60 protein-coding genes and 1 pseudogene (2 of these 61 only partly in view) are annotated in these 57,671 nt (G+C 35.7%); 46 read left to right on the top strand and 15 right to left on the bottom strand.

Translation table 11 applies throughout. From position 1 onward, the window contains the following. The 10 genes from MKY27_RS14225 to MKY27_RS14180 all read left to right on the top strand — a co-directional run. Positions 1-1,747, top strand: partial view of a DEAD/DEAH box helicase family protein gene (locus MKY27_RS14225; protein WP_339195931.1) — the 3' portion only. Its footprint begins 293 nt before the window's first position; only the last 1,747 of its 2,040 coding nucleotides appear in the window; its start codon lies off the left edge, out of view; the stop codon is at positions 1,745-1,747. Next, a complete protein-coding gene (locus MKY27_RS14220; protein ID WP_339195929.1) occupies positions 1,740-1,904 on the top strand; it encodes a hypothetical protein in 165 nt (54 codons plus the stop codon). The genes MKY27_RS14225 and MKY27_RS14220 overlap by 8 nt, the downstream gene beginning before the upstream one ends. Before the next feature lie 4 nt (positions 1,905-1,908). Further along, on the top strand, positions 1,909-3,936 hold the full coding sequence (locus MKY27_RS14215; RefSeq protein WP_339195927.1) for an AAA family ATPase: 2,028 nt from the start codon (positions 1,909-1,911) through the stop codon (positions 3,934-3,936). A 3-nt stretch (positions 3,937-3,939) separates the two neighbouring features. Further along, complete coding sequence (locus tag MKY27_RS14210; protein ID WP_339195925.1) at positions 3,940-4,395, top strand: hypothetical protein; 456 nt, start codon at positions 3,940-3,942, stop codon at positions 4,393-4,395. Between the two features lie 139 nt (positions 4,396-4,534). Beyond that, on the top strand, positions 4,535-5,293 hold the full coding sequence (locus MKY27_RS14205) for an endonuclease/exonuclease/phosphatase family protein (protein ID WP_339195923.1): 759 nt from the start codon (positions 4,535-4,537) through the stop codon (positions 5,291-5,293). 88 nt (positions 5,294-5,381) lie between these two features. Next, positions 5,382-5,681, top strand: a complete 300-nt coding sequence (locus tag MKY27_RS14200) for a hypothetical protein (RefSeq protein WP_339195921.1) — start codon at positions 5,382-5,384, stop codon at positions 5,679-5,681. 110 nt (positions 5,682-5,791) lie between these two features. Then, positions 5,792-6,751: a nucleoside hydrolase gene (locus MKY27_RS14195; protein WP_339195920.1), complete on the top strand. Its 960-nt coding sequence runs from the start codon at positions 5,792-5,794 to the stop codon at positions 6,749-6,751. A gap of 95 nt (positions 6,752-6,846) precedes the next feature. After that, the gene (locus tag MKY27_RS14190; protein WP_339195919.1) at positions 6,847-7,839 is read left to right on the top strand and encodes an AbaSI family restriction endonuclease; all 993 of its coding nucleotides are present in this window, start codon (positions 6,847-6,849) and stop codon (positions 7,837-7,839) included. Positions 7,840-8,086: 247 nt separating this feature from the next. Then, positions 8,087-8,602 (top strand): YetF domain-containing protein, encoded by a 516-nt coding sequence (locus tag MKY27_RS14185; protein ID WP_339195917.1) that lies wholly within the window; start codon positions 8,087-8,089, stop codon positions 8,600-8,602. Between the two features lie 277 nt (positions 8,603-8,879). Then, positions 8,880-9,632: an SDR family oxidoreductase gene (locus tag MKY27_RS14180; protein ID WP_339195915.1), complete on the top strand. Its 753-nt coding sequence runs from the start codon at positions 8,880-8,882 to the stop codon at positions 9,630-9,632. A gap of 373 nt (positions 9,633-10,005) precedes the next feature. On the opposite strand, the gene MKY27_RS14175 is transcribed toward MKY27_RS14180, so the two are convergent. The 4 genes and pseudogenes from MKY27_RS14175 to MKY27_RS14160 all read right to left on the bottom strand — a co-directional run. Next, entirely contained in the window at positions 10,006-11,193 is a 1,188-nt protein-coding gene (locus MKY27_RS14175) for a plasmid pRiA4b ORF-3 family protein (protein ID WP_339195914.1), read from the bottom strand. A gap of 311 nt (positions 11,194-11,504) precedes the next feature. Next, a complete protein-coding gene (locus MKY27_RS14170; protein ID WP_339195913.1) occupies positions 11,505-13,100 on the bottom strand; it encodes a DUF4153 domain-containing protein in 1,596 nt (531 codons plus the stop codon). A 236-nt stretch (positions 13,101-13,336) separates the two neighbouring features. Continuing rightward, positions 13,337-13,849, bottom strand: coding sequence for a hypothetical protein (locus MKY27_RS14165; protein ID WP_339195912.1), 513 nt, complete (start codon positions 13,847-13,849; stop codon positions 13,337-13,339). Position 13,850: 1 nt separating this feature from the next. Further along, positions 13,851-14,183 (bottom strand): annotated as a pseudogene (locus MKY27_RS14160) (toxin C-terminal domain-containing protein); the annotation flags it as partial. Between the two features lie 1,055 nt (positions 14,184-15,238). Here MKY27_RS14160 and MKY27_RS14155 point away from each other — a divergent pair. The 5 genes from MKY27_RS14155 (at position 15,239) to MKY27_RS14135 (ending at position 17,863) form a co-directional block, all read left to right on the top strand. Beyond that, the gene (locus MKY27_RS14155) at positions 15,239-15,748 is read left to right on the top strand and encodes a YetF domain-containing protein (protein WP_339195911.1); all 510 of its coding nucleotides are present in this window, start codon (positions 15,239-15,241) and stop codon (positions 15,746-15,748) included. A 34-nt stretch (positions 15,749-15,782) separates the two neighbouring features. Continuing rightward, positions 15,783-16,262, top strand: a complete 480-nt coding sequence (locus tag MKY27_RS14150; protein ID WP_339195909.1) for a hypothetical protein — start codon at positions 15,783-15,785, stop codon at positions 16,260-16,262. A 239-nt stretch (positions 16,263-16,501) separates the two neighbouring features. Further along, complete coding sequence (locus tag MKY27_RS14145) at positions 16,502-16,996, top strand: RNA polymerase sigma factor (RefSeq protein ID WP_339195907.1); 495 nt, start codon at positions 16,502-16,504, stop codon at positions 16,994-16,996. Next, positions 16,993-17,541 (top strand): zf-HC2 domain-containing protein, encoded by a 549-nt coding sequence (locus MKY27_RS14140; RefSeq protein ID WP_339195906.1) that lies wholly within the window; start codon positions 16,993-16,995, stop codon positions 17,539-17,541. The genes MKY27_RS14145 and MKY27_RS14140 overlap by 4 nt, the downstream gene beginning before the upstream one ends. A 1-nt stretch (position 17,542) precedes the next feature. Then, positions 17,543-17,863 (top strand): hypothetical protein, encoded by a 321-nt coding sequence (locus MKY27_RS14135; RefSeq protein WP_339173246.1) that lies wholly within the window; start codon positions 17,543-17,545, stop codon positions 17,861-17,863. A 143-nt stretch (positions 17,864-18,006) separates the two neighbouring features. Here MKY27_RS14135 and MKY27_RS14130 read toward each other — a convergent pair whose 3' ends face one another. Together MKY27_RS14130 and MKY27_RS14125 are read right to left on the bottom strand one after the other, a co-directional pair. After that, entirely contained in the window at positions 18,007-19,011 is a 1,005-nt protein-coding gene (locus MKY27_RS14130; RefSeq protein ID WP_339195905.1) for a VanZ family protein, read from the bottom strand. Between the two features lie 115 nt (positions 19,012-19,126). Continuing rightward, positions 19,127-19,468 (bottom strand): helix-turn-helix domain-containing protein, encoded by a 342-nt coding sequence (locus tag MKY27_RS14125; protein ID WP_339195904.1) that lies wholly within the window; start codon positions 19,466-19,468, stop codon positions 19,127-19,129. A 105-nt stretch (positions 19,469-19,573) separates the two neighbouring features. Between MKY27_RS14125 and MKY27_RS14120 the strand changes: the two genes are divergently transcribed. Further along, on the top strand, positions 19,574-19,957 hold the full coding sequence (locus MKY27_RS14120) for a RidA family protein (RefSeq protein ID WP_339195903.1): 384 nt from the start codon (positions 19,574-19,576) through the stop codon (positions 19,955-19,957). A gap of 82 nt (positions 19,958-20,039) precedes the next feature. Further along, a complete protein-coding gene (locus MKY27_RS14115) occupies positions 20,040-20,255 on the top strand; it encodes a hypothetical protein (protein ID WP_339195901.1) in 216 nt (71 codons plus the stop codon). A 440-nt stretch (positions 20,256-20,695) separates the two neighbouring features. Here MKY27_RS14115 and MKY27_RS14110 read toward each other — a convergent pair whose 3' ends face one another. Next, on the bottom strand, positions 20,696-21,670 hold the full coding sequence (locus MKY27_RS14110; protein WP_339195900.1) for an Abi family protein: 975 nt from the start codon (positions 21,668-21,670) through the stop codon (positions 20,696-20,698). A gap of 519 nt (positions 21,671-22,189) precedes the next feature. Here MKY27_RS14110 and MKY27_RS14105 point away from each other — a divergent pair. From MKY27_RS14105 to MKY27_RS14095, 3 genes are all read left to right on the top strand, one after another. Further along, entirely contained in the window at positions 22,190-22,654 is a 465-nt protein-coding gene (locus MKY27_RS14105; protein WP_339195899.1) for a hypothetical protein, read from the top strand. Positions 22,655-22,937: 283 nt separating this feature from the next. Continuing rightward, a complete protein-coding gene (locus MKY27_RS14100) occupies positions 22,938-23,447 on the top strand; it encodes a sigma-70 family RNA polymerase sigma factor (RefSeq protein ID WP_339195898.1) in 510 nt (169 codons plus the stop codon). Then, on the top strand, positions 23,434-24,540 hold the full coding sequence (locus MKY27_RS14095) for a hypothetical protein (protein WP_339195897.1): 1,107 nt from the start codon (positions 23,434-23,436) through the stop codon (positions 24,538-24,540). The genes MKY27_RS14100 and MKY27_RS14095 overlap by 14 nt, the downstream gene beginning before the upstream one ends. Before the next feature lie 141 nt (positions 24,541-24,681). Here MKY27_RS14095 and MKY27_RS14090 read toward each other — a convergent pair whose 3' ends face one another. The 3 genes from MKY27_RS14090 to MKY27_RS14080 all read right to left on the bottom strand — a co-directional run bounded on the left by MKY27_RS14090 (position 24,682) and on the right by MKY27_RS14080 (position 26,729). Beyond that, on the bottom strand, positions 24,682-25,332 hold the full coding sequence (locus tag MKY27_RS14090) for a LysE family transporter (RefSeq protein WP_339195896.1): 651 nt from the start codon (positions 25,330-25,332) through the stop codon (positions 24,682-24,684). Positions 25,333-25,540: 208 nt separating this feature from the next. Further along, positions 25,541-26,179, bottom strand: coding sequence for a GGDEF domain-containing protein (locus MKY27_RS14085; protein WP_339195894.1), 639 nt, complete (start codon positions 26,177-26,179; stop codon positions 25,541-25,543). A 76-nt stretch (positions 26,180-26,255) separates the two neighbouring features. Then, positions 26,256-26,729 carry a DUF2062 domain-containing protein gene (locus tag MKY27_RS14080; protein ID WP_339195893.1) on the bottom strand — a complete coding sequence of 158 codons (474 nt, stop codon included), beginning with the start codon at positions 26,727-26,729 and terminating at the stop codon, positions 26,256-26,258. 256 nt (positions 26,730-26,985) lie between these two features. Here MKY27_RS14080 and MKY27_RS14075 point away from each other — a divergent pair, with 256 nt between their 5' ends. The 4 genes from MKY27_RS14075 to MKY27_RS14060 all read left to right on the top strand — a co-directional run bounded on the left by MKY27_RS14075 (position 26,986) and on the right by MKY27_RS14060 (position 31,011). Then, entirely contained in the window at positions 26,986-27,243 is a 258-nt protein-coding gene (locus MKY27_RS14075) for a UDP-glucose 6-dehydrogenase (protein WP_339195892.1), read from the top strand. Positions 27,244-27,536: 293 nt separating this feature from the next. After that, entirely contained in the window at positions 27,537-29,057 is a 1,521-nt protein-coding gene (locus tag MKY27_RS14070; protein ID WP_339173218.1) for an AbgT family transporter, read from the top strand. Positions 29,058-29,126: 69 nt separating this feature from the next. After that, on the top strand, positions 29,127-30,320 hold the full coding sequence (locus MKY27_RS14065) for an amidohydrolase (protein WP_339195891.1): 1,194 nt from the start codon (positions 29,127-29,129) through the stop codon (positions 30,318-30,320). A gap of 538 nt (positions 30,321-30,858) precedes the next feature. Continuing rightward, positions 30,859-31,011, top strand: a complete 153-nt coding sequence (locus MKY27_RS14060; RefSeq protein WP_339173212.1) for a YrzI family small protein — start codon at positions 30,859-30,861, stop codon at positions 31,009-31,011. Between the two features lie 272 nt (positions 31,012-31,283). Here MKY27_RS14060 and MKY27_RS14055 read toward each other — a convergent pair whose 3' ends face one another. Continuing rightward, positions 31,284-31,574, bottom strand: a complete 291-nt coding sequence (locus tag MKY27_RS14055; RefSeq protein ID WP_339173209.1) for a hypothetical protein — start codon at positions 31,572-31,574, stop codon at positions 31,284-31,286. A gap of 127 nt (positions 31,575-31,701) precedes the next feature. Continuing rightward, positions 31,702-32,544: a site-specific tyrosine recombinase/integron integrase gene (gene xerA, locus MKY27_RS14050; RefSeq protein WP_339173206.1), complete on the bottom strand. Its 843-nt coding sequence runs from the start codon at positions 32,542-32,544 to the stop codon at positions 31,702-31,704. A 134-nt stretch (positions 32,545-32,678) separates the two neighbouring features. Here xerA and MKY27_RS14045 point away from each other — a divergent pair, with 134 nt between their 5' ends. The 11 genes from MKY27_RS14045 to MKY27_RS13995 all read left to right on the top strand — a co-directional run bounded on the left by MKY27_RS14045 (position 32,679) and on the right by MKY27_RS13995 (position 40,774). Continuing rightward, positions 32,679-33,086 (top strand): hypothetical protein, encoded by a 408-nt coding sequence (locus tag MKY27_RS14045; protein ID WP_339195890.1) that lies wholly within the window; start codon positions 32,679-32,681, stop codon positions 33,084-33,086. A 428-nt stretch (positions 33,087-33,514) separates the two neighbouring features. After that, complete coding sequence (locus tag MKY27_RS14040; RefSeq protein ID WP_339195888.1) at positions 33,515-34,042, top strand: amino acid oxidase; 528 nt, start codon at positions 33,515-33,517, stop codon at positions 34,040-34,042. Positions 34,043-34,172: 130 nt separating this feature from the next. Then, positions 34,173-34,724, top strand: coding sequence for a hypothetical protein (locus tag MKY27_RS14035; protein ID WP_339195886.1), 552 nt, complete (start codon positions 34,173-34,175; stop codon positions 34,722-34,724). A 440-nt stretch (positions 34,725-35,164) separates the two neighbouring features. Beyond that, positions 35,165-35,509, top strand: a complete 345-nt coding sequence (locus tag MKY27_RS14030) for a hypothetical protein (RefSeq protein ID WP_339195884.1) — start codon at positions 35,165-35,167, stop codon at positions 35,507-35,509. Next, positions 35,487-36,011 (top strand): hypothetical protein, encoded by a 525-nt coding sequence (locus MKY27_RS14025; RefSeq protein WP_339195882.1) that lies wholly within the window; start codon positions 35,487-35,489, stop codon positions 36,009-36,011. The genes MKY27_RS14030 and MKY27_RS14025 overlap by 23 nt, the downstream gene beginning before the upstream one ends. Positions 36,012-36,195: 184 nt before the next feature. Next, entirely contained in the window at positions 36,196-36,330 is a 135-nt protein-coding gene (locus tag MKY27_RS14020) for a hypothetical protein (RefSeq protein WP_339195881.1), read from the top strand. Positions 36,331-36,841: 511 nt separating this feature from the next. After that, on the top strand, positions 36,842-38,119 hold the full coding sequence (locus MKY27_RS14015) for an IS110 family transposase (protein WP_339194687.1): 1,278 nt from the start codon (positions 36,842-36,844) through the stop codon (positions 38,117-38,119). Positions 38,120-38,527: 408 nt separating this feature from the next. Further along, positions 38,528-38,893 (top strand): hypothetical protein, encoded by a 366-nt coding sequence (locus MKY27_RS14010; RefSeq protein ID WP_339195879.1) that lies wholly within the window; start codon positions 38,528-38,530, stop codon positions 38,891-38,893. Positions 38,894-38,932: 39 nt separating this feature from the next. Next, positions 38,933-39,298 carry a hypothetical protein gene (locus MKY27_RS14005; RefSeq protein WP_339195877.1) on the top strand — a complete coding sequence of 122 codons (366 nt, stop codon included), beginning with the start codon at positions 38,933-38,935 and terminating at the stop codon, positions 39,296-39,298. Positions 39,299-39,423: 125 nt separating this feature from the next. Then, positions 39,424-40,008, top strand: a complete 585-nt coding sequence (locus MKY27_RS14000) for a sigma-70 family RNA polymerase sigma factor (RefSeq protein WP_339195876.1) — start codon at positions 39,424-39,426, stop codon at positions 40,006-40,008. Further along, complete coding sequence (locus MKY27_RS13995) at positions 40,001-40,774, top strand: polyphosphate kinase (protein WP_339195874.1); 774 nt, start codon at positions 40,001-40,003, stop codon at positions 40,772-40,774. Before MKY27_RS14000 ends, MKY27_RS13995 begins: the two co-directional genes overlap by 8 nt. 608 nt (positions 40,775-41,382) lie before the next feature. Here MKY27_RS13995 and MKY27_RS13990 read toward each other — a convergent pair. Together MKY27_RS13990 and MKY27_RS13985 are read right to left on the bottom strand one after the other, a co-directional pair. Next, positions 41,383-42,420, bottom strand: a complete 1,038-nt coding sequence (locus MKY27_RS13990) for a S8 family serine peptidase (RefSeq protein WP_339195872.1) — start codon at positions 42,418-42,420, stop codon at positions 41,383-41,385. A gap of 56 nt (positions 42,421-42,476) precedes the next feature. Continuing rightward, the gene (locus MKY27_RS13985) at positions 42,477-43,463 is read right to left on the bottom strand and encodes a hypothetical protein (protein WP_339195870.1); all 987 of its coding nucleotides are present in this window, start codon (positions 43,461-43,463) and stop codon (positions 42,477-42,479) included. A gap of 794 nt (positions 43,464-44,257) precedes the next feature. On the opposite strand from MKY27_RS13985, the gene MKY27_RS13980 reads away from it, so the two are divergent. From MKY27_RS13980 to MKY27_RS13950, 7 genes are all read left to right on the top strand, one after another. Further along, positions 44,258-45,784 carry a spore germination protein gene (locus MKY27_RS13980; protein ID WP_339195867.1) on the top strand — a complete coding sequence of 509 codons (1,527 nt, stop codon included), beginning with the start codon at positions 44,258-44,260 and terminating at the stop codon, positions 45,782-45,784. A gap of 35 nt (positions 45,785-45,819) precedes the next feature. After that, entirely contained in the window at positions 45,820-46,911 is a 1,092-nt protein-coding gene (locus MKY27_RS13975; protein ID WP_339195865.1) for an endospore germination permease, read from the top strand. Beyond that, positions 46,908-48,086 carry a Ger(x)C family spore germination protein gene (locus MKY27_RS13970; protein WP_339195862.1) on the top strand — a complete coding sequence of 393 codons (1,179 nt, stop codon included), beginning with the start codon at positions 46,908-46,910 and terminating at the stop codon, positions 48,084-48,086. The genes MKY27_RS13975 and MKY27_RS13970 overlap by 4 nt, the downstream gene beginning before the upstream one ends. Positions 48,087-48,695: 609 nt before the next feature. Then, complete coding sequence (locus MKY27_RS13965) at positions 48,696-48,860, top strand: aspartyl-phosphate phosphatase Spo0E family protein (RefSeq protein ID WP_339195860.1); 165 nt, start codon at positions 48,696-48,698, stop codon at positions 48,858-48,860. A gap of 539 nt (positions 48,861-49,399) precedes the next feature. Beyond that, the gene (locus tag MKY27_RS13960) at positions 49,400-50,545 is read left to right on the top strand and encodes a sensor histidine kinase (RefSeq protein ID WP_339195857.1); all 1,146 of its coding nucleotides are present in this window, start codon (positions 49,400-49,402) and stop codon (positions 50,543-50,545) included. Positions 50,546-50,557: 12 nt separating this feature from the next. Next, the gene (locus MKY27_RS13955; protein WP_339195855.1) at positions 50,558-51,175 is read left to right on the top strand and encodes a response regulator transcription factor; all 618 of its coding nucleotides are present in this window, start codon (positions 50,558-50,560) and stop codon (positions 51,173-51,175) included. 84 nt (positions 51,176-51,259) lie between these two features. Beyond that, entirely contained in the window at positions 51,260-53,443 is a 2,184-nt protein-coding gene (locus MKY27_RS13950) for an MMPL family transporter (RefSeq protein ID WP_339195852.1), read from the top strand. Between the two features lie 44 nt (positions 53,444-53,487). Here MKY27_RS13950 and MKY27_RS13945 read toward each other — a convergent pair whose 3' ends face one another. Continuing rightward, a complete protein-coding gene (locus tag MKY27_RS13945) occupies positions 53,488-54,108 on the bottom strand; it encodes a TetR/AcrR family transcriptional regulator (protein WP_339195850.1) in 621 nt (206 codons plus the stop codon). A gap of 156 nt (positions 54,109-54,264) precedes the next feature. On the opposite strand from MKY27_RS13945, the gene MKY27_RS13940 reads away from it, so the two are divergent. The 4 genes from MKY27_RS13940 to MKY27_RS13925 all read left to right on the top strand — a co-directional run. Then, positions 54,265-55,455, top strand: a complete 1,191-nt coding sequence (locus MKY27_RS13940; protein ID WP_339195849.1) for an ABC transporter permease — start codon at positions 54,265-54,267, stop codon at positions 55,453-55,455. A gap of 9 nt (positions 55,456-55,464) precedes the next feature. Beyond that, positions 55,465-56,610 carry a metallophosphoesterase gene (locus MKY27_RS13935; RefSeq protein WP_339195846.1) on the top strand — a complete coding sequence of 382 codons (1,146 nt, stop codon included), beginning with the start codon at positions 55,465-55,467 and terminating at the stop codon, positions 56,608-56,610. Positions 56,611-56,655: 45 nt separating this feature from the next. Further along, the gene (locus MKY27_RS13930) at positions 56,656-57,306 is read left to right on the top strand and encodes an NAD(P)-binding oxidoreductase (RefSeq protein WP_339199738.1); all 651 of its coding nucleotides are present in this window, start codon (positions 56,656-56,658) and stop codon (positions 57,304-57,306) included. 332 nt (positions 57,307-57,638) lie between these two features. Next, positions 57,639-57,671, top strand: partial view of a PadR family transcriptional regulator gene (locus MKY27_RS13925; protein WP_339195843.1) — the beginning only. Its footprint extends 291 nt past the window's final position; only the first 33 of its 324 coding nucleotides appear in the window; its start codon is at positions 57,639-57,641; its stop codon lies beyond the right edge, outside the window.

Here is a 57,671-nt window from a genome sequence, read left to right as displayed (position 1 = left end):
AGAAATAACAGCTAAAAATATTGAAGACGATACGCTTAATATTTTAGCTTGGCTTATTTACGAGGAGAAGCTGGAAATTAAAATAGCATTTACTGAAAATAATGCATTGTATCACGAAAAATTTGGACTTTTTAAAGACATAGAAGATAACGTGGTTTTATTTTCCGGCTCTGCTAACGAAACAGTTGGTGGTATTTCAGAAAACTTTGAAAAAATAGATGTTTTTCTACCACCGCATGATACACATCGTATAGATGCAGCTGTTGAGGATTTTGAAAAATTATGGAATGATCAAACTAACGGACTTATCATAAAAGAAATGAACGAAAGGTTAAAAGATTATATTTTAACTTATCGCAAGTCAACGCTACCACCCATTCGTGATGTAAAGCTAAAAGGACCACAACCACACGATTATCAAAAAAAAGCTATCAAAAAATTTACCGAAAACAACTGGAATGGCATTTTAGAAATGGCTACTGGTACTGGCAAAACGATTACAAGCTTGCTAGCGATGCAATCTTATCGTGAAAAAAATGGACGAGTCTTTTGTGTTATATTTGCACCATTTAAGCATTTGGTAGATCAATGGAAGGAAGAAAGTTCGAAATTTAATATTGAGTTTCCATTGTTATGTTATGAATCCACAGCTAAATGGAAAGATGAACTAGCGTATGTTGTACGCAATTTTAATATTGGAATAAGTGATTTTGAGGTTGTAATTACGACGTATGATACAGCGATGAATCCGTTGTTTTATGAACAAGTAGCTAAGCTTCAATCAAATAGCTTTTTAATTGCGGATGAGTGCCACTACATGGGGGCTTCTGGATTTAGAAACTTACCATATACTAGCATTGAAGCGAGATTAGGCCTTTCTGCAACCCCAGATCGCTGGTGGGATGAAACAGGTACTCACTTTTTGAAAGATTATTTCAATGGTGTCGTTTATGAATACACGTTAGACCAAGCAATTTTGGCAAATAAGTTAACGCCTTATAAATATCATCCTCAAGTGATTGATTTGACTGATACAGAAATGCAAAAGTACATGAAACTTACTCGCCAAATTATTCAATATTTTAATAGTAAGAATAAGGACGAGGAGCATTTAAGCGTATTGAATCGACGCCGTGCCAAAATTTTAAGTAAAGCAGAACAAAAAATTCCACGTTTAATAGAATTGTTAGAAAAAAAGGGTATTGAAACCATCTCACATTCGATTGTATATTGTGCAGATGGACAAGTAAATGAAATAACACGTATGTTAGCTAGTCTTGGGTTAAAGGTTCACAAGTTTGATTCAACAGTACCAAATAAGCAACGTAAAGAAATTTTAAATTGTTTTGCTGCAGGTGATATTCAAATTTTAGTAGCAATCAAATGTTTAGATGAAGGTGTAGATGTACCGAGTACGAAGACAGCTTATTTTTTATCTAGCACCTCAAATCCTCGAGAATTCGTTCAACGTCGAGGAAGAATTTTACGAACATACGATGGTAAAGTGCTTGCAGAAATTTACGATTTTATTGTATTGCCAAAAGATACTGATGATTCATCATTCACATCTGTGGCACGTAAAGAGTTACCTCGCTTTGCGGAATTTGCGAATAGCTCCATCACGCCATCACATGCAAAAAATACGATATTACCGTACATTTCACCATATAACCTAAACCATTTGATGGATATGAAACCGTGGGATGTGTATTACGCAATGAAGGAGGAATACGAAAATTATGATTAATTCGGAGTTATTGAAACGTATTAATGATTTAGAGGAACCGAATCGTTCATTTCTTATGAAATTATTACAAGATGTGGAGCAAGTGACACAAAAGGATGAGGTTCGTAATGCGCTGCGTACTAACATACGAGAGCATGTAGCAAAGGAGATGAAATGAAACGATGATACTTTTAAAAATGGAACTCCAAAACTTTCGTCAATACATGGGCAAGCAAACAATTGAATTTGCATTAGGTGAAAAAAATATTACGATTGTTTTCGGAGAGAATGGTAAAGGGAAGACCGGTCTTTTTAGAGCGTTAATGTATGCATTATATGGAAGTACACATATTCAGCAAGATAACCCGAAAGAGCCTGTACACTTAGCTAGTTTCCGCTTATTAGAGGATTCAAAGCGACCAGTTGAAACCTCTGTAACAGTTACGTTTGAACATTTAGGACGTAAATTCGAAATTACGCGAGCTTTAAAAGGAATTAAACGTGGTGACCGTATCGAAGAACGTTTTGATTACGTAAAGTTAGTTATGTTTGATGAAAATGGAAATTACGGTGCCCAAACTTTTGATAATGAAGTTACAGTTCGTGCAAAAATGAATGAAATTTTAGATGAAGAAATTAAAGACTTCTTCTTATTTGACGCTGAAAAAATTGACACGTTGGCGAAAACGACTGATGAAGTAAAAAAAGAGGTACGGACAGCTATTTCGAAGCTCTTACAAATTAACAACTTAGAAGAAGCTCATAATATAATTGAAACTTTACACCGCTCTGAAAAAAAGCAAATTATAGATAACGCTGGAAACACAGATATCGAAAGTAAAGAAAAAGAAATTGAAGTGAAAAAGTCTGAAATCGATCAACAAAAAGTGATTCAACAACAGTTATTAATTGAACAAAATGAATGTAAGAAATTAATTACCCATTATGAGCTTCAGTTATCACAAAATGAAGATATCCGCCGTATACAAGATCAGTTAAAAGGATTACGTGAAAATCTGGCTTCTAAAGTAGAATATTTAGATGACTTAAAAGGACAAGTAGTTGGCAAGCTTCGTAATGAAGCATCGTTTCTATTACTTAACGCTACATTCCCAAATGTCACAAATTACTTAGAGCAGTTGACAATTGATCAAGGTAGTATAGTTCCATCAGATGTATTAGATCTTTCATTAAAACAAAGTCGTTGTGCTTGCTGTGATAATGATCTAAGCGTACATAAGGAAAATATGTTATATGTACAATCACTACGTGAAAACTATCGTCGTTCCGAGCTTGTCACAATTTCAAGTTCTATTAAAAACTTAATTACGGAAAAGCAGAATACTTATGACACTTCCGAGCAAGAGATGGTTAAGTTACTCCGTAAAATACGTGAAAAAGATATAGAGCGTAAAGAGATTGCTCGAGATATTGAGATGGTTGAAAAAGAAATTGGTTCAAGAGCAGGTGCTGAAGTACATTTAGAAGAAATTAAAAATGCACTAGAAACACAACGCGAAAAAGAAAGTCTAACTCGTATTCAAATTGCTCGTGTCAAAGATGCTATTGATGAAGCTGAAAAACAATTAGAGCGACTTGAAGTCGAGCTTTCCGATATGTTTAAAAACAATCAAACACTTGCTTTTGATTCCAAGGTTTTAGACTATATCGAAAGAATTCGTAAAAATGTGAAAGAAATTACGGAAGAATTCAGTTCGACAATGCGATACAATTTAAGTGACTTAACAACTGATATTTTCAAACGCTTAATTGATCGTAAAGATATTAATTTAATTCAAAAAATTAACATTAATGATAAGTTTGAGATTGAGATTATCGGACACGATGATATTGATATTACACAAGATATTTCACAAGGTCAGCGCCAAATTGTAGCGTTAGCGTTCATTACGGCACTCGCGCAAATTGCAAGTGGCGATAATATATTAATTAACTTCCCGCTATTTATGGACTCACCATTTAACCGCTTAAGTGCAAATAACCGCGATCAGCTTATTATTAATATTCCAACATTAGCATCACAATGGGTTCTATTATTAACTGATACTGAGTTAACGGTGAATGAAGAACGCGTATTTAAAGACAATAATAAGTTGGGTAAATTTTATCGAATTGTACAACGAGATGTGATGGATGCAGAAATTGAACAAGTAGAGTTACACGCAGCTCTAACTACAAGGGGGCTATAAGTAATGGACTTTTTAGGTGATAAGCAAATTATAATGTACACGAGTAAAAAATATGAACATATTTATACATTTTTCTCGAACACATATGATATGAAGTATCATTCCTTATTTTTGATTTGCGCAGCAATTGGCGCAAAGTCTGGTAAACTATCGCCAGTAGTTGAAAGAAGCCGTGAATTCCGTTCAAATTATTTCTCATTAGATGAGCGTAATTTAATATATACACTGATTTTAAATGATGAAAATAAGGGTAAAGACTTAGAGCGTTTCAATGATTCTGAATTCCATGCCGAAGCTCGTAAAGTTCTAGAAAACTATGCTGAGGGTGGAATGGAAATACTAATTGAAGAAGTATTTCGTGAAAAATGGGACGGCAATAGGCTTGATGTGAAATACAAAAATTACCAAGTTGATTTAATGAGTTATATTTTAGCAACATTAAAAGATGTACCGTTTTGATTTATATATAATAGTAAGATTAATAAACGCAATATCATTTGATATTGCGTTTTTATCTATTTATGAGTACAATTTAATGTGGTTAAATTTGGCAATAATGTGATGGGATATTACACTATTTAGAACAAGGGGAAAAACAATGAAAATTATTTCATGGAATGTTAAGAATGGCTTAAATAATATTGAAAAAATTAGAAGAATATCTAATTTAGCACCTGATATTGCCATACTTCAAGAAGTACAAAATCCACAAAAATCAGAAAAAGATTTTCAATTTGAAGATTGTTTATGGATAGGGGAAGGGAAGGTAAGAGGATTAGGAGTAGGTGTGTTTACCTTTTCAAAAGACTATAAACTGGAATTGTTAGTAGAAGATATAAAGTATGAATGGATTATACCTATTAAAGTGAGTGGAAGAGAAAATTTTACACTTATTGCCGTTTGGACTAAGAGAATGCCTTCAGCTTCTTATGGAAAAGTTTTATATAATGCATTTATTGAATATGAAAATCTTATTAAGAATAGCCCAGTAATTATTATGGGTGATTTTAATCTTGAAAAGAGAGTAACTTCAAGTTATTCAGGTTTAGGTGGTAAGAGTGGATATAATAAAATTATTGACTTATTTAATAGCTATAATTTAACTAGTTGCTATCACCATATTAATCAAGAGGAGTATGGTATGGAGAGCGAATATACTTACTATCATCATCAAAATTTAGAAAAACCTTTCCATATAGATTACTGTTTAGTTTCTAAAGAATTTGTACCGTACATTAGGAATTTTAGTATTGGTGAAATTGGAGAATATCTGAGCGTTAGTGATCACTCACCATTAATTTTTGAGTGTGAATTGAACAGTTGTAGTACTAGAGTAGAGGGAAAGATGATATATTAGACAAAATTAAAAATAAAGACAAGAATATGTCGAATTTGTATTAAAAAGCTTGATCGACAATTCATGGATGAGTTAGTAGATATGGAATATGCATACTGGTAAATATGGTTATGATGAGTACTCAAAGATTCCTCAAAATAGACCATTAGAAGTCATTAGCCAACTGTCTAATAAAGATATGATGGCTTTAAATAAGTACATGATGGATCGGGTAGGGTATATTCTTCAATTAATACAAAAGGCGGAGTATACGAAGCTTCATTATATACTGGATAAAGAAAAGTATTTCGGAGGGGACTGGGATCGTCCAGATATAGAAAAAATCGAGAAGGATACAGAAGACTTAATGCTCATCGAGTTTTCTCGACATAAGGATATAGAAAATTAAACCTGAGTAAATCTTAATTTTATCAGGATATACTTTTTTGCTTTAATTACCACAGTGGTTATGGCAATCTAATACTGAGACTATAAATGAAAGAATTAGGTGAATACAGCATGATAAGACGACCGCTAATTATTGACACAGATCCAGGTATTGATGATGCAATGATGCTAACAGTAGCATTTGCCAATAAGGATATTTTTGATATTCGTTTAGTAACGACTGCATCTGGAAATATTTCGCAAAGTAAGGCGAATTACAATGCACATGCGTTTTTAAATTACATTAAAGAAGACGTGACGATTGCACGAGGGCTTGAGCAGCCGATGTTCCGAAAGCTTGAAGTTGCAGAGGAAATTCATGGTGCATTTGGGTTTGGAAAAGTAGAGTTTCCGAAAGTGGGAGTACCGACAAATGTCCGTCCGGCAGTTGCAGCTATGCGTGAAACGATTTTAGCGAGTGAGGAGAAGGTAACGATTGTTGCGACAGGTCCTTTAACAAATGTCGGAGCGTTATTACTCGCTCACCCAGAAGTAAAGGATAACATTGAAACTATTTCATGGATGGGTGGCGCAGCTCAAGGTGGCAATAAAACAGCCGTTGCCGAATTTAACGCCTTTGTAGATCCGCATGCCGCTCAAATTGTGATGCAATCAGGCGTACCGATGAGCATGTGCGGGTTAGATGTGACCCACAAAGCATTCGTCACGCAAACTGAGGCGGAAAAAATTCTAGACATTGGTACTGAGTTTGCCCAAAAGGCTTATGATCTTGTGACGTATTATTTGGACGTAGCGAAACCAACACCTTTTAGTGAGCCGCATTACGCCGAGGTGCTCCGCTTCCATGACGTTTCTGCCTTCATGTATTTACTACATCCTGAGTTTTTCAAAGGAACAGACTACTATGTAGAAATGTCGACAGAGGGTATTACAGCAGGTGCAACAGTCGTAGATTTACACAATTCAACAGGCAATAAACCAAACGTACATATACTGCATGATGTATATCGCGAAGCATTTGTTAAAGTATTTATGGATGCCGTCCAGACAATTTCAGATCGACTATCATAAGAGGAGCTAGCTGAAAAGCTCCTATGTTCCTAGTGTAACTGTGCCTGGCACTTTTTTAGTGATGCAAAAAACCTTTCTTCGTATAGGAGTAATAAATGAAAAAATACAACTTTATTAAAAAACAACTATCCAAAACAAATAAGAAAAATGACGAAAACTACGTGGTATCACGGATTTGGCATCTACTGAATAACCCGGATATAAAAATGATTACTCAGCAATATATCGTCCGGGATATAGAAACAAAAACCTACGCGCTAGCAGATATCTATTTTCCACAAATCAATATGATTATTGAAATTGATGAGCCCTATCATTTATCAGAAGAAATGATACTTAGTGATTCTATGCGTCAACATGATATCGTACAAGCGATTGAATGTGAGGTCATTCGTATAAAAGTGATTAATGATTTGCAGGAAATGAATGAAAGAATCGACTCAGTCGTATTACATATTCGTCAAAGGTTTGAATCCATGGATTATAAAGTGTGGGATGTTGAACAAGGATATAATCCAATGACTTACGTACATAGAGGGTATTTGGATGCAACGGAGCACATTGCCTTCAAAACTGTAAAAGATTGCTGCAACTGTTTTGGGGCAGGGTATAAAGGATTACAAGGAAGTGGGGCCAAACATAAATTTCAGGAGGCAATCGACATTAAAGCGTTAAAATTTTATCCGAATGCCAGTTGGGATAATGAACTAAACGCGGACGAGCAATTCTTCACAGAGTATCATACAGACTCGGAATTTAATGCAGCGTATATGAAGAAACGATTGTATGAGCTGAGACAAGAAATTGCATTATTCGCCCATGTCCGAAGTGAGTTTGGCGGGTTTGAATATGTCTTTAAAGGATGGTACAAAGTTAATCCAGAACGATCGCTGGAGTTAGGAAAGGTTTGCTATGAGCGTATATCAACAATAACGCCTACTTATTTTGAAGGCAATCAAGAGCCGTTCGAGAAAGTTGCGAAAGCAGTCTACAATAACCGTGAAATTGCATTTTTCTTTGATAAGGACGAGCTTCATCGCTTTCAGGAGAAATATAAGAATGCGGAAATTACATACGAATTAATATAAAACTATCTAAAGCGCCCTCTGAAATTTTATCAATATTTTGGGTTTTATAAATGAGTGTTCAATTCTTTTAAAAAGAGTCGTAACAAGCTTTAAATTAAAACGATGAGTATTTGGAAGATTATGAATGGGGTATACAAAAAAAGTAGATTACTTAAGTGGTTATGAGAATGTTTTAGATAAGAATCTTTAAGCTTTTTTTATGATTGCCTACTTGAGAAGCTAAATATTACAGATAGGAGCTGGTAGCATGTTCTCAATAACATTGGAAAGTTTTATTAGAATTATCACTGTTGGCATTCTTGCTTATATTGGTCTAATCTTCTTCCTGCTGACTTCCGGGAAACGGTCGTTAACCCAATTAAATGCTTTCGATTTGGTGGTAACAGTAGCCATTGGTTCTGTGCTCTCTACAATTTTATTGTATAAAAATGTGAGCTTGCTAGAGGGACTGTTAGCATTTGTTCTGTTGATTTTATTGCAATTCTTGCTGACCTTCACATCTGTACGGTGGAAAAAATTCAATAAACTCATCAAGTCAGAGCCGAGCTTATTTTATTTAAATGGTTCAATTCTTAGAGAAACGATGAAAAAGGAAAGAATTAGCGAGGGCGATATCCTGCAGTCTGTACGAAATGATGGAATTGGGGACTTAAAGGAAGTTCAAGCCATCGTTCTTGAAAACGATGGCAGCTTATCAGTTATTAATGGAGAAATAGGAAATACTTTGGCTAATGTAAGTTTAACTAAAGCTAATGAAAAGTAGCTCACATTTGTATGAAGCTCTACAAATTAATATAAGTAAATGTAATAGCGCCTTGGTCGAAATGATCCATGTGGCAGCGGAAAGAAGTTTAAGAAGTGCTGCGGGAAGTGAACTTAATCTAGCAAGGATACAGAATGAAAGGATAACAGGTGCGGTTAATCATTTGCCTCTAAAATGATGTAGTTGTATATTTAATTTGTTAGTAACAAAAAAGTTATTAACGATACTGGGAACAATCACGTTAGATTTGTGGTTTTTCTGAGAAGGAGAAATTGTATTGAAATTAAAAGACAAAGTAGTGATCATTACAGGTGGTGCTGGCGGTATTGGCGCTGGTATGGGGCGTGCAATGGCAAAAGAGGGGGCAATTGTTGTGGCAGTTGATCTCAATCCGGAAGCCGGCGCAAACGTATTGGCGGATTTACAGCAATATTCACCGAACTCGAGCTTTATTGAATTTGATTTGACTAAGCATGATCAACTGAAAAATGTCGTGGAACAAGTTGTCGAGAAGTATGGACGTTTAGATGTGCTCGTGAACAATGCACATGCTTCCAAACAAACGCCATTCCTTGAAACAACACCAGAACATTTAGCATTGTCAATGGATACAGGCTTCTATCCTACATGGTATTTAATGCATGCGGCTATTCCGCATTTAAAGAAAACGCGCGGCAATATTATTAACTTTGCTTCAGGTGCCGGGTTAAAAGGGCATAAAACACAAGCTGCGTATGCTGCAGCGAAAGAAGCGATTCGCGGAATTACGCGTGTCGTGGCAAATGAATTCGGTGCGGACGGTATTACAGCAAACCTGATTTCACCAATCGCCAATTCCGAGGGTGTACAGGCATGGGCAAAAGCACAGCCGGAATATCATGAACAGGTACTTGCAGGTATTCCGATGGGCAAATTCGGTGATCCGGAACAGGATATCGGACGTGCTGCGGTCTTTTTAGCTTCAGAAGACTCTAAATATATTACAGGTCAAACGTTAATGGTTGATGGCGGCTCGATTATGCTCCATTAAAATTGTAAATTAAATAAATCACAACGAACCGGGTGCACGAACAATTGTTGAATTGTTTATGCACCCGGTTTTTCTAACAGGACCAAAATGGTGTTCTTTATAAATCGAAGGTAGATGGCCGGATGCAGGGCAGACTCCATTAAATTCATGCACCGGGTGCACAAACAAATAAATGAACCGCCCAATTAAGTTTGAGATGGGCGGTTCACTTTTTAAATAGCATATCCATTATTTGTACCGATAAAAATTAACCGCCCTCTCAGCGGTAGATCCCATCCTCGAAGCTATCACCTTAAACAACAAACGATTGTTGGAACCGTCTTACAATATAAGTGTATGAGTGCCTGCTCCGGGAAAATTAGCACTACAACACCTATTTTAACCTTGCTAGAAAATTATTGTTAGCTAAAATTTGTTCATTCTCATAATAGCGATAGTTGTGCAAAATGCTCTTGAGGCGATGATTCGTATAATCTAGGGAGAAAGTTCGTTCCTTTTGAGATGCAGCCCAAGCCATAATATTTTCATATTCAGGGGAAGTGGGTTCATTGATCATTGCTAAATATTCGTTGAACCCATGTAAGCCGCCAACATCTTCTGGTGGGCGTTCGCCTTTGCCTTCTATAAGTTTTGCATGCTGTGACGTTGCAGTTATTGATTTTTCTAGTGTAATAATGTGCTTCCAGGAGTCGCCAAAATCATATTCGTAAATAACTTCTGGATGTTGCGAGAAGATTTCAGCCAACGAAACGAATCGTTCTTGTACAATTTCGTCCCCAGAGGAATCGGCAAATTCAAGTGTTTCAGGGTCGTCATCCATGACAATTTTAAGGTCCCTGTTATCTTTTCGCTCGACGGAAAATTCATGCAAGTGATAGTTTTGCCAGTCGAAAACGATTTGGATAAGGTTGTGAAGGCTTCTGAATGAATAATTAGCTGGGATCTGCACGCGTCGCCAAATTTCATGGCCATCTAAGTCAAGCTGAATGTTCAGTTGATAAAGCTCGACATCCATTATTTGTGAAACGTCCTTAGCATCAGTTATTTGTGCTAAACGCTCAAGCATTTTTACTTTCGGATAATAGCCTTTATTTTGAGCATCGGATTGAATCATTTTACTAACAAGCGGGCTAATAAAGCGCTGGATTGTCACGTCCTTATCGAGAAATTCTGCCCAAAATTCAACCTCATTTACGGTTTTGTTCAATTTAGCCACCATGCTTCGATTGGCGGTTTTTGAAAAACTTAGGTCCTTTGATAAAGCAAAGTACTTTTCGATAACCGATTCGCTAACACCTTCCATTCGAAGGGCAACTCGAATACCTTCATAAATTAAGCTATGAAGATTGGCAAGATCTTTCTTTAAAAGCCGATTGATAATGACGGGAAATCGCGTTTCATTATTCATCAAAACTAAAACTTTTCTTCTATAAATTGTGACGATGTTGGCATGCCATCCTAGTAAACTTTCAGGATACTGGTCAAAGCCATCTGGTGATACTATTTTTGAATCGTCAATGTCTAGCGTATCCAGTACTTTCTTTGTACATTGAATAATCATGGGTTTCTCCTTCCAATCACAGCGATTGCCGATTATGTGTAGTACTTAAAGTATAAATCAAAAAGCAGGATAGCTACAATATCTGTGCCAATTATCAATAGTGTAAGTGCCTGTTACTTTTACAAAATAATTTCATGCACCGGGGGCATGGGTGATTCAGTGTTACTTCTTTCTGAAAATGAAAACTATGAGCCAATTCAAATGCAAAAAGAAGATGTGATAGTCATTAGGCATCTCTCCGTATCTTTAAAAATCAGGTAAACAGCCCCAGATTGTTACGTTCAACAATTTGGGGTTGTTTCTTTCATTCCTTATTCCTTCACCTGCACAAAAACATACAATTCCGCGTAGCGTTGATTGCCATAGGATTGAGCGTTTTGAACGATGATTTTTAGCTTCGCGCGGTCGTTTTCCGCGATGAGCGTAGCTTCTTCTAAAGTTAACTCGCTGTAATCACTTGTAAAGAGGGTGTCTAGTTCCTCCAACGGCCATGCTAGAAGCTCCTGCTCGTCTTTCTCTAGCACGAGCTGATCCTTTTGTAAACGGAGCTGCATATTGTTGGCTAATTCAAATCGTCGGTGCATTGAATTTTGTGAAGCGGATACTTGCACAAAATAATCGTATTGATCAATGTCGGTAATAACCGGTTCATCCCAATCTAAGTTCGTCGTATAATACACTTCGTTCGTATAATCTTTATATTGCTGCGAGAACCCAAAGATTTTATCGAACGGTTGATCTGGCAGCCACGCAATGTCATAACCCATGCGCTTTAAATAATCGAATTTCTCCGTAATGAATTGTTTATCCTCATTAGAAATATCCGGATTCGGCTGGACTTCTCCATCATACATATTGAGCGATTGCAAACGCTCCTGCAGCAGATTTTCCTGATTGTTTTTACTAATCGTAAAGGCATCAACAGGCGGGATGACAGAAAGTAAACTAAACCCGATAAAAATCGGTGCAACAAGCCATTGCTTTTTTTGCATGAATGTCAGGATCAGTGCGATGATGATGGCAAATAAGCCGAATAAAATAACAAAATAACGGCCATGTGTAATGCCAGTCTCTCCGATTTTCATGATGGAGACAACGAGCTGGTAAAGCACAATGACAAGTAACACTTTCGGGAAAATAAGTCGGAACCATTTCGTTAACACATTATTAATCTGGTAGCTTAAAAAGTACACGATGAGTACAGTTGTCACGAAAGACACTAATAATGGCTCGAGTAAATTTTCCGACCAGTCGGTGAAATGCAGTGCAATATATATCACTAAAATCACCGCATACACCATTGTCAGCGGTACAATGACATACGATATTAACACCTCAAGAATATGGGCTGACTCTGCTTTCTTCATCGTCAGGGACAGGAAGAATAATGGAGTAAACAATCCAAATACAGTAGCTGCGATATACCCGATGATAGTTGAATTAACTGGAAACAGTAAATAATTGATCGCTGCATAAACAAGCATTAATCCAACAAAGATGACGATGGAGAAGAAGGCTGTGATGAGAATGCTTTTAAAAATCTGGAAAAAACGTGCACTGAAATTATCTTTGCCGAGCCATATAAAGCCCATCATGAGCGTACTTACAACAATGCCTGTTTGGATCGCTAATATAAGATCATTGGCGTTGCTGATCAAAAAGAAAAGACCTGTAAAAATAATGGCGATGCTATACGTTAGGACGCGTTTAGCAAATAAGTCTGCTACAGATGCAGCGAATACAGCAACGACAAGCGTTGCCAACCATTGATCATAGTTTGTCACAGTACCGCTAATTTCTGCTACATTCAAGATGAATAAAACAAGTAAGAGCCCAGTAACGAGTGGAAATGCTTTGATTGCATCGGTTATTCCTGCAAACTGTTGAAAAATTCGATTAAACCTCATCAAAGATACCCCCTTTATGTCTTCATTATATGCTTTTATTATGTATGCTCAAGTTAATCCTTTTCATTGATTGGTAAATTAATCATTTATTAGTTGTTTGCTGCACTAACATCATTAAATTACAACGACCCGGCTACACGAACAATTGCAGAATTGTTTATGCACCCGGGTCACTATTAGGGTTATATAAAATTTTATTCAGAAATCCTTAATAAACAGGTTCGTTATTAAGATGCCTACTTATTATAATGCGTATCATACAATTCACTATAGCTGTCTTTTAGTTTATCGATTTTACTTTCATCATTTGAAATAATATCAATAACATCACTACTAATATATACCATATAAGTGTCTGAAAAAAAGGAAAGATATATTTCTTTAAAACCTCTTTTAATCGCCATACAATAGTTGAAAACGTCGGATTGTTTTAAACGTTTAATATTTGCGTAAACTGCACCTTCATTTGTTTCTTTGTCAATTTCAGGTATTTCTCTCCAATTTTTGATCGTAATAATTTTATTTATATTTGATTTAGAGGATATTCGTTTTCCGTTTATTATATATTCGGATATAAATATCAGTTCAATTTCTTCATTTTGATCATATATCATATCAAGAAGATTTTGTAATGTAGCGTTCTCTAGTTTATCGATATCGAAACGAATTCGATAATTTGGTGCTGACTGAAAAAAAGGAGTACTTTTATTATAATCAAAATCAATATTAAACCAATCTAATTTAACCATTTTAATCACCTATTCTATTCAATTCTTCATCATAAGTACCAGATCGTGTTTTCTTGCTGCCTAAATTTTTAATTGAAGAAGCACCTTTCCAAGTCCCTCCATTATGACCGTCTTTATCAACAGAAATATATTTAGGTCCTTTAGCTTTTTTACCAGCTTTAAATATTTTGGCCCCATGAGAATACTGACCTTCCACTTCAGTATAACCTAAATCCTTAGCAGCAGCTTTAGTTACAGCAGGTATAGAACGGATCATTGTTGAAACTATAGATTTTGACCAATTTCCAATTGCTTTTTTAAGTCCATGTTTTGCAATATAACTAACAAGGATGGATGCAGCTGGAGCAAGTATAGCCGGCAAAGCATAAGGCTGGATTACTGGCTCGTCATTATTTAAATTATCTTCATCAAGGATATACTCCTTGCTTAAATTGTTAGTAAGACTACTGGTATCTTCATTGTTAAAAATTTCAGCAGCATTACCTACTCCGCCATAGGATATAAACAGAAACATAGCTAAAGTGATTGAGAGTAATTTTTTCATATTAACACTTCCCTTAATATTATGTATTTTCCAAATATATTTTGGAAAATACACCTTATCATACTAATTTTATTATTTGTTGCTATTGTAAGGGAAAGGGTAAAAAGTATGGTTATTCGGCATCCTATGTATTTGAGTCGATTAAACGCGGACACTAAAAGAAAATCTCAAAATATTTCAGTGAAAAAAATAGGGAATTTGTAGTATGTTTCTATGCCACTTTTTATACGCAATGTGTCGATTAATTAAATTTGAGTGGATTAAGATGACTCCGGAAAATCGTCCAACTCATCTAGAGCATGGATAGTAGAGGATAAAATTATTATCCAGTACAGCGTACCAATAGATTAAACCGCCTTTCAGCAGATGAAGGCGGTTCTTTTCCTTTTTAAATCTTTACTGTATTGTTCTCCCTAACGGTTCAATTAGATAGCGGAGAAGAGTTATAGGTCCCGGCAGATTTTCAAGATTAACAAAGGACAGGAAAAGCAGAATCAGGATTACTGAAGCGGCAATTTTATCCGTCTTCGGTGCTTTCTTCAGCTGCTTCCAGTCATATAAGACAATGGAACAAATACAGACTTGGAGAATCAATACCGTAATCCAATCTGATTGCATTATTCTTTCACCTCATCTATTGGAAGGGCAGCAGGCGGACCAATATAACCCGGTCCCGTTTAGCGGACAATTTTGGGTTTTTAACTAAAAAGTATGGTGAATGGGGTATAGGGAAGAGTAGTTTCAGCAATTTAAGTGGTTTTGAGAATATTTTAGATAAAAATCTTTAACCTACTTTTAGGATTGCTTACTTGAGCAGCTAACGATTACAGAAAGGAGCTGGTAGCATGTTCTCAATAACATTGGACAGTTTTATTCGAATTATCACTGTCGGCATTCTTGCTTATGTCGGCTTAATCTTATTTCTGCTGACTTCCGGGAAACGGTCATTAACCCAATTAAATGCTTTCGATTTAGTGGTGACAGTAGCGATTGGTTCTGTCCTCTCTACAATTTTACTGGATAAAAATGTGAGCTTGCTAGAGGGACTGTTGGCATTTGTCCTGTTGATACTATTGCAATTCGTATTGACGTTCACATCTGTACGTTGGAAAAAATTCAATAAACTCATTAAATCCGAGCCAAGCTTACTCTATATAAATGGCTCATTTCTGAGAGAAACGATGAAAAAGGAAAGAATTAGCGAGGGAGATATACTCCAGTCAGTGCGGAGTGATGGAATCGGAGACTTAAAAGAAGTTCAAGCCATCGTACTTGAAAACGATGGCAGCTTATCAGTTATTAGTGGAGAGCTGGGAAATACCTTGGCTAATGTAAGATTGACTAGAGAGAGCTGATGAAAGTATGACAGTGAAAGAGAGGGCTTTATCCATGATTTTGAAAAGAGGCGTAACAGGCTTTACTGCAGAGGATTTATCACTTGAGCGTGATTGGTCTGCCCATACTGCTGAATTTAAAAAATATTGCTACGCGTATGTTCAGCAATTAAATGGGCGCATTATGGCCTTTTATGAGCCGGATCATGATATTGGGTATGCCCATGCTCATGTGAAAATCGATGGGGAAGAGTTCTATATTTTCTATAATAATATGTATAATTATATCGCCTTCACCAGCAATTGTGATATTGGGAGCTTAAAATTTATTGACCATCAAATATTAGGCTCCTTGTTTGAACATCACTATACAGTATTAACTGCCTCACAATTAGCAGAGCCCTTAGTATATCAAACGAATGGCAAAGGGATTATTTTAATGAATGCTAATGAACTTAATGATGTGGAACTGCGTTTGATGAAGCATTTCCGGTCACAGACAGTAGGAGATTTAGTATTTAATTATTGGGATTAGTAAGTATCATCACGGGCTAGTCCCGTTACATAAGAAGTTGAGGATTTCGGTACCGAACCGGATTCCTCTTATTTTTGCTGTTCATGGGATTTTTACTCTGACACTAACAGGAATCACAATATCTACACATGGATAAAGAAATCTACGGAAAACTGGTTACAAAATATTTTAAAATAATTTGTAACGAAATAGAGAGTCGTGGTATTAATACTACGAACAACAAGAAAGTGAGGGCAGTTATGAACAAGCTAGAGGAACAATATGAACAAATTCATCCAAAACTCTATGCGTTTTTTTTATCCAAGACAGGAAATCGGATGACTGCTCAAGATCTTTGCCACGATACCTTTTATGAGGCCTGTAAAAGCATTGGTTCCTTTAATGGACATTCCACTTTGTCGACATGGATATTCTCGATTGCGGGGAATTTACTGAAAAAATATTACCGGAAAAACAAGTATCAGCAAAGCTTAATGCAAAAACTCGCAACTCTTCCAGAGACTGAAATGCTATCACTGGAAGAATTAGCAGAAGTTAATGAAGATACAAGAATACTTTTACATCATATTTCAAAACTGGATGATGCCTCAAGGGAAATTGTATTGCTGCGCATATATGGAGAACTGAGCTTTGCAGAAATTGGTGATTTAATTGGTAAATCAGAAAACTATGCGCGGGTGACGTTTCACCGGCTGAAATTAAAGATACAAAAATTAATGGAGGTGACTTTATGACCAAGGAATGTCCGATTATTCAAGATCTTTTCCCTTTATATGAGGAAGATCTGCTTCAGCTGGAGACAAAACAATTTGTCGAGGAACACTTGAAAAGTTGCCAAGAGTGCCGCCAGATGGCTGAACAATCTCAAATTCCGCTGCCTGTTGAGGTAGAACATGGCGGTGGCACTAAAAAAATGATTCGGAAAATTACACTGAAGCTGACAACAATCCAGATTTTCTTTGTTGCGGTTGCCTTTATCTTGGCGATGGGGACGACCGTGATGAATAACAAGAGTGGATTTATTCTGACCTATGCCTTACTGGGCGCGGTTACCTATTTATTTTACCGTTCAATTCTTATCGCCGTTCTGCTTGCGGGGATACCGAATTTTATATGGAACTGTCTGTTGTATATGACGGATTGGTTTGGAGAATTTTATGGGGGAAACTTTTTAGAGGCTATTTCGATCGTACTCACAGCCGTGATTGTCCATTTAATCATAACGTTTATCGGAATTGTTATCGGCTTTTGCATTCTTAAAGTAAGAGAGGAAAATTAATATGAAAAAGAAAATACTATATAGTGTAATTGCTGTTTTGTTAATTGGTGTGCTAGTGTACGCTTACATGCAAATAAGCGGAAATACAGTGCATAAACAAAGAGCAAAAGAAAGCCTGGAAACATTTTTGCAAGAAACTTATCCAGAGATGGACTATGAGATTAAACAGGTAGGATACGGTTGGACGGATGTCACGTATGAGTTTGAAGTGGTGAGAAAGGACTCCCTGGCAGTTGAAACTACTTATACGTTTTATGTTTCCGGTATGGAGCCTTATGAAGTGTTCAGCGATACAATTCGTGAAACGAGCATCAACGAATGAGGTAGGGGTAGTATCCATTTTCACCGCTAATATTGAAACGAGTAGTTTGCAGAAAAATAAAGGCTGATAGAAAATTTTAATCTGCACCCCCTTGGTTAGACCCATTTAACAAGGAGGTGCAGTTTTTCTATGGCTAGAATATGTTAAAATAACGATTTAATCTTTTCTTTTAAACTATTAATCACCTTCTGCCCCGCATTTTCCTCTGTAAGTATGACATCCCATATCAAAGCATGTGTAATCGGATTCGCATATTCACTGTTTACCTTGATTGTTAAATCATCCACTTCATGAAGAGGGACTTCAAATGTCTCTACGCCATTTTCGCCACTTGTAGCGGATAACCCGACTGAATAAATTACTTCTCCACCGCTGATGAATTCAACTTCAATATTCTTTGTGCTTGTAGTGTTTAATACATCGTCAGGGAGTGCCACATAACCTGTCATATATTTATACTGACCATCCAAACGATACACGAATTCACTGTCTTTCGTAGTCTCCCGATCCATTAAATTAATCTGGGGAGCTACTTCATTTTGACCAACTGTAAACGGGGACAAGTTTTCAATCCACTGAATCGATCCATCTTCTTGCTTCAGATTATTGAGGGCCACCGTTTCTCCTTCGCCTTTTTCTAAATATTGATTCATCCCACCGACGATGATTATTGTTCCAAGCGCTAGCACAATGGAAACCAGTACGATTTTGATAATTCCTCTAAGGTTATCTCGGTTATCCTTGACGAGTCGCTGTGCGGCATAACCTACAGCAGCACCAATTGTATTGATGATAATGTCATTAATATCAAAAGAGCCTAAATGTGTCAGCATTTGAATCGTTTCAAGCAATGTGATCGACACAACAAAACCGATGATAAAGCGTTTAAAACTACAACGAAACAGGAGGGGAATGACCACGCCAAAAGGGATGAATGCTAAAAAATTCCCGTACTCGAAAAACCAGATTTGAAAGGCTTTTCCCATTGGATAGTGCAATGCAATGCCTTCTGGGATGAGGTTGTAACGTAAGCTGGAGTCAGTTCCGAGTAGCCCTCTATTAAAACCAAGGTATAAAAAATAGAGGATCAGCGCTGTATAGATTGCTAACAGCACCATTGTGAGTTTACGTAAATTTACTTGTTTCATAAAATGTCCTTTCTTTTTGTTCATCTACAATTTCAACAGCAAATAAAAGAACGAATTTCATTACTAGAAATTCGTTCTGTCCTTTAAAAACTATAGTATGAAACGCATAAAAATTCTAACTATTTTTTTGATTTTTTAATCCCCAATCACATAACTGCTCCAAAGCCGGTAAAAGGGTTTGGGCTTTAGGGGTAAGGCTGTACTCTACTTTAGGGGGAATTTGCGGATATTCTTTTCGTACAATTATTCCGTCTGCTTCCAATTCTTTAAGCTGTGAACTTAATATTTTGAAGGTAATCGTCCCTAATTTTCTTTGCAATTCATTAAAACGTACGGTTTCGTTTTCAGCCAATATATAAATAATGAGCATTTTCCACTTGCCGCCAATAATTGATAATGTATAGCCAAAAGGTGTCTCCCGAACGTTGCCTTTCTCTACATAGTCAGACATCCCCATATTTACACTATCCTTTCTGATAGTACCTTTCAAAAAAGTGCGTACTATTTTTTTATATACGACTATTTTATATTTAACCTATTCTCAAGTAAAGGAATGGTAAAAATGAAAAAAATTAAAACCGTCAACCACGATCTTTGGGATCATGGTATTTCTCAAGGGTTCAGTGTAGATGGAACCGTCTATATTTCCGGGCAGTTTTCACATGATTCGGAAGGGGCCTTTGTCGGTGACGGAGATATTGAAGCGCAAACTCGGCAAACGCTGGCCAATCTAGACCGTGTATTAGAAGGGTTTAATATTACGAGATCGAACCTTGCTTATTTAGAAATTTATTTAACGAATGCGCTAGAGGATACAGGGCCGGCGATCGAAATTTTCAAGGAATATATGGGGGAGCATCGCCCAGCCGGCAGCCTAATCGGAGTAAACCATTTGGCGTCACCTGAGCAATTAATCGAAATTAGCGCGATTGCATATACGGAATAGTGGAGTAAATTAGCTCGATATAAACCCTTGGTACAGCAAACAAGTTCTCTGTATCAAGGGAACATTGAAATCATAGGGAGTTGTGAACGTAATTAAAGGCAAAAAGAAGTTCAGATTGTGGACGATTATTAAAACAATTTTATTAGCTGCAGTAGCAGTGGCGGTTCTTTGGGTCATTTACAGTAAGATAATGACCGCGTATGAACAAAGAAAATACCCGGCAATCGGGGAATTCGTCGAAGTAGACGGTAAAAAGATGCACGTTTATACAAAGGGCCAAGGAGACAATACAATATAAAAACTAATAAATTAGTCGTGCTGGAAGGGCAGCATTATTTACATTGGACGCATTATAAGGAAATGAGCGAATACTTGAATGAATTTGTAGAGGGGTTAAAGTAGATATAAATGAAGGAAATAGGGCAGTTAGAATTACAATACATCTTATTTGTATGGACATGAATCAATGGTAAAAGAAGTAGTGGATGAACTGTTGAAGCGTGGAGGCAGTTACGTTGAGTTACTCGTATTGTAGATACGTTTATCAGAAACCATGAAAAAGGAAAGAATTAACGAGAACGGATTTATAGGAGGAGAAGTAAATTAAAAAGAAAATATAAAATCATAATTAAAAGAGAGCCAGACGCATCCAGCTCCCTTAAGTGCAAGCCGAAGCTATACACCGCAATTAGTTGTATTTTATGATACTACAAGTAATATTATACGTAAAGTATTTACTCAGATATAATTAGATAATTTATTGATTTTTTTCTTGAAGTCTGAACCCATAATAGAAGTGTGTATAGGGACAGGGATTCCATCACGTAATTGTTCAGATTCATTATGGAAATTTTTAATGATTTTCTTGAGTTCTGTTTTAGTAACACCTAATTTTTTTAACAAGAAAATAACCAAGATGAAGTAATCTATAATATTATCAAAATTAATATTATCAATATTGGTTTCACTCTGTAAATATTCCTTTAGTCTTGAGGGTGGGTTAGTTTTCTTAAATCTACAATCAAATACAACCGAATTATGCGCTACGGCATTGCGCAATTCTTTAATTAAGAAGATAATATCTTCAACAATTCTGCCGTTTTGATTATGTGAGGTAGTATGAAGATTTAAGTCTTCAGTAATTTTAATTCGAGTATCTATATTTAAGCATTGTAAGAAGAATCCGAATACACCTAAGTTAATTACTTCAAATATAGCCCACAGAGGCATTTGTTGATTCGTGTGAAAGAAATGTTGAATAACCGGGACTTTATCGGAATAATTATAGCTGATGGCTTCGTTAATTTTATTTCTAAGTTCTAAGCGCTTTTTCATTTTATCACGATATTTGCTATTGCCTGTATTTTCACTTTTATAATCATTTAAGAGATTAGTGAAAACATGTTCAAAGTCAACAGGACCTAAATTAATCAATGTATTTAAAGTATAGTTTTTAATGGCAGTTTCTATAAACATAATATTTGGGTAAAAAATTGTTTTTAAATTAGAATCAAATTGATAGACCGCTACAACTTCATCAAACTTAGTATAAGAAATTTTATTTTCTGATTGACCGATAAAGCGGTAACCTTTAAAACCGTGATAATAGCCCATATTAAGCAAGTCTTTTTTATTCTTGCTACCATTTATTTCAATGCTATGAGTATCTCTCAAATGTCTCATTAGCCCATTTACTGTTTTTCCACGAACCATTTAATTCACTCCAATATTTTAAATATTTCTTTTGTTACCATGTTACTAATCTATCAGTTAATGCATGATTATACGTACGTAAATCAATAAAATCAAACATTGCATTTTGTAATATTGTCTAAACTCATTATATAATTAATTTTGAAAAAACTCACATAGAGTAATAAATGATTTTAACAAAATATAGGGAATTATGAAGAAGATAAAGTATTTACGTAGAAATTGAAACTTTTAGAGAATAGGTACAGTGACTGGAATAAATATTTTGACAATTTAATTTAATCTGATAAGTTCCAAAAAAATAAAATAGATAATAACGAACCGGGTGTACAAACAATTTTAATAAATCATTTATGCACCCGGGCTACATTATTGATTTAATCTTCCTACATAATATATAAGTATTCAACTTTTGGACAAGATAAAGCTTGTAACGCTTAGTTAATTTAAGATCATATTTAGAATTTGTTGTTCCGACCAATGAATTTAAAAGACTTGGAATTTTTGGGGGGGAAATGTATGAGTAATAAGCAGTTGGTTTTAGATGAAATTAAGCAAGCGCAACAACTATTGTCTGATAAAGCAAGTATTGAAAATAACTTAAACGAACTTAGAAAGCCAGTCCCAATTTCATTCATGAAATTATTATTAGTAAGCACCTTAACGATAATTTTATTAGTAGTAGCTGGTTTTGAAGATGACATAATATTTTATATAAGTTCTGTGGTCATCATCTCGACGTTTATTTACTTATTTCGTACAAGTGAAAAGTTAACAATTCGAAAGTTGGAAAACAATAAACACCAAATCAATGAATTGAATCAGATAGCAACGGAACTCAACCATAATTTAAAAACACTCAATATAGGTCCGAATTATTTAAATCCAACCGTTCTGGACAAATTTGAAAGTTATGTACTAAACAATCTTGCAGATACATTAAAGGATTGTGCGATTGAATATACGAGAGAATGTGAGCAATAACAACAAGTGGCAGAGTTAAGAAAAATCCAGGCGAAACAGGAAGAATTACCAATTGAATTCAGCCGAATTAAATGAAAGAATGAATCGTTTGAAATGGAAGACTTTAGAAGAAGGATGAAGATAGAATAAAGTATTTTAACATATAATTATTATGCAAAGCATGTTTTGATAATCCTTCAAAACATGCTTTTTTGATGAATAGGTTAAAATATTTCCAATAAATTGAACAATTTTATAAAAAGTAAGCGTCTAAGTAGTAAAGGATAAAGGAGGTGCATGTTCGTTGGATCTGAATGTTGAACAAATCATAGAACGATATGGTGAATATTTATATCATCTTAATTATTTATATATGAAAGATTATCAGCTTGCAGAAGAAGTTACACAAGACGTAATAATGAAGTTTTTATTACATAAAGACAACTACCGGAAAGACGCTTCCTTGAAAACATATCTAACTCGAATTGCTATTAATTGTTGCCATGATGAGCTTAGGAGGAAAAAGAGAAACGCTATTATTTCAAAGTTTTGGCCTATCCGTAAAGACGAGCTTTCCGTGGAGCAAAGGTATATTTCCACTGAAGAACAGTCCACATTAAAACAAATTGTTTTTTCCTTACCACTTCATTATCGAGAGGTGATTATCCTGTTTTATTATGAGGAATTTAGTGTTCCTGAAATATCAAGTTTCTTAAAAATATCACAAAATACCGTTCGTACTAGGATTCGCCGAGCAAGAGAGTTATTAAGAACCAATCAGGACTTGGGGGAGATATTTTATGAAGGACTTTAAAGACAGGTTACAGGATGAATTACGAAGAGATGCACCCTTTACTAAAGAGATACAACGGAGAATCGCGCAACCTAAAACAAGAAAAAAGAGTAACTGGCAAGTCCTAACAGTAACAATTGCTGCTTGTTTGATGATTGTTTTGCTATTTTCTATGGAGCCTTTTCAAGAAAGTAATTTACAAACAGCTAGTGAAAATAATGAATTGCTTCCCATTATCGATGATATTTCATCTTTGGAGGTAATTAACCCACAATACGCGGAATTACTAGGGGAACAATGGATGCTACACTTTTTGCCAATGGTTATCGATAAGAAAGCATCAATTACTTATGGAGATTATGTTGCCTTTTATGGATCTGAAGGGCTAATAGTTTCAACTGTTTTAGGTTTAGAAAATGATACCGTAACAATGAATCACGGTCAGGTACTAGTGGATAATCAGGCATTAAAAATACATGGTTTAAATAAAGAAGTAACTAATGAGGAAGATCCATTTAACAATCCATATTTATTCCATAATAAAGGAACAAAACAAGAACCGTTTATCAATAAATCAATTTCTACGAAAGAAGATGAAGTTGTTGTTTATCAACATAATGATGGGCACTCCATTTTAAAAATTAATAAAGGAAATTTAGTAGGAAAGATTAGTGGCTTCCAAAACTTTGAGTTATCTTTTGAACTAACTGAACAAGAGCAACGAGTTTTTGATGGCTTTAAAACAGATTACGATGTGAACCGGTTAAAAGATGTAACACCTCAAGCGATTACTAAAATGTTTTTATTAAGTGATATTGAAAAAGATTATCGAACATATGAAGCATTGTTCACAACAAATGTTAATACTGAAACAGACAGTGTCCGAAGATATTATGAGAAAACAAAAATAGTACGTCAGAAGTTGTTAACAGAGGAAGTGAACAGACTTATAATTGCACGATTGTTCGATGGTTTAGAAAACGCAGAATTTGAGCAGTTAACAGATACACAAGGGGTTATTAAATATATTTCTTATGAAGGCCCAACAGAATTAAAAATGGAGAAGAATGATCAAGGAATTTGGCAGCCAGCATTTGGTAGAGGAATATACTAACTATAATTTTTGAACTCACTTTAACGTTTGTTGAGTGAGTTTTTTTAAGCGTTAAACCGGTAACAAAATGAGTATCCCTCGTAAATTAGTAGCTTTCTTCTCCACGTTTCTCTTCTATTATGTAAATCAACCAACGTACGCTTATGTATTACCTAACACTTCCACTACTAAAAACCGAACAGAATTCACTACATCTACACTGACTGCCCATTCTTTTGCGAAATAAGCAGCAAAGCCAAACAATGCGATGCCTGCCGCGATGGATACGATGTACTCTGCTTTTGGCGTCATAAAGCGGCGAAAGAAGCTTGTAATACCCGCCAAAAGAACATCGTGTAATGCGATGCCTAGCAAAATGGAAAGGGAAACGAAGACAAGGCTCATTTCGGTATTATTACTAGCTCCAGCAATAGACGTTCCTAATACAGAAAGCCAAAATACAATATTGCCGGGATTTAACCCGATCATTAGGCCACTTCTGAAAATTTTAAATAGCGATTCTGTCTTTGCCTCGCATTCCTTTGATAATGATGCGCGGCATTTTATGGATTGCCAGCCTAGCTGTGTGAGGAAAATAGCGCCTAGCAGCCATAAATAAGTTTTAAATCGGTTAAGCACATCGATCAGTCCTAAATTTAATGCGAATAACATACATATATCAACAGTGATTGCCCCAATGCCGACCATCCATGCATACCAAAAGCCATTTTGCAGTCCCTGTTTAGTCATTTCGATTGAGATCGCCCCGATAGGTAAAGCAATTATAAAACCTAAAAGTATATATTGAATCATGCTCCGTATATCCCTCGCAAATTAGTAGTGATTTATTCCTTGTTTTTAACATTATAGTGTCAGGAACTTTAATTTTTAGAGAAATACAAAAAACTTGAAAATAATGCCTCAAACAAAGGAAAATTCTCTCAAAATCTAGCGATAAAAAAAGACCCTTAAAAAAGGGTCAGATTTCAAGAAGGTGACAACATTCCTTGTCTAAGCAGCATCAATGCTCCTTCTTATCTTTATACATATAAGCATCCGCCTCTTGCACAAGCTTCTGAAAGCTCTTTCCGTGCTGAGGGTAAAGGGAATAGCCGACAGATGCCTCGACATTTGGAAAGTTCTCGGCATTTCTCAATGTGATGGCTTGCTGGAGTTCTTTGACATAGTCGTCGGCTGTATTTTCTTGCATATTGTCTACGAGCACGACGAATTCATCGCCGCCCCATCTTGCCACTAAATCATGTTTCCCGACAAATGTCGTTAGTGCGGTAGCCACTTGTATAAGCAGTTCATCGCCTTTTTGATGACCGAACTCATCGTTTACTTCTTTAAATTTATTTAAATCGAGCATGATGACCCCTAATGATTGTTTCTTTAAATCACTTATCTTCGTAGCCTTGTGAAAGTATTCTTCGACAGTCCGTCGGTTATACGTACCGGTTAGCGGATCTCTTTCTGACAGGTATTTGACCTTATCAAATTGCTTGCCGGCCCACCAGGCGATACTGAGGAAAATGGCTGTTAAAACGAAAAATGTCCAATAGAAGGGCAAGCCTAAATACTGATGATAGTAGAAATAACGCAATATATTAAATAAGAGACCGATTCCTGTTGCTAATATTCTTCCCCTGTAGGGCATTTGATCACCTTGCTTATCTCATTATTGTAAAAAGTAATTTTATAATATTCCCGAAATTCTGCCAAGTAAGCGAGAATTACCGAATTTTATTTAAAATCCTTACCCGGTACGTCTTGAACATGATATAGATCATGATGTATAGGAGAATCGAGGAGATGACGATATTGCACATAGCCCCTGCTAAAAAGGTGTATCCGCTCGAATGGGAATTCACTATTCCGGTATACGTATGTTCGATTGCATCTATGTATTCTACTTCATCGACTTCATCTACTTTTGGTGTTCGGTCGAGGAGTAAGCTGCCGACCTTGTAATTTAAAAAGAATAGCAGCGGCCAAATGAAAGTACCGAGGACACCCCCGACAAGTGCGGAAACGGTATTTGCCTTCATGAGTCTTGCCATCCCGACGGAAAGAACGGGGCCGAGTCCGAATGTCGGGAGCCAGCTAGGGATAAAGCCAATCGTTACCCCTGACGCCACTTGATGTGGACCAGATTTAAGCCGAAAGAGCCGGATTAAATTATATTTGATGACGCGTGTTATTTTCATAGATGACTATCCTCTCTAAGTACTTCGTCATAACCGTAAATCAGTCTTTACACATATATTATACCGAAATTACCGGTTTTGGATTTCATTTTTCTGAATAATTATATTAATAGAGATTTTTTTTACTGATTCATGATTCATTTTACATAAATGGGGTAATGGTTAGAAGACGTATAAATACAGTTGGTTAAAAACAGCTGAAGCAAGCGATCAAAGGGTGACATCACGATACTAAACAGAAAAGGGGATATGGACTATGCTACAACTATTTTTTAACGACAATCATTTAATTTCAATTACGGGGGATCAGGATATTTTAGCAAAAGTACCTGACAACTATAAGCATTACGATTTAATTAACATCCGAAGTGAATCGGTTAATACGGAACATTTAGTCGAGGCATTCGAATTTGCTATGCGCAAAAAAGATCCTGGGGCAGTACATGCAGCGGCCTACTACGCGAAATTGAAAAACATGTACGTTCAGAAAAAACGTGCACTTTCTAAAAACTAACTTACTAGTGTGAGCCTATTAAAAGAGTATTCGCTTTTACATAGGAACAGCACTACAAAATATGAAGTGGAAAGCATGGGAACATGGCACACCGGATGTGCCATGGTATCGCCAGGCTTTTTTTATTTGGGGAAAAATACTCATCCAGGAAAAAGCTTAAAACCCAAATTACTCCTAAAATATACAAAATTACTATATAAATATAAAGAAAAATCTAAAAATTTGCATAATTTATTGCTATCTCCTATTTAATTTGTTATTGTATAAAACATTAACTTCTAGGGGGATACTTTATGGAAAGTAAAGTTGGTAAGAAAAAAATGGTTGATAGGTTTCTAGACGGAATTGAACGAGCGGGGAATAAGCTTCCCGATCCGGTCACATTATTCGTCATTTTAGCGTTCTTTGTACTGGCGCTATCACTTGTTCTATCAAAACTTGGGGTTTCTGCTGTAAAGCCGGGAACGGATGAAACGATTGAAGTAATCAATCTATTGAATCGTGAAGGACTTATTCAAATCGTGACAAACATGGTAAGTAACTTTACGAGCTTTGCGCCACTAGGAATCGTGGTCGTGACGATGATCGGTATTGGGGTAGCTGAAAACAGTGGATTAATATCGGCATTAATGAAAAAGACCGTGTTAAGTGCTCCGAAAAAAATCATCTTACCTGTTATTTTACTGACAGGTCTTGTCGGGAATGTTGCAGCAGACGCAGCCTTCATTATTTTACCTCCAATTGCCGCAATGATTTTCATGAGTGTTGGAAGAAATCCGTTAGTCGGATTAATCGCCACCTATGCCGCAATTGCCGGAGGGTTTAGTGCAAACCTTATTATTTCGTCATTAGACGTATTATTACTGGGCATTACACAAACATCAGCCCAATTGGTTGATCCTACATATACTGGACTTGCAACGATGAACTACTACTTCCTGATCGTTTCGACATTTATATTAGTTGTTGTCGCAACTTGGGTAACAGGTAAATTCGTAGAACCTCGCTTTGGAAAATACAGCGGGAAAATTGAAGTTGCTGAACCACTTACAGCCTTAGAAAACAAAGGTCTTCGCTGGGCAGGGGTTGTAACGTTAGCGTACATCATCTTAATGGCGATTTTAGTTGTACCGGAATCAGGTCTACTGCGTAATCCGGAAGATAACGGCTTTTTAAATTCACCGTTTATGACGGGGATCGTACCGATTATGCTATTCTTCTTCTTACTACCGGGCTTAACATACGGTATCGTGACGAAGAAAGTAAAATCGGACCGCGATGTAGCGGAACAAATGTTTAAATCAATCGGTGACCTTTCTTCATTCATCGTATTGGCATTCGTTGCAGCACAAATGATTGCTTACTTCGGATGGAGTAATATCGGACCGATCTTAGCGATTAAAGGCGCAGAGTTTTTACAAAATATGAACTTCACAGGCGCACCGATGTTTATCGGGTTCATCATTATTTGTGCATTCATCAACTTACTGATTGCAAGTGCATCGGCTAAATGGGCATTACTTGCTCCGATTTTTGTACCGATGTTCATGTACTTAAACTACTCACCGGCTGTAACACAAATGGCGTACCGTGTAGGGGATTCAATTACGAACCCAATCACACCAATGCTTGCATATTTTGCGATTTTACTAGCATTTGCTCGACGCTACGATAAAAATATCGGAATCGGTACATTAATCTCGGCGTTACTGCCTTACTCAGTATTCTTCGCGATTATGTGGATTATTTTATTCGCAGTATGGTTCTTACTTGGCCTGCCATTAGGACCTGGCGATGGCATTTTCTTAAAATAAGATTCCCGGGTTTGAGGGAATAACGAGTTATTCAAACAACAGACAACTTAGAAATTGGGGATGGAAAACATGACAAATGTATTTGACATACTAGAACAGCATTATGATGAAATGGTAGCGATTCGCCGTTACCTGCACGAAAATCCGGAGCTTTCACATGAAGAAGTGGAAACACCAAAATATATTGCAGAATACCATCGTGCACTTGGACATGAAGTACGTGAAGGTGTAGGGGGACGCGGGGTAGTTGCTACATTACGAGGTGGGAAACCTGGTAAAACGGTTGCGTTACGTGCGGATTTCGATGCACTGGCAATCCAGGAGCAAAATGATGTTCCTTATAAATCGAAGGTAGATGGCCGAATGCATGCATGTGGTCATGACGGACATACGGCATCACTGCTTGTATTGGCTAAAGCGCTGAACAAGATCCAAGATGAGATTGAGGGGAATGTCGTGTTCATCCATCAATTCGGTGAAGAAATTGCACCGGGTGGAGCGACTGCGATGATTGAAGATGGCTGCCTGGACGGGGTGGATGTAATTTTCGGTCAGCATTTATGGGCACCGGTCGAGCAGGGGAAAATCGCTGTTTGTGAAGGGCCATTAATGGCTGCAGCAGATGCTTTCTACATTACGATTAAAGGCAAGGGCGGACACGGGGCAAAACCACAGGAAACGAAAGATTCGATTTATATCGGTTCCCAGTTTGTTGTAAATGCTCAGCAAATTTTAGGGCGCCGTATTAGTCCAGTAAAACCGGCTGTTGTTTCGGTTTGTCACTTTGAAGCATTAAATCCATTCAACGTAATTGCCGATTCGGTAAAAATTAAAGGGACAGTTCGAGTGTTTGATGAAGAAACACGTGACCAAATTGAGCGTGAGCTGGAAGATGTGCTGAAGGCGGCATGTTTAGTGATGAAGGCTGATTATGATTACGATTATGTGCGTGGCTATTCGGCTGTTATTAATGACCGTGAGACAACAAAGTTCTTCATCGAGCAGGCGAAAGAAACACCAGGTGTTGAAGAAGTAGTCATTTGTGAGCCGGAAATGGGCGGAGAGGACTTTGCCTATTATTTAGAAAAAGTACCGGGCACATTTTACTTCACAGGTGCACGCGATCCTGAAAAAGAAGAAGCGTACCCGCACCACCATCCGAAGTTCGATATCGACGAACGTGCGCTTCTCGTAGCTGCAAACACACTTGCGAAGGCGACATTGGAGTATTTAAAGAAACATTCGGTAAGTAGCGTTATATAAGGCAATGAAGGGACATAACATAGTTCTGTGTTATGTCCTTTTTTGAGGCTTAACAATAAGTAGGAACAAATTCGTAGCTACTTCATATACTAAAAAAGTGTGCTGGTACTTTGCGTCTTACACGTTTAGGGATGCAACAATAGGGGCATCAATAGAGTGGAAAGAATGTTGTTAATTCAACATTTATATACTTTTTTTAATAAGTTTTTACTTAATTTTGAAAATTTGCAAAAAGATGTTTACAAACAAAGTGTGAGGGAATATACTTACACAGTAATCAAAAAAAATTCTAAGGAGGTCGAAGAACATGATCGTTATCAATAAATTAATGTCACTAGATATTACAACTTCAATGAAAACAAAAATCACACATTCGACCAGACTGGAATGGATTGCTTAAACTCTTTAATTGATTAAGTATGCCCATACCGCAGGGAGAAGTGTGCCCCTGCGGTATTTTTATGCCTTTTTTTAACCGCAGGGGAAGTCTCTCTGCGGTTTTTTCCATTTTCAGGGCACTTTAAGGAGGTGATAATCCATGGTACTAAACTTTTTTACACTTTCAATCGCTATTTCAAAGCGGGAGCGTGAAATCTCTCGTGAGCAAGCACTACATGAAGAAAAAGTAAAACGTATTTTTGAAGAGAACAAGCGAAAAGTAGAAGATTACACACGTCATCGTCATTACTAATTTAGTTATTTAAAAACAGTGAAAGGTGGAATTGGAATGATTTATATGAGTAAGAGAAGGTATGCAGCTTTATGGTTGGAGAAGGATTCCACCTAGCTACGAATAAAACTGTTGATGTTGATACTTAGGTAAAGTGAAGGTATAGCTTTAAAAAAAGAATCCATTTTGAAAGATTGATCAAAATGGATTCTTCTATATTAGATATAAGTTAAAATGGGAACGCTCCATTCAAAGTTTGGACTAAATTTGTCTGATTGAAAAATATCTTTTACTCACGCAAAGTTTGCACCAAACCAGAAAAAGAAAATCACCACACCTACATTTAAGAAAGTAAATACGGCAGCTATACTAGGAATCAATTTCCGTTCGTCCTTAGATGTAAGTGTTAAAACACCGAGTAAGACAGACACGAGATTCCCTGCCAATATAAGAAAAATTATACTCCCTGTCAGCTTTTCTTTTGTGGCTATTCCAATTGGCTCTAATAAAATCATAAGAACCGTAACGATCACACTAACGGTTAAATAAACATAGCTTTTCCAAGAATGATATCTCGTTTTCAAAAATTCTCCCTCCACATGCTTTTTTGAATTAAAATGAATGTCATCTGAGTGTTATATAAAATGGCCCTATGACGGAAAGAAGCGAAATTTTATATACTGCACTTCTAGGATTGCTTAAATTTTAATTTCAAAAGTATTTACTATAGTAATCCTGTCTTATTTTACCGCTTAGCTGTGCATAAATCTTTGTCGTCTCACTCTTTTCGTGCCCAAGTAGACTTTGGATGACATCGATTGGCGCACCGTTATTAATCATATGTGTTGCATAGCTGTGTCGTAACTGATGCGGATGTATACACTTTTTTATTCCAGCCCGATTTGATACGCGCTTAATAATATATCTCAAGTTATCAATGCTCATCCGCCTTTTAGGTTTCCTGTTCGTAATAAATAAACAAGGATCTTCATCATCTCGTTCGTCTAAATATCTTTTTAACCAAATAGCGCAGCGAGTATTAAAGTATACTTCTCTTTCTTTATCACCTTTCCCTTGTACAATGACCGAATTTGTTCGGAAATCAATATCATGTCGATCTATTTTTACGACTTCCCCAATACGGCAGCCGGTCGAATACATAAACTCAAATAGCGCATTTTCCATCGTTGTTTGGCAAGCTTCCCTTAAATGTTCAATCTCTAATTCTGATAGAAACTTAGGAATTCTTTTTCCTAATTTCGGCTCTTTCAATTTAGCGGCAGGATTTTTTGGAATATATCCCTCTTCATGTGACCATCTAAATAGTGATTTCACAAATCGAATCCTATGCCCTAAACTAGAAGGCTTCAAGTGTTTTCCTGTATGTAGTAAGTATTCTTTTAATTTTTCTGTACTAAATCCATTCATATCAATATCACCAAAAAACCGCAATAAAAGATTGTATTGAAAAGAATATGTTTTTAATGTAAGTGTTGAATACCCCTCGATTTTTTTATCTTGTTGATAATTTTTCCACGCTTCGGATAATAACATTTCTTTCACTCTCCCACATAGGTTAAAACTAGTAATCTAAATTCTAGTATGTACAGAGTGAGAGTTTTTCATACAGAGATTCCCCAAAGAAATTGAGTATAATGTTTATAGGTTATCCAATCGGGAGGGAAGTAATGAAAAAAATAATTAATTTTGATTTTACAAATGGTACTACAGTTAGTGAAGATGATGTAAGTTTTTATTTCAATGTATTAAATGACGATGCCTTGTTTATTCAATTTGTAAGAATATACTTTGAAGAAGTTGAGAAAAAATTATATGTTTTGTTTGATATAAAAAATAAATTTGAACACAATATTCTCATTAAATTTGGAAGAGACGAAAATGAAGATGGTGAAACACTTGAGTCATTAGAAGTTCCGTCAATCCTTATCAAAAAAAATGAATTAAAACAAAATGTTATAGGTTATAACCATCTAGGAGATCTTGAGCGTTCTCTATTTATAGAGATTAAAGTATTTAATGAAGCTCAAACTGAAATTGTCAGACATTTAGGTTTTAATATAAAATTCTTTACCTAATAATAGTAAATTTTTTATTAGTGTGTTGAAGCATTTTAATAAAGTTTAATTAAAAGTGAATTGCAAACGCTGATTTATACAGAAAGAAACAAACTGTTTTGAAACAAAGTTTGATCAAAACAGTTTGTTCTTTGTTTATCGAGTTTGTTTTTTATAAAAATGTTTACTTATTTCGGGATGAGAATATTCAATTAAAGCGCCCAGATTGTGGAATAAGGGTTCGTCATATTCGTGTGGTCTACTACCTTACATAAAAAAGAAGCACAAATACGATTTTGAGTACAGGACTAGAAAATTATGTTACCAAACGTCGCTTTGGGAAGGTTTTTATTTTCAACTATCATAGTAATTCACTCAAACAGCAGCAACTATTTAAAATCACTCCTAAATGGTAATATAAGGGGATATGTTATTTAGGAGGTGTCACGATGAGATTAAGTATGAGATTAAGTATGATTTTAAGTATTATATCTATTTTTTTCTTACTAACTCTAAGTGCTTGTTCAAGTAATGAAGTTAAATATGATGGAGAACCTTTAAAAATTGCTGTAATTGGTGATATTCCAGAATTAAATAACAAAAACATTCATTTTGAGTCAATTTCACTAGATAAATTTAGCGAAGATGCAACACAGATTTCAACAAATTTTGATGCTGTTATGATAACACCAGTGATATTTGAAGAAGCATCTGATGATAGATTTGTTGATGTTTATAGTGATTCTGAAATGCCGATTATTTTTTTTGATTCACCAAAAAGGCATTTTCCATTCATAAGAGCAGGGGCTACCTATGAAACGGCTCGTTGGGAATCTTTAAATAATGGCTCTCATACGACAATTTATCTATCCGATATAGATGCAGATAGAGAAGATGTTTGGTATTTCTATTTAAAAGATGAAAAAGAGTTAGATGACCTTTACAAAGAGATTTTTCAAATGGTTGAAACGTTATAAAGCTAAATTTTATTTAGTTAGGATTATTAAAAATATGCAAAATAAGTCTAAATAACGTTCCCAAATGCCACTTAGGGAATATTATCAAATAAGATATACTTAATGAAATTACAGTAAGGAGATTACACATATGATTTTAAAAAGGGGTGTAACAGGTTTTACTGGTGGAGATTTATCACTTGAACGAGATTTGGAAGCGTATAGCACTGAATTTAAAAAATGCTGCTATTCGTATGTTCAGCAAATAAGCGGTCGCGTTTTGGCGTGGTATGAGCCAGACATTGATGTACATTATGCTCACGCTTATGTAGAAGTTGATGAAGAAACCTTTTATATTTTTTATAACCATATGTATGACTATATAGCATTTGGTTATTTTATAGGTGAACGTCGAACGAGTAACTTATATTTTATGGATTATCCTTCTTTACAATCCTTGTTTGAAAAGCACTATGAGGTACTAACAGTGTATCAGCTAGAAGAGCCATTGGTGCGTCAGGCTAAAGATAGCGGAAAAATCATTTTAAATACCGATGACGCTAATGAAATGGTTAATAGAGAGCATTATTGTGATAATTATATTCTTTTGAATGAAAATGAGCTAAATGATGTTGAACTTCACTATGTAAATTATTTTTGGTCACGTACAGTTGGAGATTTAGTATTTAATTATTGGGATTAATAACATATACATAAATTAACTTAATAACGTTCCCAAACGCAAGTTTGGGGACGCAAAAAAAACAGACAAACGTTATTAACTGTAGCAACGTTTGTCTGTTTTTTTATGGAACATTGTTTATACGCTATTTTATGCAAGTCTCCTAAACCCTTGATATAAGGGCTTTTTGCTTACTGGGTATGATCTTTAATTTGCATAAAAACTTGTATAGCCATTCTTTTATCGTTATAAATCTGCATCTTTTTTTTACACTCCCCCAAAAAAATGTTGCTCCACAATATGGCCCGATTGTGGAATAACGAATGCTATTATAAGGTTATGTTTAGTAATACTCCCAAACGTCGGTTTGGACTTCTTTGTTCTGACTAACATACAGTTTTGTTGATAGAAGGAGTAACAAAGATGATGTCGAAATTACTTAATAAAACGGGGGGGTGTTTTTGAAAGTGAAGCATATCTGTTTTTTTATTCTTATCTTAGCGTCATTTTTTAGTACGGGTTGTACAAACAATGAATTAGAAGAAAATGAAATCGATACCAAGGTTAGAAATGCCGTATTGGATTATATTGAACAAGAGAGTTGGAATACTGAATTTTATAAGATAAATGAATGGAGAAATGCGTCGGTGGAAAAAATCAAGACTGATGATAGCTACAAAAATATAGATAATTCATATATTGGTAAAGAAATTTTTGTAGTTACGATAGTAGATGCACTTTCTGCACCCCTTATATTTGTAGACCCAGAAACATTAAATGTAATTGGAATTATGCCTGGAGAATAAGCGTTTAAAATATCCCCAAACAGCGGTTTGGGGACGTTATAATTTAATTAACGAACTAATTGATAAAGGGGAGGATTCATTGCACCCAATAGAAATTATTCAATTGTTGATTGCCAGTGGAATTTTAGTTTTTATTTTGTTCATTTCTTTTATTTTTAAAGGAAAAAGGAGAAAAAGGATTCAGGGGTTGGCTCTTTTATTTTTAGTGTCTTTTGGCATCATTTATTTTGTACGTCCATATTGGACAGATATACAAATTGAAAAGAAAGTAAGTTATATACAGTTGCATTTGGAGAAAAAGTATCCTGGAGAAACGTGGGAATTTCGAACAGTGCCTCATCGTGAAGATGGTTATGAATCTTCGAATCCATATTTTATTGGTGTCATATTTGATAATGAACCACAAGTGGAATATCAATATTTCGCTCGTAATAAATATGATATTACCCAACAAGGGTTTATTAAATCTGATTCAAAAAGTAATTTATTACATTTAGAATAAAAATTACTATGTTATTTTGAAGCCCACTCTTTCCGTATTTCCAAATTTAACTAAACATACATTTTTAACAAGCATTCCTTTAAACATTTCCAAACTTCGCTGTGGTCGCTTTTTTTAAAATAAACCATGAGGAGATTGAATAATAACTCAAAATTACTGATAATAAACTAAAAGGAGTGTTTAAATGGAGTTAGTGTTTATTCGTCACGGTGAAGGAGAACATACATTAGATATACCTAACAGCCTACATATAGAAAATCCTTCATTAACTGCTAAAGGAATTGAACAAGCAAAACTTTTAAAAATCAAATTTATTTAAACAATAAAGATATTATTTTTATAAGCCCTATTAGAAGAACGTTAGAAACAGCATTCATTTGGAGTGAAGATATAGATTGTCGTAAGATTGTAAGCCCATTAGTGTCTCCTAGAATATTTCCCATTCGTCCGAGATGTAGCACATTACCTTGTGATAAAAATACGGGTTAACTTTTATTCAAAACAACATTGAGCACTGAGTTAACAAGAAAAAATGTAAATGTGTATTTTTTATGAGTATAAAGTAATCTATTTAAATCATGTCATATAATTTGAATTTATATAACACATATTCTTTTAGGCATAAAAAATAATCTAAGTGGAATTTTTTGTTATGCTACTTATGAAGGTTCTGGCCAGAAACTCTTCCAAGCATAGTTATTAAGATATCATAATAAGGAGCATTCCTGTTAGAAGGATTTTCAGGGACTTGAAAACAAAAAAGCCCTCCTGTATGATGCTTGAGTATCAACGACTAAATTGACTCATTCATCTACGAGAGGACTATCTTAATGAATTCTAATACGAACCATAAAATTAATCAAGTTTCTGAAAATACACTCGTAATCGGCATTGACATTGCGAAGCACAAACATTTTGCCTGTGCTATTGATGATCGAGGCCGAGTGCTCCAAAAATCATTTCCTATTGCGCAGTCACGCATTGGATTTGAAAGCTTTTATGAGCGACTGCTTACGTTAAAAGATACCCATGAAAAACAGGAAATTCTAGTTGGTTTTGAGCCAACAGGACACTACTGGATGAACTTGGCGGCCTTTCTGACAAGCTACGGAATTCCATTCGTAATGGTCAACCCGATGCACGTCAATCGTTCCAAGGAGTTGGATGACAACCTTCAAACGAAGAATGACCAAAAAGACGCACTTGTCATCGCTCGCCTTATGCGCGACGGTCGCTTCAGCTATCCTCGATTTCTCGAAGGAATCGAAGCCGAGTTACGAAATGGTGCGACATTACGAACGAAAATCCAAGAAGATTTAAATGCCCTACAAAATCGCTTGATTCGTTGGTTAGATCGCTTCTTCCCGGAGTTTACACAAGTATTTAAAAGCTTCGGGAAAATGGCGTATGCGGTGCTCGAAATGACACCACTACCATCGGATATCAAAGGGAAAGCACCCGAAGAGCTACTATTCTTATACCGCCAGGTAGAAGGGATGAAAAGTCCCCAGCTACCAAAGGCAAAGCAATTAGTCGAGGTTTCGCAGAATTCAATCGGACTGACAGAAGGTTTAGTGATGGCCAAACTTGAAATCGCCACACTCCTTTCTCAAATGAAATTAATGCAAGCTCAGCTCGACGAATTAACGGCTCAATTAATCGAGCTTGCGAAACAAATGACGGATTATGAGTATTTGGCATCGGTACCGGGAATCGGGGACGTCACAATTGTCGATTTACTGTCAGAGGTTGGTTCTCTCACACAATATGCGCATCCACGCCAATTAATCAAACTAGCGGGACTCACATTGCGTGAAAACTCTTCTGGTCAGCAAAAGGGACAAAAACGGATTTCCAAACGAGGAAGACGCAAACTTCGCGCCCTCCTATTCCGAGTGATGATGCCGGTCATCTTGCATAATCCAGCCTTTAAGCAACTTCATGAATATTACACAACACGTACTAAAAACCCACTCCGCAAGAAGCAATCCATCGTTCTGCTTTGTGGGAAGTTACTAAAAGTTTTACATGCCTTGTGCAAAAAGAAAACCATGTTTAACGAACATCAAATGATAACCGATTTCGCCAGTCTTCAAACGGCTGCCTAAGCGTCACCACCGGAAGTCAAGACAAGAGGATGACACGGAGAAGCCGGCATTATTTATCCCATTCGACCGTTGAGTCATAGTCAAATGAGTCCCCTGAGGAGCATCGCCAGCCTCTGCCTTATGAATAGACCGAACGAAGGAATGTACGCGCACCAGACGCCTAGAGATATGGGAGGGTCCGTCATCATAAGCAACGCAGAGATCCAAAAGTGCATCGATATATCGCACAGGATCAGGAGAATTATTACCAGTTAATGGTTTCTCCTTTAGCGAAGCTTACAGTCAATATGTAAGAAAAATCAAGAATTACAAAATAACGATAGATGTACGAGTCGAAAAAAATATTTTTTGACGCTGAAAAATGGCGCAAGCCATTGATACATCAACATTTATAGAGGGAGGAAGAAAATGAAAAAAATACTAGGAGGATTAGTAGTTACCAGTGTTCTAGTAACGGGGCTATTTACGACTGCCTCAACTACATCCGCTGCTCCATTGAATAATTATAGTGAAAAGTCAGTTGAAACTGTTCAAAGTTCTTCAACTCCAGTCGTGAGCAAATTTGTACGAATCCCATGGAAATTTAATATGCCCACAACCTATATCTACGATGATGGAATGTTTAGAGGGACACTGAAACTTGTAGGAGCATATTATGATGATCATGACCCTTCAGATGAATACCCTAATGAAGCACTTGGTGGATGGTATGAGGGGTATGTTTCTTGCTATAAGAATTGTGCAATAGCAAATAGTATTGCTGATGAAAAATAGTAAATATTATTTTTTATAAAAAGGAGATGCTCCATTAATATGAAAATGACAAAAGCATTTAAGATGTTGGGGGCTTTTTTAATAATTTCACTATGTTTATTTACTAATACAAATTTCGCATCTGCTAATACATATAAGGAAAGTATAGGTTTCGTAGAAGAAGATACACTTTCTCAACAATCCACTTATACTACTAGATATGTAGAGGTTAATTCAACTTTTTGGGGACAACCACCCGTTCCATACTCTGTTGAATATAATAAAGGCGGTTACTCAGGAACTTTAACATATATATCACATGAAGCGGATTCTAGAAATCCAAAAAAGTTATATATAAAATATGGCGGTTATGTTAGATGCGAAGGAGTTTGTATGGCACCAAGTTCATTGCAAGAAAATGAATAACCTCGCTAATTTGATAAAAGCTCAATTTGTTTTTTAACAAATTGAGCTTTTTTTAGTAAATAAATGCAATATTTTTTTTGTTTGTAACGTCTTATATATAGAACTAATGATAGGGAGGGGTAATTTTGGCAAGTAAGGAGGGATTTCTCATAGATATTAGAACTGATTCATTTGAACATATAAAATCAAACCCAATTGAAGCAATTGAAGACATTATGGATACCTATGGTGATGACGTAAAAAAATTCGTATATACATATATGAATAATGAAGCAGATGCTGATGATGTAACACAAGAAGTATTTGTGACCGTATATTTGAAGATTGATTCATTTAAGGGGGATTCATCTCTTAAAAGCTGGATCTATTCGATTGCTGCAAACAAGTGTAAAGATTACATAAGAAGGCATCGTTTACGCCCTGTAAACTTAATTCAGCGACTAACCCAGCAAGAATCTAATAAATCTCGAACAATTGATATAGCAGAAGAGTACATTCAAAAGACAGCAAAAGATGGACTCTTTGAAAAAATTATGGAACTACCAATTAAATACCGAGAAGTTATAATTCTTTATTATTACAAAGAATTGTCTATAAAAGAAATCAGCTTCATCTTAAAAGAAAAGGAAAGCACACTTCAAACGCGGATGCTAAGAGCAAGAAAAAAATTACGAGACCTGTTAGTTAAAGGAGGTATAATAATTGGATAAACATCTTAAAGAACTAAATTATGAGAAGAATTTAAAGACTTCATTTACAAAAGAAAATAAAAGAATGGTATTAGATAAGATTCATAAAGTAGAACAAAATCGAAAAACGAAGCCACATTACTTTCAAAACGCACTTGCAGTTGTATTAACTGGAGCAGTATTATTTTTGGGCATTACTTTTATCAGTAATAATGATGTTGTTTTAGAAAATGCCTCCGAAACAAATCAATCAGAAAATCAGTTAGGCAATAATCAAAATGATGAAGGTTCGATAGCCGTCCCCGACAATGATAAGGAACAGGAAAAGAAAGAATTAGTAGTCGGGGGGAAATACTCCTTATGGGACGCAGAGACTTTAAGTAAACGTGACCCTGACACTGATAAAGTTATTTACTATGATTATTCAGATCCAAATTATAATCTGTTTGCGGCACACCTTAAAGCAGCAGTAATTACACAGAATTCAATCTATATGGCAGGTGGAATACATGGAGAAGTAGACCATCCTACTTTTATAGAGTATTTAGAAAGCATTATTTTATTTTTAGATAACATTAAACCTGGTGAAGATAAATTACTAGAATTTAAAAAAGCTAAGCAAATAGCTGAACAAGCACTTGAACAAGAGGTAAGCAGGTGGGACCCAATTTTAGATGAACTGCATGAAGTGTTACATGAATTAGATGAATACTATAATGTAAATCCTTTCATAGATGGTAGAACAAGCCATGATGGAATGATAATATTTCCAGAACCAGAGGAATAGCAATGTTCAAATTTGTCCCTAATCATTACTTATATGAACAAAAAGTGGCTCATACATTTGATATGTACGAGCCAAATTTTTTATTGATAAGGTTAACTTTTGTATACTTTATTAATCACATCGGGTTTATTACATATAATTAATGAATTTGAATATATGTAGAAATGCTATAAATTTGAAAAATAATTGGCACTATTCACTATTAAAAGGAATAGTGCCGTTCTTTATGGATGCGTTCTCAAATAGGATTCTAAAGCATTTAAAGACATATTATTTATTATTAATATATGTCACTCTTTGAACGGGCAAAAATCCTCACTCTCTTATACATAAATACTATCCATAGTATCAATAAAAATATAATATAGGGTATTGTTAATAATCCAAAATCTGTTTTTAATAATATAGGAACTATGGTTAGCAAGGTGAAAAATATAGGGAGAAACAGATTCATATTTTTTGATTTTGAAAAAACTTGGAACAGTATTACCAAAACCATTATTCCTAAAGAATATTTTAACATTTAATTGCCTCCTTTAATCTATATATTAAATTTCTTTCTCGTTGCCCTTATAATAGTAAGTATAAATAAAAAGCTGTAATGTCGACTATTTGGATTTTAGGGCTTTTTCTGCATCTATAATATATCCCTTGTCAGAACCTTTTCTACTTTTAATTAATATTTCAGCTATTTCAATGCTATTTAAGTTTGGATTATTACTTTTTATAAGTGCAGCAATTCCACTGACATAGGCAGTGGCAAAGGAAGTACCTGAATAAGAAAAATTTTCATTCTCAGGCATAAGTCCTGTAAGTTCAACACCTGGAGCAGCAACTATATTATCTAATCCATACCCAGAATAAACATATTTATCTCCCTTGTTATCTATTGCTTTAACACAAATAACGTTTTTAAGATCAAACGCACAAGGATAGATTTTATCATCAATTAAATTAAAATCCTCCTTACCTGCTGACGTTATAAACAACACGTCCTTATATTCTTTCATCTTTTTATATAAGGTATCATTAAATTCTAACATATCCCAACTGCAATTTATTATTCTTACTCCCATTGAGTAAGCATAGTCAATAGCTCTTATTGCATCATTAATATTCCCCGACGAGCCCTGTAAAAATTTCATAGGTAGAACTTTTACATTTGGAGCAATACCCCAAATTTTATTATCATCTGAATGATTACTTACTATAAGGGAAGTAATAAATGTACCATGATGGTCCCAAAGTAAATCATCATATAACGTATTATCATTATTATAGAAATCCCATCCGTTTATATCATCTATGTAACCATTTTTATCATCATCTATACCATTATTTGGGATTTCTTGATCATTTATGTATATAGATGATTCTAAATTCTTGTTGGAAACCTCAATACCCGTATCAATTACACCAATTACTACGTCAGAATTCCCTTTAGTTATTTCCCAAGCCTCAACAGCATTTATATCAACATCTTTTTTTCCATTTACCTCCTTGATGAGTTGTCCATTATTATTAAGTGCCCATTGTGTTTCAGGTACTAAAATTGCTTCTTTTGGTGCATTATTGAAAATAAAAATATAGGATAAAAACAATAAAGTTAAAATAAGTATAATAGAAAATTTGGGTATGCTTTTCATTTTAGACTCCCTTTATAAAAATATCTCCAGATTTAATTAAACCTGGAGATATAAATTTAATTTGTTATGTTTGCAGCTCTTTGTGGACTACTATCATAACCTACACCAATATCAACTGAGGGCGGAATGCTAAGTGATACTCCACCGATAGCTGTTATAGCATGGGCATACTGAGACACAATTTTTTTAGACTCATTACTTTTACTATTTTTATAAATTTCAAAATTCATTGTCCCAAACTTATTTTGAGCAGTTCCTACAGATTTAGATTGTGGAGTAGAAAATACTATACCTGTGTTTGGAGTCTGAGATACTTCTAAATTATAAGACCCATGCTTATCATAGTATTTACTTAATTCATAGCTTGCCTTATAGTAATCAGCATTAGTAGTTATTTTTTGAGTATTAAAATCCCCACTCCAGACCACTCCTATTTTGTCATTGAAAATATCGGTAAAGTATGGACTAGACCAATTGTAATACATATATACCGAGTACAAAGGGTATGAAGCAGTTTTATTAGTTACTACCATATCAAAAGCGAGTTTTGAACTTGAGATTTGACCTGATGAAGTAACCTCATTGTTTTTAGGTACTTTTTGATTTTTATAATTAGGGTTCTTTGTCAATGCTTTTTGAAGTAATTTATATTCGAAATTACTAATTTCCTTTTTTTTGTTTAATTCATCAAAAGTAAAGTCTTCTAATTTTTTTAACGACTTCCTAATACTTTTAATGTCTTCATTAGTTATCCCTGTCTTTAATAGTTCTTGGTCATCCGTATTAGTAAAATATTCAATTTGAGCTAAATTATCAACATTCATAAAAGAATGTGTAATTTGAACATTATCTGGATTCTCAATTAATGCTTTATAAATTTCATCTTTTTCAGAAATAGGCATTAACTCTACAATAGACTTATCTAATCCTTTTTCAACAAGAGTATTATTAACATTTTCAATAGATACATTTGCAGCGCCAACAGGTAAAGAAACTGAAAGTACTAATGCAGCTACAAGTGAAGATATATAACCTTTTTTCATGTGAAAATCCCCCATCCATTTGAGTAAATACATAATTTTGAACATCACTAATAGCTTAGGTACCATATAGAAACGATATTCTCAACTCCTGGTGGAAGCATCAGAGGTTAGGTCAATCCCCTCAATGCTCATATTTACCTTATAATGTCTATAAACTATCTCCTTCATTTTATGTACCTACGACTTCCAGGTAAGAACAACGACACTCTATATTTCTCCTATGCAAACCATTAGTTTGAAAGTTACTAGAACTTACAACCAAATATTAACAAATATTCTAGTATGAAGTATATTTTATGCCTAAAAGAATATTATTCATGAGTGTACTAATAGATGGTATAAAACATAAATGTGTTTTTGGTTTTCACTATGGTTAAACAAACAAGCTACTAAGGAAAGGACAAAATGTAATCTCTTAGTTGTGGTCTTTTAATAAAGATTGAGTTATATTTAAGTTTGATCATTTATAATAAAGTTTGATAAGAAACCTGTATGGGAATGCAGGTTTTTACTTATTCAATAATCGGGCCATATTGTGGAGCAACTTTTTTTCTAATTGAGGGTTTCCTAAGAGCGTTGTTCCCCAACAACGCCCGATGATTGAAAATCATTAACCAATCCTTATTTAATCATTACATATAAATAGTTAACTCCTCATTTTTTTTAATTAATAAAATCACTACAACACAACACAGTATTTTTATTTGATCTTTGATTCTCCTTCCTTATTGCCGGTATGTATATTTTTGTTTTATCTAGGTTAGATTTAAAGTAATGTTTCGACGGAAATTGAGGTGATTTATATTAGATCGCGTTCTTTAAAGAAAGAGGAAAAGGATTCCGTATCCCAGGACATCCCATTATCAAAGAAGCTTGAAGATAACTTAAATTTTTTCTCCGCTCTATACAAGGATAGTCCGGATGTAGTTTTTTGTTCTTTTATTGCCGGTAAGAACGAGGTAGCCGTTATTTATATAGAAGGATTAAGCGATACCCAAAAGCTTGAAGATCAGGTACTTGAAACATTACTGAATGAAAAAGAGTTCGATGAAACAAACATGCTCCTTTCTATTAAACACCGATTGCCGATTGCAAATATAGATAAAGTTTCCACGTATGTAGCCTGTGTCGAGGCAATTGCAGGCGGAAACCCCCTTCTGCTTTTGAACGGGTCAGAGGAAGCTTTAGCCTTGGGGCTAGTAAAATTTGAAAAACGTTCGATTGAGGAACCCCAAGCCGAAACTGCCATTCGAGGGTCAAGAGAAGGTTTCACTGAATCACTTGGAACCAATACTTCTTTAGTACGACGCATCATTAAAGACCCGGCACTGAAAATGAGAAGCGTCACTGTCGGAAAATATACGAAAACAAAGGTCGCGATTGCTTATATTGAGGGGTTAGCAGATAAAACCTTACTTGAGGAAATAGAAAATCGGCTTAACCGCATTGATATTGATGGGGTGCTGGAAAGCGGGTATATCGAACAATTTATTGAAGAAAGTACCTATTCTCCTTTTCCGCAAGTATTGTATACGGAACGGCCAGATGTAGTTTGCGCTAACTTACTGGAAGGCCGAGCCGTTTTAATGATTGAAGGGACACCTTTTGCATTGATTGTACCTGTGAGTTTCTTTAGTCTTTTTCAATCTCAGGAAGACTATTATGAACGATTTTGGATTGGGTCATTTATCAGAACTCTCCGGTTTCTTTTTTTAATAATCGCCTTATTTCTCCCTTCTGTTTATGTCGCTATTACGACGTTTCATCAGGAAATGGTTCCAACGGACTTACTGCTAAGTATTGCATCTTCCAGAGAAAGTGTCCCTTTTCCTGCCCTTGTAGAAGTAATTATCATGGAGATCGCCTTTGAAGCATTACGTGAAGCTGGAATACGTCTTCCTAAACAGGTTGGTTCTGCTGTTAGTATTGTTGGTGCACTTGTGATTGGACAGGCAGCGGTTCAAGCAGGGATTGTTTCTGCCCCTATGATTATTGTGGTCAGTATCACCGGAATCGCCTCTTTTATGGTCCCTCGTTATTCGGTTGGGCTTGCCATTCGCCTCTTAAGGTTCCCTATCATACTTTTAGCAGGCGTATTAGGATTAGTTGGAGTGATGCTTGCATTTATTATGCTCATTATACATTTATCCACATTAAGATCATTTGGCATTCCGTATTTAAGCCCGGTCAACACACTGCAAAAACATCCGCTGAGAGATACAATTCTACGTTCTCCTTTATGGAAAATGAACAAGCGTCCGCACTTAACGGGTGATTTTAATGAAACGAGACAAGGAACGAATTTAAAACCAGGTCCTTAATGATAAACACTACAATAAGATGGAGGTGAAGTATTTTGTTGGAAAAAGGAAGAATCTCAAGCCTTCAGATGGAAATTTTAATCGTTCCGACTATAATCGCGACCGGTATATTATCAATTCCATCCGCAGCCGCCAAATTTGCCCAGCATGATATGTGGATGACTCCAATCGCAGGTTCTTTCTTAGGTTTTCTAACGGTGTTTATAGCTTGGAAGCTTCATCAACTATTTCCGAAGATGACCCCTGTTCAATATAGTGAAGAGATTTTGGGAAAGCTGTTAGGAAAGATATTCGGCTTTGTTCTAATCTCCTTTTATATTCATAATACGGGAATCATAGTCAGACAGTATTCCGACTTCATTACTAATAATGTACTGCTAGAAACACCTACCATCTTAATTTCCGTCACAATTGTTTTAGTCAGTGCAATGGCCGTGCGTGGTGGAATTGAAGTGATTGCAAGGGCTGCTGTTATTTGCACGACACTTTATCTAAGCACAGCGGTATCCCTACTTTTTCTGATTAAGGATATTGACGTCTCTAATATGCTTCCGATTTTAGAAAATGGATTACTCCCTGTCCTGAAGGGCGGCTTTATACATCAAGCATGGTTTAGTGAGTTTTTTATTTTAGCCTTTATTTTCCCTTTCATTAAGAACTCAAAAGAGAGTTTGAAATCCGGGATGAGGGCTTCCTTCTACGTTATGCTAATGCTGTTATACGTTAACTTTTTTGTTCTCACTTTTTTAGGGGTGTCATCTGCCAATCAATTTTATCCAGTATACTCAATTGTCCGTGCCATTAACGTATTAGGATTTTTCGAGAACTTTGAAGTAATTATCATGGCTTCCTGGATTCTGGGAAGCTTTGTTAAAATAGCCATATTTTTATATGTATCCAGCTTAGGGCTTGCGCAGTTATTTCGACTTTCAGATTATCGGCTGATTGTGTTTCCTCTAAGCGTATTTATAATTTTCTTCAGTTATTGGGACATTCCAAATTTAGTAGTTTTGGTAGACTATATGTCCACTATTATGCCTTTTTATTTTGTGCTTGTTCAGACTATTCTGCCGCTGATTTTACTGCTGATTGCTTATGCACGAAGAAAAAGAAGTGAAAGCGGTTGAAGAAAAACTATCTTATTTTAATGCTTTTATTTATCCTTCCCCTTCTCTCCGGTTGTTGGAGTAGAGTGGAATTGCAGGACCTAGGAATTATTACTGCTACTGCAATAGATTACTTAGATGATGGAGAAACTAGAGTGTCAGTTCAAATATTTATCCCTCGTACAATCACAACGGGTCAAGGTGGCGAGGATCCTAGTGCAGGCTCCACATTTGTTCGAGAAGGGACAGGAGATAATCTTGCCACTGCCATTGCCAATCTACAAGAACATGTCCCGAGAAGACTCTTCTGGGGGCAATGTAAAATCTATATTTTGGGTGAGGAACTTGCCAAGAAAGGGATTCGCAATGAAATAGACTTTCTGGTTCGTCATCCTAGTCCTCGTGGAAATTCTTTGCTATTTGTAAGTGAAGGCGAAGCAATGGAGATGCTGACGTTAGTTCCTCCTTTAGAAAGATACTCGGGAGAGGCGCTTAGAAAATTGGTAGAGGAAGAATCCGGTATCAAAACAACGTTAAGAGATGTCGATATGGCTTTAATGGGAACTAGTGAAAGTGTTTCAATGCCCTATATTAAAAAGCTTGAATTAACAGAACAAGCAAAAAAACCTAATGAAACAATACCAATTATTCATGGGACAGCCATTTTTAAGGAAGATCAAATGGCAGGAACGTTGAATAAAGAGGAGGCCCGCAGCTTACTGTGGTTAAAAGACGAAGTAAAGAGAAGTACAATTTCAATTAAGCTTGAAGGGGAAGACGGGGAAATTGCAATGACACCAACATCAGGTAAGGTTAAATTCAGTCCCGAAATTGCAGATGGCAACTGGATAATGAATCTCCATATTGGAATTAGCGGAGACATTGTTCAAAATGAAACTCATTTAAATCTTATGAACAAAGATGTCATCAAAACCATCGAAAAAGAGTATGAAACAGGTTTAAGGGAACGAATATCCAAGACGATTGAACAGCTCCAAAAAGAGTTCCATGCAGATGCGGCAAATTTCGGGAGACGGTTTCATCAAAAATATCCAAACGAATGGAATAAAGTTAAAGACAATTGGGATGAAAAATACTCTGAAATCGAGATAAAAATTCAGGTTAAGGCAAAAATAAAAGGACCGGGTTATATTGGTCCGCCTGCTGCACTTCCAAGAAATGAGGTGGAAGAATAATGCAATTAGATTGGATGACGATATTTATCATACAAGTTTGTATTTGGTCCATTGTCTTATATGATTGGAAGCGGCTAAAGAAAGCACCTAAAACGGATAAAATTACAGTTTCAGTAATCTTAATGTTGTCAATTATTCTTTCCTTTATTAATCTTGAAAATATGTCCGGACCCATTACTGTTCTTCGTTATTTATTTGACCCTTTAGCTAAAATAATGCGGTAAAGGGTCGGCTTTCCATTGTATGATGTCGATGTTCTAAGCCGGCATTTATTTGAGGATAAAAGAAGTGTATAATACAAGTTCGTTTAAGAAGGAAAAAACAACAAATCATATGGGAATTCGCATTGATTTTATGAATTATTTTAAAAATAGCAACTGAATTCACTCAGTTGCTACTTTTTATTAAACTCGTCCTAATTAATAACCTGACAGATTATTGTTTAATTAAGAAAACTATATTTTATAGTAATATTATCTACATTTAACTATTAATATTACGAATAATTTAAATTTTCAATTTTCTATTCAATTCTGTGCTTTAATGTTTTAGAATATTAAATTAAAAAAATAAATTAGTAAATCAAAAACTAAATAAGGAAAAAAACGGATGAAAATTTTAATATTAAAATCAATATTAAAAATAAGAATTGAATTAAAAAGAAAACAAATGTATAAAAAAGCGAAGGATTTAGGGTTCACACACCCCGAAGTAGTAAATCACAGTCAAGAATTGGATAAATTGCTTAATAAGTATTCTGGTACTGTTGATTGATTAAATGTTAATTTTTGGGTTTAATAGAGGACTACTCGGGACAGATTCCAGCCTACGTTACAACCTCATCCCAGAAGGCATTGCATTACACTATCCAATGGGAAAAGCCTTTCAAATCTGGTTTTTCGAGTACGGGAATTCATGTGGCTTTGAAATAAAGTTCGATAATTTATAATAGAGACTGATCATTTTTAATAAAGATGATAATTTGTAAAAAAGTTTATTTAAATTCCTGTGTAGATAGGCAAGTTATTTTCTTATTCCACAATCGGGCCATATTATTGAATAACCTTCTTTTATGAAAGATACCAAACGACCCCAGGGGTACATTAACAATCTGCGCTTTCCTTGAATAAGGAAAGTGTTTTTTGTTAATGGAACAAATATTGGAGGAACACATTTTTTCTTCTGCTAATTAAATGCCCGAAAGTCAGTTGCTTCGGGGGTTGTGGATAAGATACGTTATATATATTAGGATGAAATTGTTATCAGGGTAAAAATTAAATATAGAAGAAAATGCAGAATGAAAGAGTGATTCAATGAAAGTACAAGAGCATTTTGAGCTCCTCAATTATAATACGTCCATTTTGAGAACCCCTTTTACGATCGCCCATATTTTGGTGACGCTGATTATTGCAATATTAATTTCAGTAAATGGTGCAACAGTAATTGAAACACTTCTCTTTATAGTAGGCTGTATCTTATTAAGCGTGTTGCACTGGTATGGGAATAAAATCTATATACGGTTAGGGACATTTTATTTACTCATCCAATCGCTCATAGTATTGCTGTCATCCTTATTCGTTCATGATTTTGCGATTATTGTATTAATTGTGTTTGGCGGTACATTAATTACGCAGTCTTTTTATTTGTATAATAAGGCGAAAAAATTCGTGGCATTTTTAGTTTTCTACATTGTATATGGTTTTTTTATGCTATCGATTATGTATGAGCAATATAAATTGGATTACGCCATATTTATCTTTTTAATTTCACTCCTATTCATCCTTTTAGGGTTTGCGACCTTTAATCAAAAAGAAGTGGAAAATAGAGAATTACTCCTTGCGAATAAAAGGATCGAAGCATTAACCAAACAAAATGAGCGGCAACGAATGGCACGTGACTTACATGATTCACTGATTCAGCGACTAATTGGTGTCAATTTAAAGATGGAAGTCATGGATGAGTATTTAGAAGACGGAGATGTGAAAGAAGCTGGGGAGCTCTTGAAACTAGCCAAAACGCAAGTGGAACAATCGATTGTCGAGGCGAGAGAAGTCGTCGATGATTTACGTTTATCGGAAGAAATAATGCTCAATCATCGTCTTGTAAAAGAAGTTGCGAATTTAAAAACATTATTTTCGATTCCAATTGAGATGAAGTTAGAGGATAACATTGTGGTAGATGAAGAAATCGCAAATCATATCATTGCGATTTTAAAAGAAGCCGTAACAAATACGTTTAAGCATGCGAGGGCAAAGGTTATTCAAGTCAAAGCAACGATTGAACATAATTTTCTAATCTTTGAAATTGAAGATGATGGTGTAGGTTATACACGCGCGAGTGGGACGAGTCATTACGGCATTATTGGGATGAGAGAACGAACAGAACTACTAAACGGTCAATTTAACATTTTTCGTAAGATAGACAAAGGGACAAAAATAATCGTGAAAATTCCATTATAAGTAGGTGAAAGAATGAAAATATTCATTATTGATGACCATGATATTGTACGAGAAGGTCTGCGACTTGTACTTGAACTAAAGCAACAGAACGAGGTCATCGGAGAAGCAGAAAATGGACAGGAAGCACTTAAAATGCTCGAAACACTAGAGCCTGAGCTCATTTTACTTGATTTAAATATGCCCGTACTAGACGGCATTGGTGTGCTGCGTGCATTAAAAAAGTCAGGACGACATATTCCTGTTATTGTTTTGACAACCTATAAAGAAAAGTATATGCTTCTTGAAGCCGTAGAGCTCGGTGTAAAGAGCTACCTACTGAAAGATGCAAAACGTAGCGTCATTTATGAAACGATCAATAAAGTGGCAAATGATGAAACGTGGTTTCCACCTGATATTGAAGAAGCGATTACGGTAGCGAAAGACAGTCAGGCAAATAAATTATTTTTAACACAAAAGGAGCTTATTATTTTAAATTACCTCTCAAAAGGTTTAAAAAACAGTGAAATTGCGGATAAGCTTTTTATTTCCGAACGTACGCTAAAAAATTATTTAACCGTAATCTACGAAAAACTTGATGTGAAATCACGTACCCAGGCTCTTTCAGTCGCCATTGAGAAAAATTTAATCTAATGAAAACATGCCCAAACGTCACTACGTTCGGGCATTTTTCTATCGTACGATAACAATGTATTCAACATGAGAGGAGTAAATATTGTGGCAAAGTTATTGTACAAATTAGGGTTATTTTCAACACGCCATCCGAAGTCAATTATTGCAGGTTTACTAGCGATTTTAATTGCAGTTGGTGTCATGGCAGGTGTGTTAGGCCCACAATTAAAAGATGATATGACAATCCCTGGCACGCCAGCTCAGGATACGATTGATATGTTAAAAGAGGAATTCCCTGAAGTTGGGGACGCCGGTGCTCAAATGCAAATCATAGTGAAAGCACCTGAAGGCAAAACGTTAGTCGATGAGGATGTAAAAACTTCATTAGCTTCATTAGCAGAGGAAGTTGCAGCAATTGATGGTGTTGAAACAGTTGTCACACCAGATATGCTACAAAATTATAATGAAGAGCAAACAATCGGCTTCTTAATGGCCATTTATGATGTAACTTCTTCAGAATTTAAATTGTCACAAGCAGATGAACTGCGTGAAACGTTTGCAATCACAGAAGATGCAGGTATTCAGACCGAATTGTATTCTTCAGAAACTGAGATATATAATCAAGGACCTAGCGATATGTCTTCAGAGGTAATTGGTGTCATTGTGGCGGTTGTAATTTTATTCTTTACGTTCGGCTCACTTCTTTTAGCGGGTATGCCTGTAATTACAGCGATCATTGGCTTAATTATCGGTTTATGCGGTGTCATGATTATTTCAAATTACGCTACAGTTGCATTTGTAGCAATCACGTTAGCTGCAATGCTTGGAATTGCAGTAGGCATTGATTACGGATTATTTATTATTTCTCGTTTCCGTCAAGAGTTTGCAAAAGGGTATTCGATTCAACAGTCGATTGCCATTGCAAATGGTACAGCTGGTACAGCAGTTGTGTTTGCTGGGATTACGGTAATTATTGCGTTATTAGCATTAGCTGTTCCACAAATTCCATTCTTAACAATGATGGGGATTTCAGCAGCGTTAACAGTATTCATTGCGATATTAATTGCAGTGATTGTTACACCTGCCGTATTAATGTTATTTGGTGAAAAAATCACACCTGCAGTTGATCGTAAAAAGACGATAGCTGAAAGAGTAACAGATCGAGTGAAATTCTCAGGTAAGTTATTACAAGGCTGGGCGAAGGTTTTAAACAAAATCCCTGTTTTAATTGCTACAATTACGATTGCGTTTTTAGCTATTACAGCGATTCCGATTTTCCATATGGAACTAGGATTACCGGATGATGGCGTGTATGAAGAAGGCACACCTCAGCGTGATGCGTATGATTTATTAAAAGAGGGTTATGGTGAAGGAGTTCACGCGTCACTTGTGGTTGTAGTAGAGGCAACAGAAAAAGATGGGGAAGTATTATCGAAACTTGACCAACTACAAGCTGATATTTTAGCAATGGATCAAGTCGATGTCATTACAAATGTGATTCCAAAAGAATCAGGTGAAATGGCTGTACTGACATTAAATCCAATGAATGGTCCAAGTGATGAAAAAACAATAGAGCTTGTACATGAGCTACGTGATACAAAATTTGACGGCGTGAAATTAAATGTGACAGGTAATACAGCGATGTATATCGACATTTCTGAACGTTTATCAGAGGCTTTACCAGTATTCGCATCGATCATTGTTGTATTAGCGTTCATTATTTTCATGGTTGCATTCCGTTCAATCTTAGTACCACTTAAAGCAGTACTTGGCTTCGTCTTATCATTAGGTGCCACATTAGGGTTTGTCACATGGGTTGTTCAAGACGGAAACTTCTATGAACTATTTGGTTTCGTGACAACGAGTCCAGTTTTAAGTTTCTTACCAATTATCGCAACAGGTATTTTATTCGGTTTAGCGATGGACTATGAAGTATTCTTAGTAAGCCGTATGCGTGAAGAATTTGCCCATTCAGGTAACGCACGTAAAGCGGTTATGGCGGGAGTACGTGATAGTGGCGGTGTTGTCGTAGCTGCTGCCCTTATTATGGTCGCTGTATTTGGTGGCTTTATGTTCTCAACAGATCCAATGACTAAAATTATCGGCTTAACATTAACGTTCGGTGTTATTTTCGATGCGTTTGTTGTCCGTATGATGATGGTACCAGCTGTTATGATGTTACTTGGTAAATCAGCTTGGTATATGCCGAAATGGTTAGACCGTATCTTGCCGAACGTCGATATGGAAGGCGAAGCCGTCTTAAAAATGGTAGAAAAAGAAAAGAAATAACAGAAAAAAGCTAGCAGTCCATTTATCTGGATTGCTGGCTTTTTCTATGGATGCTTTAACCCTGCCGCATAAACAATGCCGTTCACCGTCATTGTTGAAAGGATGTTCGCCATTTCTTCAGGTGTTTCTTTCGTTCCATCCATTAACCATTGTTGAATTACACCAATATGTGCAGAAGCGATGTATGAAGCCAAATATTGCCCTGGTACAAGCAGTTTGTCCTTTTTAATGAAGGGATGGGCATCATTTGAGAAGATTGATTTCCAAATGAAGTCCTTTAACCGTAATTGGAAAGCAATATTACCATGTGGACCAAGCATTGCTTTCATAAATGTCCGATTTTGCCCAATGTATGTAAGTGTGGCAACAGCAATGGGGCTTGTCTTCATTTTATTATTACCTTCTTCTATCAGTTTGATCAGCGCGGGGATATTTTCCGTAGTAATGTTATTCAGTTCTTGCATCATTTCTTCCTCTAATGCGTTCATGAGCGCAAATTTATCATCATAATGTGCGTAAAAGGTTGCCCTGTTAATCGTTGCTCTTGTTGTAATATCTTTCACTGTAATGGCTTCAAAGCCTTTTTCCTCTAATAGTTCAAAAAATGCATTCCGTATCGCTTGTCGTGTTCGAACAACGCGTAAATCTGGGTGTAGTGGATTCATTCATTATTACCTCCTTTAACTTTTCACAACACAATTGAACTTAGTGTTGTATACGCAACACATCGCTTTATTTTGCTTGTTGTTCATCGTTTATACGCTCATTATAATCAAATCAAAGTAGTAAAACAACATGTCGTTGTTTAAGGAGGAAGAAGAATGTTAAAGAATAAATTAGTGTTAGCGTTACCGTTCATTACACTCGCGATTATTTTCATCTTTTCGTTAACGCTCTATCCGAACGTTCAGCCAAAGGTAAGGGATTTACCAATTGCAATTGTCAATGAGGACGAGGGAGTAACGTTACCGAACGGAACGACAATGAATATGGGGCAAACAATCGTTGACATGATTGAAAACGGGTCGAGTGATTTAGAAGCATCTGAAATGATTAAATGGGTATTTGTAGAGAGTGATGAAGCTGTACAAAAAGGGTTAGATGCGCAGAAGTATTACGGCGCACTTGTAATCCCAAATAATTTTAGTGAAAAGCAAGTATCTCTTCAAACACCAGCACCGACGAATCCTGCGGTGCAAATTTATATTAACCAAGGGATGCACATGCAAGTATCAACAATTGCAGGGCAAGTCTTAAATGGTGTTGTTGATAATATGAACAATGCTGTACGTACACAGTTGATCGAAAGTGCTGAAAAAAATGGTGAGCTTGTATCAGCACAGCTTGCTGGAAACCTTGTAACACCTATTCAAAAAAACGTAATTAACGTCAATGAAGTATCTAAAAATACAGCAAACGGCAATGCACCATTTTTAATGCTACAGCCAATGTGGTTAGCAAGTTTAGTAGGGGCTGCGATTTTATTCTTTACAGCAAGTAAATTAAAGCATGTGTCTCGTAAAGAAAGCTTTGCAACAAAAGGCTTACAATTACTGATGGCGTTCATTGCCGCAATATTTATAGGATTTGGCTTTACGTGGATTGCAGGCGATATTGTAGGATTAAACATTCCATCGTTTATGGATACGGCATTATTTTTAAGCATTACTTCAATTAGCTTTATTCTATTGATTTTAGCGTTATTCTCATGGATTGGTTTTAGAGCGATGCCAATTTTCGTCTTACTATTATTCTTTGGCGCACCGTTATTTGGGTTAGCACCAGAAATGATGTCAGTATTTTATCGTGACTGGCTATATCCTTTGTTACCAATGCGCTTCATGGTAGAAGGATTACGTGAACTATTCTTCTTTAATGCCGAATTATCTTGGGACTTAGTTGCTACACAAGTATGGATGATCGGTGTAAGTTGTGTTGTTATTATATTAAGTGTATGGAAGAAATCAAAAGATAAACAAGAAGAAATTGTAGCTGAGCAAGTAGAAGCATAGGAGGAGTGTATGAGTAAATTGACCATGTTTTTTGGAATATCACTTGTACTCCTCCTATATGGCGGTGCCAATCTATATATTGGCCACCGACTTTATAGGGGGCTTGTACTTATTTTTCCGACAATCAATACTTGGATATTTGCATGTATGTATGGTGTTATTGCGCTTACCTTTATCCTCGTATTTTTACCTGTACCCGGAGCTATTGATGAGTTTGCAACTTGGTTTGGTTCTTACTGGATGGGAATTTTCATCTATTTATTGTTAGCATTCGTTGTGGCAGATTTTGTTTTATTTATCGGGACTATATTTCAGTTGATTTCTTCACCAATTCCTTCAAATGTTCTCGTATGGACTTGGCTTTTTGCTATTTTATGTACAATTGGCTTTGTAGGATACGGTACATGTAATGCGATGCAGATTAAAGAAGTACAATATAAGATTGAAACGAAGGATTCAGTTGTTTCTCCGCATTTGAAAATTGTTTTAATCAGCGATTTACATTTAGGAGCAGTGCATTCAGAAAGTCGACTTGAGGAAATAGTTGAGAGGATTAATGCAATGAAACCAGATATAATTGCGATTCCAGGAGATATTTTTAATGATGATTATAATACAATTAAAAATCCTGAACGAGTAAGGGAGTTATTCAAACAGCTGGAAGCAACGTATGGTGTATTTGCAACGCTTGGTAACCATGATGGTGGTAAAACATTTACTAGAATGGTAGAGCTAATTGAAAGTAGTAACATTACGTTATTAAAAGATGAGTATTTGATTATTGATGAGCGCTTTGCATTAGTTGGACGCTTAGATCCTTCACCAATTGGTGGGTACGGAGACTTAATAAGAAAAGATATCCAAGAAATATTGGATGAAATTGATCCGGAACTGCCACTAATTGTAATGGATCATACGCCGAGTAATTTAGATCAATACAATAACCATGTGGATTTAATTTTATCGGGACATACGCATAAAGGTCAGATTTTCCCGGGGAACCTTATAACAAAACATGTATTTGAAGTCGATTATGGACATTATCAAAAAAATCCTAATAGTCCACATGTAATCGTTACTTCTGGTGTTGGTACGTGGGGAATGCCCATGCGAGTAGGAACGAATAACGAAATTGTAGAAATTATTTTGGATTAAAATGTCATCATTTAAATTAGAAATGGATAAGGGAGTGAAATAGTGATGAAACTATTAATTATTGGTGCAACTGGTCGCACAGGTCAAGCATTAGTGAAACAAAGTTTAGAAAAAGGTTATGAGGTAATCGCTTTCGTCAGACGTCCTGAATCTATGCAAACACAAAAGAATTTAACAGTTTTCACTGGTAATTTAGATAATATTGAATTGTTGACTAAAGCAATAAAAGAAGTTGATGCTGTATTTATGGCGCTTGGTAATTCCATTTCAAATCGCAATGATAGATTATTTGAATGGGTGGTACCAAATGTAATTACAGCAATGAGGGTTGCAAATGTAAAACGAATCGTAAGTTTGTCTGCTTTAGGTGTTGGAAATACATTTAATAATACACGCTATCCTTATCGACTTGGTACACGCACCTTCTTAAAAGGAAATTTTGCAGATCATTTGGCAGGCGAAATCAAATTTAGAGATTCCGGATTAGATTGGACAACAGTTCATCCTGGTCCATTGTTTAATGGAGTGAAAATGGAAAATCCTCTTGTTCGTGATGCAGCAACTGGTTATAAAATGCCTAGAGCGCCTCGAACAAATAGAGCGGATGTCGCACATGTGATGCTTAAAGCATTAGTAGATCCATCTACTTATGGAAAAGAACTTATCATGGCGTCAACCCCGGATAAGATTGAATAGTTGATGTATTTATTCTATACAAATTCATTAATATAAAATGGATCGTCTTGTTACGGTCCATTCCAATTGTAAAAGTTACTTTTTATACGAATTAATTTCACCACAGATGCTTTAATTGAAAAATGAAATTCAACAATCCGGCGCGATTCTTCAATAAGAAGATCGCGTTTTCCAATTAGCGAGAGCTTGAATGAAAAATAATATTAGCAAATGTAATTAGGTACCTTGCAATGAATAGTACATAGTGTTATGCTATAGCTAACAAGGCTAATCGAAATTAGGAACTATATAATATAAGGTAGCTGATTTTATTAGAGACGAGGTGAAAAACATTGAACGTTCAGTTTAAAAAGGGTGTTTTAGAA

It is taken from the genome of Solibacillus sp. FSL R5-0449, from assembly GCF_037975215.1.
Lineage (GTDB): Bacteria > Bacillota > Bacilli > Bacillales_A > Planococcaceae > Solibacillus.
The sequence above is the reverse complement of the archived record's forward strand: the minus strand, read 5'-3'. Positions and strand labels throughout refer to the sequence as shown.

What these genes read in the sequence shown, in the direction of transcription:
- MKY27_RS14220 (WP_339195929.1), top strand. Translation starts at nt 1,740, where the DNA reads ATGATTAATTCGGAGTTATTGAAACGTATTAATGATTTAGAGGAACCG.
- MKY27_RS14215 (WP_339195927.1), top strand. Translation starts at nt 1,909, where the DNA reads ATGATACTTTTAAAAATGGAACTCCAAAACTTTCGTCAATACATGGGC.
- MKY27_RS14210 (WP_339195925.1), top strand. Translation starts at nt 3,940, where the DNA reads ATGGACTTTTTAGGTGATAAGCAAATTATAATGTACACGAGTAAAAAA.
- MKY27_RS14205 (WP_339195923.1), top strand. Translation starts at nt 4,535, where the DNA reads ATGAAAATTATTTCATGGAATGTTAAGAATGGCTTAAATAATATTGAA.
- MKY27_RS14200 (WP_339195921.1), top strand. Translation starts at nt 5,382, where the DNA reads ATGCATACTGGTAAATATGGTTATGATGAGTACTCAAAGATTCCTCAA.
- MKY27_RS14195 (WP_339195920.1), top strand. Translation starts at nt 5,792, where the DNA reads ATGATAAGACGACCGCTAATTATTGACACAGATCCAGGTATTGATGAT.
- MKY27_RS14190 (WP_339195919.1), top strand. Translation starts at nt 6,847, where the DNA reads ATGAAAAAATACAACTTTATTAAAAAACAACTATCCAAAACAAATAAG.
- MKY27_RS14185 (WP_339195917.1), top strand. Translation starts at nt 8,087, where the DNA reads ATGTTCTCAATAACATTGGAAAGTTTTATTAGAATTATCACTGTTGGC.
- MKY27_RS14175 (WP_339195914.1), bottom strand. Translation starts at nt 11,193, where the DNA reads ATGATTATTCAATGTACAAAGAAAGTACTGGATACGCTAGACATTGAC.
- MKY27_RS14170 (WP_339195913.1), bottom strand. Translation starts at nt 13,100, where the DNA reads ATGAGGTTTAATCGAATTTTTCAACAGTTTGCAGGAATAACCGATGCA.
- MKY27_RS14165 (WP_339195912.1), bottom strand. Translation starts at nt 13,849, where the DNA reads ATGGTTAAATTAGATTGGTTTAATATTGATTTTGATTATAATAAAAGT.
- MKY27_RS14155 (WP_339195911.1), top strand. Translation starts at nt 15,239, where the DNA reads ATGTTCTCAATAACATTGGACAGTTTTATTCGAATTATCACTGTCGGC.
- MKY27_RS14150 (WP_339195909.1), top strand. Translation starts at nt 15,783, where the DNA reads ATGATTTTGAAAAGAGGCGTAACAGGCTTTACTGCAGAGGATTTATCA.
- MKY27_RS14145 (WP_339195907.1), top strand. Translation starts at nt 16,502, where the DNA reads ATGAACAAGCTAGAGGAACAATATGAACAAATTCATCCAAAACTCTAT.
- MKY27_RS14140 (WP_339195906.1), top strand. Translation starts at nt 16,993, where the DNA reads ATGACCAAGGAATGTCCGATTATTCAAGATCTTTTCCCTTTATATGAG.
- MKY27_RS14135 (WP_339173246.1), top strand. Translation starts at nt 17,543, where the DNA reads ATGAAAAAGAAAATACTATATAGTGTAATTGCTGTTTTGTTAATTGGT.
- MKY27_RS14130 (WP_339195905.1), bottom strand. Translation starts at nt 19,011, where the DNA reads ATGAAACAAGTAAATTTACGTAAACTCACAATGGTGCTGTTAGCAATC.
- MKY27_RS14125 (WP_339195904.1), bottom strand. Translation starts at nt 19,468, where the DNA reads ATGGGGATGTCTGACTATGTAGAGAAAGGCAACGTTCGGGAGACACCT.
- MKY27_RS14120 (WP_339195903.1), top strand. Translation starts at nt 19,574, where the DNA reads ATGAAAAAAATTAAAACCGTCAACCACGATCTTTGGGATCATGGTATT.
- MKY27_RS14110 (WP_339195900.1), bottom strand. Translation starts at nt 21,670, where the DNA reads ATGGTTCGTGGAAAAACAGTAAATGGGCTAATGAGACATTTGAGAGAT.
- MKY27_RS14105 (WP_339195899.1), top strand. Translation starts at nt 22,190, where the DNA reads ATGAGTAATAAGCAGTTGGTTTTAGATGAAATTAAGCAAGCGCAACAA.
- MKY27_RS14095 (WP_339195897.1), top strand. Translation starts at nt 23,434, where the DNA reads ATGAAGGACTTTAAAGACAGGTTACAGGATGAATTACGAAGAGATGCA.
- MKY27_RS14090 (WP_339195896.1), bottom strand. Translation starts at nt 25,332, where the DNA reads ATGATTCAATATATACTTTTAGGTTTTATAATTGCTTTACCTATCGGG.
- MKY27_RS14085 (WP_339195894.1), bottom strand. Translation starts at nt 26,179, where the DNA reads ATGCCCTACAGGGGAAGAATATTAGCAACAGGAATCGGTCTCTTATTT.
- MKY27_RS14080 (WP_339195893.1), bottom strand. Translation starts at nt 26,729, where the DNA reads ATGAAAATAACACGCGTCATCAAATATAATTTAATCCGGCTCTTTCGG.
- MKY27_RS14075 (WP_339195892.1), top strand. Translation starts at nt 26,986, where the DNA reads ATGCTACAACTATTTTTTAACGACAATCATTTAATTTCAATTACGGGG.
- MKY27_RS14070 (WP_339173218.1), top strand. Translation starts at nt 27,537, where the DNA reads ATGGAAAGTAAAGTTGGTAAGAAAAAAATGGTTGATAGGTTTCTAGAC.
- MKY27_RS14065 (WP_339195891.1), top strand. Translation starts at nt 29,127, where the DNA reads ATGACAAATGTATTTGACATACTAGAACAGCATTATGATGAAATGGTA.
- MKY27_RS14060 (WP_339173212.1), top strand. Translation starts at nt 30,859, where the DNA reads ATGGTACTAAACTTTTTTACACTTTCAATCGCTATTTCAAAGCGGGAG.
- xerA (WP_339173206.1), bottom strand. Translation starts at nt 32,544, where the DNA reads ATGTTATTATCCGAAGCGTGGAAAAATTATCAACAAGATAAAAAAATC.
- MKY27_RS14045 (WP_339195890.1), top strand. Translation starts at nt 32,679, where the DNA reads ATGAAAAAAATAATTAATTTTGATTTTACAAATGGTACTACAGTTAGT.
- MKY27_RS14040 (WP_339195888.1), top strand. Translation starts at nt 33,515, where the DNA reads ATGAGATTAAGTATGAGATTAAGTATGATTTTAAGTATTATATCTATT.
- MKY27_RS14035 (WP_339195886.1), top strand. Translation starts at nt 34,173, where the DNA reads ATGATTTTAAAAAGGGGTGTAACAGGTTTTACTGGTGGAGATTTATCA.
- MKY27_RS14020 (WP_339195881.1), top strand. Translation starts at nt 36,196, where the DNA reads ATGGAGTTAGTGTTTATTCGTCACGGTGAAGGAGAACATACATTAGAT.
- MKY27_RS14015 (WP_339194687.1), top strand. Translation starts at nt 36,842, where the DNA reads ATGAATTCTAATACGAACCATAAAATTAATCAAGTTTCTGAAAATACA.
- MKY27_RS14010 (WP_339195879.1), top strand. Translation starts at nt 38,528, where the DNA reads ATGAAAAAAATACTAGGAGGATTAGTAGTTACCAGTGTTCTAGTAACG.
- MKY27_RS14005 (WP_339195877.1), top strand. Translation starts at nt 38,933, where the DNA reads ATGAAAATGACAAAAGCATTTAAGATGTTGGGGGCTTTTTTAATAATT.
- MKY27_RS13990 (WP_339195872.1), bottom strand. Translation starts at nt 42,420, where the DNA reads ATGAAAAGCATACCCAAATTTTCTATTATACTTATTTTAACTTTATTG.
- MKY27_RS13985 (WP_339195870.1), bottom strand. Translation starts at nt 43,463, where the DNA reads ATGAAAAAAGGTTATATATCTTCACTTGTAGCTGCATTAGTACTTTCA.
- MKY27_RS13965 (WP_339195860.1), top strand. Translation starts at nt 48,696, where the DNA reads ATGAAAATTTTAATATTAAAATCAATATTAAAAATAAGAATTGAATTA.
- MKY27_RS13960 (WP_339195857.1), top strand. Translation starts at nt 49,400, where the DNA reads ATGAAAGTACAAGAGCATTTTGAGCTCCTCAATTATAATACGTCCATT.
- MKY27_RS13955 (WP_339195855.1), top strand. Translation starts at nt 50,558, where the DNA reads ATGAAAATATTCATTATTGATGACCATGATATTGTACGAGAAGGTCTG.
- MKY27_RS13945 (WP_339195850.1), bottom strand. Translation starts at nt 54,108, where the DNA reads ATGAATCCACTACACCCAGATTTACGCGTTGTTCGAACACGACAAGCG.
- MKY27_RS13940 (WP_339195849.1), top strand. Translation starts at nt 54,265, where the DNA reads ATGTTAAAGAATAAATTAGTGTTAGCGTTACCGTTCATTACACTCGCG.
- MKY27_RS13935 (WP_339195846.1), top strand. Translation starts at nt 55,465, where the DNA reads ATGAGTAAATTGACCATGTTTTTTGGAATATCACTTGTACTCCTCCTA.
- MKY27_RS13930 (WP_339199738.1), top strand. Translation starts at nt 56,656, where the DNA reads ATGAAACTATTAATTATTGGTGCAACTGGTCGCACAGGTCAAGCATTA.